General features: G+C 71.0%; 49 protein-coding genes and 1 pseudogene. 35 read left to right on the forward strand and 15 right to left on the reverse strand.

Features of this window, described 5'->3' with window-relative positions; genetic code table 11:
- Positions 1-883 (forward strand): RICIN domain-containing protein (locus HLK59_RS03090; RefSeq protein WP_171139617.1); only part of this gene is annotated, 883 nt, incomplete at its 5' end.
- A 23-nt stretch (positions 884-906) separates the two neighbouring features.
- Here HLK59_RS03090 and HLK59_RS03095 read toward each other — a convergent pair.
- The 4 genes from HLK59_RS03095 to pdxA all read right to left on the reverse strand — a co-directional run bounded on the left by HLK59_RS03095 (position 907) and on the right by pdxA (position 8,341).
- The gene (locus HLK59_RS03095; protein ID WP_171139618.1) at positions 907-4,413 is read right to left on the reverse strand and encodes a BTAD domain-containing putative transcriptional regulator; all 3,507 of its coding nucleotides are present in this window, start codon (positions 4,411-4,413) and stop codon (positions 907-909) included.
- Positions 4,414-4,506: 93 nt separating this feature from the next.
- A complete protein-coding gene (locus HLK59_RS03100; RefSeq protein WP_171139619.1) occupies positions 4,507-5,187 on the reverse strand; it encodes an SDR family oxidoreductase in 681 nt (226 codons plus the stop codon).
- Positions 5,188-5,232: 45 nt separating this feature from the next.
- On the reverse strand, positions 5,233-6,045 hold the full coding sequence (locus tag HLK59_RS03105; RefSeq protein WP_171139620.1) for a DeoR/GlpR family DNA-binding transcription regulator: 813 nt from the start codon (positions 6,043-6,045) through the stop codon (positions 5,233-5,235).
- Positions 6,046-6,112: 67 nt separating this feature from the next.
- Positions 6,113-8,341 (reverse strand): 4-hydroxythreonine-4-phosphate dehydrogenase PdxA, encoded by a 2,229-nt coding sequence (gene pdxA, locus HLK59_RS50760; RefSeq protein WP_171139621.1) that lies wholly within the window; start codon positions 8,339-8,341, stop codon positions 6,113-6,115.
- Positions 8,342-8,551: 210 nt separating this feature from the next.
- Here pdxA and HLK59_RS03115 point away from each other — a divergent pair, with 210 nt between their 5' ends.
- From HLK59_RS03115 to HLK59_RS03190, 16 genes are all read left to right on the forward strand, one after another.
- Positions 8,552-10,126 (forward strand): ABC transporter substrate-binding protein, encoded by a 1,575-nt coding sequence (locus HLK59_RS03115; protein WP_171139622.1) that lies wholly within the window; start codon positions 8,552-8,554, stop codon positions 10,124-10,126.
- 3 nt (positions 10,127-10,129) lie between these two features.
- A complete protein-coding gene (locus tag HLK59_RS03120) occupies positions 10,130-11,059 on the forward strand; it encodes an ABC transporter permease (protein ID WP_171139623.1) in 930 nt (309 codons plus the stop codon).
- Positions 11,060-11,062: 3 nt separating this feature from the next.
- Entirely contained in the window at positions 11,063-11,983 is a 921-nt protein-coding gene (locus HLK59_RS03125; RefSeq protein ID WP_171139624.1) for an ABC transporter permease, read from the forward strand.
- Positions 11,984-11,986: 3 nt separating this feature from the next.
- A complete protein-coding gene (locus tag HLK59_RS03130; protein WP_171139625.1) occupies positions 11,987-12,838 on the forward strand; it encodes an ABC transporter ATP-binding protein in 852 nt (283 codons plus the stop codon).
- Positions 12,835-13,809, forward strand: a complete 975-nt coding sequence (locus tag HLK59_RS03135) for a dipeptide/oligopeptide/nickel ABC transporter ATP-binding protein (RefSeq protein ID WP_171139626.1) — start codon at positions 12,835-12,837, stop codon at positions 13,807-13,809. The genes HLK59_RS03130 and HLK59_RS03135 overlap by 4 nt, the downstream gene beginning before the upstream one ends.
- Positions 13,806-14,786, forward strand: a complete 981-nt coding sequence (locus tag HLK59_RS03140) for an aldo/keto reductase (protein ID WP_346779633.1) — start codon at positions 13,806-13,808, stop codon at positions 14,784-14,786. The genes HLK59_RS03135 and HLK59_RS03140 overlap by 4 nt, the downstream gene beginning before the upstream one ends.
- A 23-nt stretch (positions 14,787-14,809) precedes the next feature.
- Complete coding sequence (locus HLK59_RS03145) at positions 14,810-15,589, forward strand: aldolase/citrate lyase family protein (protein WP_171139627.1); 780 nt, start codon at positions 14,810-14,812, stop codon at positions 15,587-15,589.
- Complete coding sequence (locus HLK59_RS03150; RefSeq protein ID WP_171139628.1) at positions 15,586-16,755, forward strand: exo-alpha-sialidase; 1,170 nt, start codon at positions 15,586-15,588, stop codon at positions 16,753-16,755. The genes HLK59_RS03145 and HLK59_RS03150 overlap by 4 nt, the downstream gene beginning before the upstream one ends.
- Before the next feature lie 244 nt (positions 16,756-16,999).
- Positions 17,000-17,149: a hypothetical protein gene (locus HLK59_RS03155; protein ID WP_171139629.1), complete on the forward strand. Its 150-nt coding sequence runs from the start codon at positions 17,000-17,002 to the stop codon at positions 17,147-17,149.
- A 213-nt stretch (positions 17,150-17,362) separates the two neighbouring features.
- Positions 17,363-17,938 carry a carboxymuconolactone decarboxylase family protein gene (locus HLK59_RS03160; protein WP_171139705.1) on the forward strand — a complete coding sequence of 192 codons (576 nt, stop codon included), beginning with the start codon at positions 17,363-17,365 and terminating at the stop codon, positions 17,936-17,938.
- Positions 17,935-18,807 carry an RNA polymerase sigma-70 factor gene (locus tag HLK59_RS03165; RefSeq protein WP_171139630.1) on the forward strand — a complete coding sequence of 291 codons (873 nt, stop codon included), beginning with the start codon at positions 17,935-17,937 and terminating at the stop codon, positions 18,805-18,807. Before HLK59_RS03160 ends, HLK59_RS03165 begins: the two co-directional genes overlap by 4 nt.
- A 265-nt stretch (positions 18,808-19,072) precedes the next feature.
- Positions 19,073-19,654 carry a TetR/AcrR family transcriptional regulator gene (locus HLK59_RS03170; protein ID WP_171139631.1) on the forward strand — a complete coding sequence of 194 codons (582 nt, stop codon included), beginning with the start codon at positions 19,073-19,075 and terminating at the stop codon, positions 19,652-19,654.
- A 128-nt stretch (positions 19,655-19,782) separates the two neighbouring features.
- Positions 19,783-20,943: a ring-hydroxylating oxygenase subunit alpha gene (locus HLK59_RS03175; protein ID WP_240982172.1), complete on the forward strand. Its 1,161-nt coding sequence runs from the start codon at positions 19,783-19,785 to the stop codon at positions 20,941-20,943.
- Complete coding sequence (locus HLK59_RS03180) at positions 20,922-21,851, forward strand: 3-keto-5-aminohexanoate cleavage protein (protein WP_171139632.1); 930 nt, start codon at positions 20,922-20,924, stop codon at positions 21,849-21,851. Before HLK59_RS03175 ends, HLK59_RS03180 begins: the two co-directional genes overlap by 22 nt.
- Entirely contained in the window at positions 21,838-22,857 is a 1,020-nt protein-coding gene (locus tag HLK59_RS03185) for a 3-hydroxyacyl-CoA dehydrogenase NAD-binding domain-containing protein (RefSeq protein ID WP_171139633.1), read from the forward strand. Before HLK59_RS03180 ends, HLK59_RS03185 begins: the two co-directional genes overlap by 14 nt.
- Positions 22,854-23,612 (forward strand): VOC family protein, encoded by a 759-nt coding sequence (locus HLK59_RS03190; protein WP_171139634.1) that lies wholly within the window; start codon positions 22,854-22,856, stop codon positions 23,610-23,612. The genes HLK59_RS03185 and HLK59_RS03190 overlap by 4 nt, the downstream gene beginning before the upstream one ends.
- Before the next feature lie 67 nt (positions 23,613-23,679).
- Here HLK59_RS03190 and HLK59_RS03195 read toward each other — a convergent pair whose 3' ends face one another.
- Both HLK59_RS03195 and HLK59_RS03200 read right to left on the reverse strand, forming a co-directional pair.
- The gene (locus tag HLK59_RS03195) at positions 23,680-23,970 is read right to left on the reverse strand and encodes a hypothetical protein (protein ID WP_171139635.1); all 291 of its coding nucleotides are present in this window, start codon (positions 23,968-23,970) and stop codon (positions 23,680-23,682) included.
- A 194-nt stretch (positions 23,971-24,164) separates the two neighbouring features.
- The gene (locus HLK59_RS03200; RefSeq protein ID WP_171139636.1) at positions 24,165-26,507 is read right to left on the reverse strand and encodes a hypothetical protein; all 2,343 of its coding nucleotides are present in this window, start codon (positions 26,505-26,507) and stop codon (positions 24,165-24,167) included.
- A 176-nt stretch (positions 26,508-26,683) separates the two neighbouring features.
- On the opposite strand from HLK59_RS03200, the gene HLK59_RS03205 reads away from it, so the two are divergent.
- The 8 genes from HLK59_RS03205 (at position 26,684) to HLK59_RS03240 (ending at position 34,910) form a co-directional block, all read left to right on the forward strand.
- The gene (locus HLK59_RS03205) at positions 26,684-27,733 is read left to right on the forward strand and encodes a LacI family DNA-binding transcriptional regulator (protein ID WP_171139637.1); all 1,050 of its coding nucleotides are present in this window, start codon (positions 26,684-26,686) and stop codon (positions 27,731-27,733) included.
- Between the two features lie 8 nt (positions 27,734-27,741).
- Entirely contained in the window at positions 27,742-29,340 is a 1,599-nt protein-coding gene (locus HLK59_RS03210; RefSeq protein WP_171139707.1) for an FAD-dependent oxidoreductase, read from the forward strand.
- A gap of 50 nt (positions 29,341-29,390) precedes the next feature.
- Positions 29,391-30,662, forward strand: a complete 1,272-nt coding sequence (locus HLK59_RS03215) for a sugar ABC transporter substrate-binding protein (protein WP_171139638.1) — start codon at positions 29,391-29,393, stop codon at positions 30,660-30,662.
- The gene (locus HLK59_RS03220; RefSeq protein WP_346779634.1) at positions 30,659-31,630 is read left to right on the forward strand and encodes a sugar ABC transporter permease; all 972 of its coding nucleotides are present in this window, start codon (positions 30,659-30,661) and stop codon (positions 31,628-31,630) included. The genes HLK59_RS03215 and HLK59_RS03220 overlap by 4 nt, the downstream gene beginning before the upstream one ends.
- Entirely contained in the window at positions 31,620-32,462 is an 843-nt protein-coding gene (locus tag HLK59_RS03225) for a carbohydrate ABC transporter permease (RefSeq protein WP_171139639.1), read from the forward strand. Before HLK59_RS03220 ends, HLK59_RS03225 begins: the two co-directional genes overlap by 11 nt.
- Before the next feature lie 61 nt (positions 32,463-32,523).
- On the forward strand, positions 32,524-33,636 hold the full coding sequence (locus HLK59_RS03230) for a hypothetical protein (protein WP_171139640.1): 1,113 nt from the start codon (positions 32,524-32,526) through the stop codon (positions 33,634-33,636).
- Positions 33,637-33,651: 15 nt separating this feature from the next.
- Entirely contained in the window at positions 33,652-34,512 is an 861-nt protein-coding gene (locus HLK59_RS03235) for a DUF3592 domain-containing protein (protein ID WP_171139641.1), read from the forward strand.
- A 77-nt stretch (positions 34,513-34,589) separates the two neighbouring features.
- The gene (locus HLK59_RS03240; protein ID WP_171139642.1) at positions 34,590-34,910 is read left to right on the forward strand and encodes a hypothetical protein; all 321 of its coding nucleotides are present in this window, start codon (positions 34,590-34,592) and stop codon (positions 34,908-34,910) included.
- A gap of 33 nt (positions 34,911-34,943) precedes the next feature.
- Here the strand turns inward: HLK59_RS03240 and HLK59_RS03245 are convergent, their stop codons facing one another.
- Complete coding sequence (locus HLK59_RS03245) at positions 34,944-35,174, reverse strand: helix-turn-helix domain-containing protein (RefSeq protein ID WP_171139643.1); 231 nt, start codon at positions 35,172-35,174, stop codon at positions 34,944-34,946.
- Positions 35,175-35,451: 277 nt separating this feature from the next.
- Between HLK59_RS03245 and HLK59_RS03250 the strand changes: the two are divergent.
- Together HLK59_RS03250 and HLK59_RS50410 are read left to right on the forward strand one after the other, a co-directional pair.
- Positions 35,452-36,221: pseudogene (locus HLK59_RS03250) on the forward strand (Glu/Leu/Phe/Val dehydrogenase dimerization domain-containing protein); the annotation flags it as partial.
- Between the two features lie 208 nt (positions 36,222-36,429).
- Entirely contained in the window at positions 36,430-36,798 is a 369-nt protein-coding gene (locus HLK59_RS50410; protein ID WP_206326737.1) for a hypothetical protein, read from the forward strand.
- Positions 36,799-36,971: 173 nt separating this feature from the next.
- On the opposite strand, the gene HLK59_RS03260 is transcribed toward HLK59_RS50410, so the two are convergent.
- Positions 36,972-37,772 carry an EamA family transporter gene (locus HLK59_RS03260; RefSeq protein ID WP_240982177.1) on the reverse strand — a complete coding sequence of 267 codons (801 nt, stop codon included), beginning with the start codon at positions 37,770-37,772 and terminating at the stop codon, positions 36,972-36,974.
- A gap of 176 nt (positions 37,773-37,948) precedes the next feature.
- Between HLK59_RS03260 and HLK59_RS03265 the strand changes: the two genes are divergently transcribed.
- On the forward strand, positions 37,949-38,806 hold the full coding sequence (locus tag HLK59_RS03265; protein WP_171139645.1) for a LysR family transcriptional regulator: 858 nt from the start codon (positions 37,949-37,951) through the stop codon (positions 38,804-38,806).
- A gap of 9 nt (positions 38,807-38,815) precedes the next feature.
- On the opposite strand, the gene HLK59_RS03270 is transcribed toward HLK59_RS03265, so the two are convergent.
- Positions 38,816-40,540, reverse strand: coding sequence for an aminotransferase class I/II-fold pyridoxal phosphate-dependent enzyme (locus HLK59_RS03270; RefSeq protein WP_171139646.1), 1,725 nt, complete (start codon positions 40,538-40,540; stop codon positions 38,816-38,818).
- 271 nt (positions 40,541-40,811) lie between these two features.
- On the opposite strand from HLK59_RS03270, the gene HLK59_RS03275 reads away from it, so the two are divergent.
- From HLK59_RS03275 to HLK59_RS03285, 3 genes are all read left to right on the forward strand, one after another.
- Complete coding sequence (locus HLK59_RS03275) at positions 40,812-41,270, forward strand: SRPBCC family protein (RefSeq protein ID WP_171139647.1); 459 nt, start codon at positions 40,812-40,814, stop codon at positions 41,268-41,270.
- A 228-nt stretch (positions 41,271-41,498) separates the two neighbouring features.
- Positions 41,499-43,397: a DUF4157 domain-containing protein gene (locus tag HLK59_RS03280; protein ID WP_171139648.1), complete on the forward strand. Its 1,899-nt coding sequence runs from the start codon at positions 41,499-41,501 to the stop codon at positions 43,395-43,397.
- An 86-nt stretch (positions 43,398-43,483) separates the two neighbouring features.
- A complete protein-coding gene (locus tag HLK59_RS03285; RefSeq protein WP_171139649.1) occupies positions 43,484-44,317 on the forward strand; it encodes an NAD(P)H-binding protein in 834 nt (277 codons plus the stop codon).
- 149 nt (positions 44,318-44,466) lie between these two features.
- Here HLK59_RS03285 and gdhA read toward each other — a convergent pair whose 3' ends face one another.
- From gdhA to HLK59_RS03300, 3 genes are all read right to left on the reverse strand, one after another.
- Positions 44,467-45,831 carry an NADP-specific glutamate dehydrogenase gene (gene gdhA, locus HLK59_RS03290; protein ID WP_171139650.1) on the reverse strand — a complete coding sequence of 455 codons (1,365 nt, stop codon included), beginning with the start codon at positions 45,829-45,831 and terminating at the stop codon, positions 44,467-44,469.
- Between the two features lie 152 nt (positions 45,832-45,983).
- A complete protein-coding gene (locus HLK59_RS03295) occupies positions 45,984-47,102 on the reverse strand; it encodes an acyl-CoA desaturase (protein WP_171139651.1) in 1,119 nt (372 codons plus the stop codon).
- A gap of 7 nt (positions 47,103-47,109) precedes the next feature.
- Positions 47,110-48,165: a ferredoxin reductase gene (locus tag HLK59_RS03300; protein ID WP_171139652.1), complete on the reverse strand. Its 1,056-nt coding sequence runs from the start codon at positions 48,163-48,165 to the stop codon at positions 47,110-47,112.
- Between the two features lie 87 nt (positions 48,166-48,252).
- Between HLK59_RS03300 and HLK59_RS03305 the strand changes: the two genes are divergently transcribed.
- A complete protein-coding gene (locus tag HLK59_RS03305; RefSeq protein ID WP_171139653.1) occupies positions 48,253-49,392 on the forward strand; it encodes a PucR family transcriptional regulator in 1,140 nt (379 codons plus the stop codon).
- Positions 49,393-49,454: 62 nt separating this feature from the next.
- Here HLK59_RS03305 and HLK59_RS03310 read toward each other — a convergent pair whose 3' ends face one another.
- The 3 genes from HLK59_RS03310 to HLK59_RS03320 all read right to left on the reverse strand — a co-directional run bounded on the left by HLK59_RS03310 (position 49,455) and on the right by HLK59_RS03320 (position 53,948).
- Positions 49,455-51,533, reverse strand: coding sequence for a hypothetical protein (locus tag HLK59_RS03310; protein WP_171139654.1), 2,079 nt, complete (start codon positions 51,531-51,533; stop codon positions 49,455-49,457).
- Between the two features lie 278 nt (positions 51,534-51,811).
- On the reverse strand, positions 51,812-53,281 hold the full coding sequence (locus HLK59_RS03315) for a HAMP domain-containing sensor histidine kinase (RefSeq protein WP_171139655.1): 1,470 nt from the start codon (positions 53,279-53,281) through the stop codon (positions 51,812-51,814).
- A complete protein-coding gene (locus HLK59_RS03320) occupies positions 53,268-53,948 on the reverse strand; it encodes a response regulator transcription factor (RefSeq protein WP_171139656.1) in 681 nt (226 codons plus the stop codon). The genes HLK59_RS03315 and HLK59_RS03320 overlap by 14 nt, the downstream gene beginning before the upstream one ends.
- A gap of 128 nt (positions 53,949-54,076) precedes the next feature.
- On the opposite strand from HLK59_RS03320, the gene HLK59_RS03325 reads away from it, so the two are divergent.
- The 3 genes from HLK59_RS03325 to HLK59_RS03335 all read left to right on the forward strand — a co-directional run bounded on the left by HLK59_RS03325 (position 54,077) and on the right by HLK59_RS03335 (position 57,615).
- Positions 54,077-55,561, forward strand: coding sequence for a glycosyltransferase family 39 protein (locus tag HLK59_RS03325; RefSeq protein ID WP_171139657.1), 1,485 nt, complete (start codon positions 54,077-54,079; stop codon positions 55,559-55,561).
- Positions 55,562-55,717: 156 nt separating this feature from the next.
- Positions 55,718-56,548, forward strand: coding sequence for a PP2C family protein-serine/threonine phosphatase (locus HLK59_RS03330; RefSeq protein ID WP_171139658.1), 831 nt, complete (start codon positions 55,718-55,720; stop codon positions 56,546-56,548).
- 59 nt (positions 56,549-56,607) lie between these two features.
- Complete coding sequence (locus tag HLK59_RS03335; protein WP_346779635.1) at positions 56,608-57,615, forward strand: MASE1 domain-containing protein; 1,008 nt, start codon at positions 56,608-56,610, stop codon at positions 57,613-57,615.
- Positions 57,616-57,671: the final 56 nt, after the last annotated feature.

Raw genomic sequence — 57,671 nt, forward strand, 5'->3', positions numbered from 1 at the left:
ACCCCACGCCGAGCCCCGCACAGAGCCCGCCACCGACCCCGCCCGCCCCCGCAAGAGCCTCCTGGCCGGCGCCGCCATCGCCGGAACCCTGCTGGCGGCCGTCCCGTTCCTCATCACCACGCCCCACGGCGACGACGAGCACGGCAGCCGCTCCACGGACGCCCTCACGGGCACTGTCCTCGGCGGCGCGGCCGACCAGGAGATCCCCGGGGTCTTCGGCACCGCCGCCCCCTCCCCCGGCGGCACCGCGTCCACCCGTGCCAAGGACGGCAGCGGGCACGGCAAGGACGGTTCAGGTTCAGGCACCGGCTCAGGCTCGGGCACCTCCGGGGGCGGTTCGGGCCACTCCGGATCGAGCTCGGGCGGCAAGAAGACCCCGGATGCGAAGACGCAGAAGTCCGCCCAGACCCCCTCCACTTCGAGTACCAAGTCGAACAGCGGCAAGACCACGGGGACGAACACGGGCGGCACCAGCAGTTCGGGCAGCACGGTCACCGCCGTGGGGATCCGTGGCTACGCCTCCAACCGCTGCCTGGACGTCACCGACGGCTCCAGCGCTGACGGCACCCCCCTGCAGATCTGGGACTGCACGGGAGCGTCCTGGCAGAAGTGGAAGTTCATGGCGGACGGCACGGTCCGCTCGATGGGCAAGTGCATGGACGTGGCCTGGGGTTCGACGGCCAACGGCGCTTCGATCCAGCTGGCGGACTGCAGTGGCAACCAGGCCCAGCAGTTCCGGCTGAACTCCTCGCACGACCTGGTCAGCGTCAAGGCCGACAAGTGCGTGGACGTCAAGGACCAGCTGACGGCCAACGGCAGCGCGCTCCAGCTGTGGACGTGCGGCGGCACCGACAACCAGAAGTGGGGCAAGGTCCAGCTCTGACAGAGGTCCGGCGCCTGCCGCGGTCAGTCCTGTGCGCGCCGCGCGGTGCCCGTCCAGTGCATCGCGCCCCACCGTCGCGCGACCCCGTCCGCCCGTGCGAAGTACCGGTGGGCCGTCTCCTCCTCACCGAGCAGCCGGTGCAGCAGGCCCAGATAGTGGGCCACCGGTCGCATGGCGAACACGGTGTACGCGCCCCCCGACAACTGATCGCGCACGGGCAGCAGTTGCCGTATCAGCTCGGGTGCCTCGGCATGCCGCCCCAGCAGTGCGGCCAGTTCGGCGCGTATGCAGGTGTTCCGCGTGTGATGGTGATCGTGCCGCAGCGCGATGCGCCCGACCGTCCGGGCCTCGTCGAGCCGCCCCAGGCGGGCGAGGACCAGCGCGTACGTGTCCCCGTCGATCGGACCGTTGCGCTCGTACCGGTCCCGGGCCAGTGCCACCAGTTCCGCCACCTGCCCCCGCGCGAGCCCCACGGTGATCAGGGCCAGCTCGTGGAAGTCCCGGGCGTGCATCATGCCGTGCCGGCGCATCAGTGCGCCGACCTCGTCGTATCCCCGCAACGCCCCGTCGAAGTCCCCCTGCACCTGCGCCAGCATGGCGAGGCTCGCCCGGTGTACGGCCTCCGACTCGACCAACCGGTAGCGGCGGGCGAGTTCCAGGCCCGCCTCGGCGTGCCGTCGCAGCGCCTTCGGGTCGTTGCGTGCCCCGGCGACACTGGCGTCGATGAACTGGCACACCCACCGGTAGACCGGCAGGTCGAGCCGTTCGGCCAGCACGCGCAGCTCGACGGCGATCCGGGAGCGGAACCCGATGGCCCGCTCATAGGAACGGCACTTGGCAGCGGAGGCCAACGCCTGGGCGAGCAGGGCGGGTTCACCGCTGCGACGGGCCACGACGACCAGTTCCCGCGCGGCCAGCACGACCCGCTGGGGGTCGTCCTCACCGGACAGTTCGGCGACGAGCGTGTCCAGCAACAGGCAGCGGACCGCCGCGCCGGGCTCCTTCTCCGCGATACCGAACTGGTCCGCATCCTGGCCCGCGTCCTGACTCGCATCCTGGCCCGCGTCCTGACTCGCCTCGGCGAGAAGCCGTTCCAGAGCGGCCACGACAGGCCGGTCCACCGCGCCGTAGGGGCGCGTCTGCCAGGGAGTGGGCACCTGCCACCCGGTCAGCGCGGCGGCGAGCAGGTCGTCGCGCCCGGCCGCCTCCGCGATCTCGATGGCCCGGCTCCGGGTGACCCGGGCCGCAGGTGCCGTTCCTGCCCTGACCTGGGCCCGCAGCAGCTTCCCGAGCAGCTCGACCCGGCGCGCGTCCCGGTCCCCACCGGGCTCCGGTATCCGCTCGTACGACTCGACGACCCGTTCCAGCATCCCCACGGCGGCGTCGTAGGCGTATCTGCGCTCGGCCAACTCAGCGGCCCGCAGACCGTGTTCGACGGCAAGCGGGGCCAGGGCCGCGGTACCGGACCGGGAGCAGTGGTGGGCGAGGGCGGTGGAGTCGTCGGGCCGCAGATCGCGCAGCGCCTCGGCGACGCGGGCGTGCGCACGGCCGCGGCGCAGCCACGTCAGGTCGGTGTAGAGGGTGTCGCGTACCAGGGCGTGGGCGAACCGGATCCGCCCCGGCCCGGGTTCGACGAGCAGGCCGGCCACGACGCCCGCCTCCAGCCCGTCCAGGACGTCCGCCTCGCCCGACTCGGCGGCCCGCATGAGCACTTCGACATGGGCCTCTCGCCCCACCACGGCGGCCAGCCGCAGCACCTCGAAGGCCTGCCGGGGCAATCGGGCGAGCCTGCGCCGCAGCACGTCCCGCACTCCTTGCGGCACATCGGACAGCGCCACCAGCGACCCCTCGCTGGCCAACAGCCGTGCGCTTTCCCGCACATAGAAGGGGTTCCCGCCGGTGCGCTCGGCCAGGGCGGTCACGGTGTGCGGGTCGACGTCGGCCCCGCACACCGCGGTCACCAGGGTGCGTACGTCCCGCGTCTCCAGTCCGCCGAGGGCGATCCGGTACGGCGACGACCTGGCCGCGAGCTGTCCGAGTGTTCCCGCCAGCCGTCCCGCCTCTCCGGGCCGATGGGCGGTGAGCACCAGTACGGGCGGCCCGTCGACGCCCGTGATGTACTCCAGCAGGGCGAGCGTCTCGGTGTCGCCGCGATGCAGATCGTCGATCACCACGGCGAGCGGACCACAGGCGGCGACCTGTCCCATCCAGGTGGCCACGGCCCGATGCAGCAGAAACCGCCCGGCCACGGCGTCCGTCGGCGCCTCCTCGGCCGCGCGCTCCCCCAACAGGGCGGCCACTGCCGCCGGTTCGGCGGGCGGCGCCTTCTGAGCCAGCGCCCCCAACGCCTCGACCCAGGCCCAGGCGGGCGGGGCGCCGTCGAACTCCGGGCACCGCCCCACGACCACGGTCCACCCCTCCCGGGCCAGCCGCTGGAAGGCCCGCCCCAGCAACCGGGTCTTCCCGACCCCGGCTTCCCCGGTGACCTGAACGACCCCGCCCGAGTACCGGCTCGCATCCGCGGCCTGTGCGAGCGCCGTCAGTTCGGTGTCCCGGCCGACGAAGAGGTCGTCGCCCACGGAATCCGCGAGGGGGGCTTCGAGAGGGCTCAAGGTGCCACACTCCGCCTCCGGGGTTGCGGCCGGGGTCGGGGATGCACCACCGCCGTCTGACACTCGGTCGTCGAACGCGTTGCTTGTCCGGCCCCGTCTCCCCGCGCCCAACGCCTCGTCTGCCGCGCCCTCCCCGACTGCGCTTCCTCCCAGCGCGGTTGCCTCACTCTGATGGCATTGTCCCCGGAGCAGTTCCTGCTCAAGTGCGACCAGTTCGGGTCCCGGCTCCAGCCCGAGCTCGTGGCGCAGAATCTGTCGGCTGCGGCGCAGCGCGCCCATCGCGTCCGCCCGCCGCCCGGCCCCCGACAGAGCGGTGGCCAGCAGTCGCCACCCCTCCTCACGCAGGGGCTGCTCCCGGGTGAACACCTCGGCCAGGGGCACGGCCTCGTCCCCCCGCCCGCCACGGATCACGGCGTCGATGAGCATCTCGCGTGCGGTGAAGTGGAGTTCGGTCATCCGGGCCACCTCGGTGAGGGCCCATTCGGCATCGGCCACCTCCACGAAGGCGGGTCCCCGCCACCACCCCAGTGCCTCCTGCAACAGGCGTCGGGCCTCGTCGGCGGACACCCCCCGGGCCCGCCGCAGTGCTTCCTCGAACCGCCAGGCGTCGACCGCCTCGTCCGGCAGCCGCAGCGCGTAGCCGGGGGCACTGCTGACCAGCACCTCGCAGGGCGCTCGCCGTGGTCGCCGCGGCTCAAGAACCCTGCGCAGATTCGAGACGTACGACTGGAGCGAGGCCAGAGCCCGGCGCGGTGGACTCCCCTCCCACAACTGGTCGACCATCCGGTCGACGGACACCACACCGCCACGGGCGCAGAGCAGCATCGCGAGAACGGCCCGCTGCCGAGGCCCGCCGAGCCCGACCCGCACGCCGTCCACGTCGGCCTCTATGGACCCGAGCACTCGCAACCGCACCATGATGGAGGCATCGTAGGCGCTGTTCCCGTGCCTCCCTGATTCGAAAGGCGTAGAGGGCGATGGCACTCTCGGCGCCCCGACCCCTCGGCGATGTCAGAGCGAGGCCCCCGCGCACTGGACGAGTTGCTGACCGGTGATCGCGCCGCCCTCCGGTCCGAGGAGGAAGGCCGTCAGGCCCGCGACCTCCTCGGGGGAGACGAGCCGTCCCAGCGGCGGGAGCGCCGGAGGCGTGCGGGCTCGGCCGGGGTCGGACAGCATCGGGGTGTCGGTCGGGCCGGGGGCGAGCACGTTGACGGTGATGCCGCGGCCGGCCAGTTCGGCGGCCCAGGAGCGCGCGAGCGCGGGCAGTGCGGCTTTGGTCGCGGCGTACTGGCTCTTGCCGGGGACGCCGGTCGCCGTGCGGCTGCCGACGAGCACCACGCGGGCGCCGTCGGGCAGCCGGTCGGCGAGTGTGTCGACGAGGATCGTGGCGGCCTGGACGTGGACCCGCCACATCAGCTCGCCGTCGGCAGCGGACAACTCGCCCAGCGGGGCGGAGCGTTGGAGCCCGGCGGCGTGCACGACCGCGTCGGGGGCGGTCAGGTCGGCGAGTGCCTCGGGCAGTGTGGCGGGCTCGGCCAAGTCCGCCTGGAGCCAGGTCAGTCCGGGCGCGGGTGCCGGTGGGCGGCGGCTGATTCCGGTGACCTGCCAGCCGTCGCGCAGGAGGCGACGGGAGATCGCCGCTCCGATTCCCGAACTGACGCCGGTGACCAGGGCGTGGCGCGTGTCAGGCATGGCGTGTTCCTCCGACGGGCGTCCGTGTCCCGGCCCGTGCGACCGTCATGCCGGCACCGTCCCCGGCTCCGGCTCGGTGGGCGGCGGCATCTCGGCCAGGATCACCTCGACGCCGTGCCCGCGCAGTTCGGCGACGATCGCCGGGTCGGCCGCCGGGTCCGTGATCAGGGTCCAGCCGGCGGGCAGCGTCGCCCAGGCGTGGAAGGGGCGGCGGCCGAGCTTGGCCGCGTGGGCGAGGACGTACACCTGGTCGGCCCGGTCGGCCATCAGTTCCTTCAGCCGGGTCTGGCGCAGGTCGGCCTCGCAGATGCCGTGCTTGGGCGAGATGCCGTCGGTGCCGAGGAAGACGCGGTCGAAGGTCATGCGGTCCAGCGCGGCCTCGGTCAGCGGGCCGACGAAGCCCTGGCTGAGGGGGCGTAGCGTGCCACCGAGGCATTCGACGTGGACCGTCTCGACGTCGGAGAGTTCCTGAAGTGCCGTCAATCCCGTGGTGGCGACGGTGAGTTCTTTGGCCGAGCGCAGTTCGTGGGCGAGGGCGCCCACCGTGGATCCGGCGTCCAGGAGGACGGTCTCGCCCGCGCGCACCTCGGCGGCGGCCCGGCGGGCGATGGCCCGCTTCGCCTCGAACGCCTCGCCCGTACGCTGCCGGAGCGATGCCTCGGGGTGGGCTGTGAGCGCCATGGCACCGCCGTAGGTGCGGGCGAGCCGGCCGTCGGCGGTCAGCTTGGCGAGGTCGCGGCGGATGGTGGAGGCGGTGACGCCGAAGCGCTGGGACAGTTCCTCGACGCTGGTGAGGCCGGTCGTGGTGGCCAGGTGCAGGATCCGGTCGCGCCGGGCCTGGGAGCCGTTGGGAGACATCTGTCGTGGAGTCCTTCGCTGCGTGGACCGCTGGGCGGCGGTCTCAGAGGGCCGGTCAGCGGACCGGTCAGGGGGCCGGAACGGACGACATCTCGGCTGCCTGGCGCAGGGCCTCGACCATGCTACCGGCCTCGGCGATGCCCTTCCCCGCGATGTCGAAGGCCGTTCCGTGGTCGACGGAGGTGCGGATGACGGGCAGTCCCACGGTCATGTTGACGCCCGCCTCGATGCCCAGCACCTTCACCGGGCCGTGTCCCTGGTCGTGGTACATGGCGACGATCAGGTCGTAGTCGCCGCGTCCGGCGAGGAAGAAGGCCGTGTCGGCGGGGAGCGGGCCGCGGGCGTCGATGCCGTCCGCGCGCAGTACTTCGAGGGCGGGGACGATCTTCTCCTCCTCCTCGCCGTAGCCGAACAGTCCGTTCTCGCCGGCGTGCGGGTTGATGCCGCAGACCCCGATCACCGGGTTCGGGACGCCCGCCCGCACCATCGCCTCGTGGCCCCGGCGCACCGTGCGTTCGACCAGCCCCGGCTCGATGCGGTTGACGGCGTCGATGAGGCCGATGTGGGTGGTGACGTGGATGACCTTCACCTTGGGCGTCGACAGCATCATCGACACCTCGTCCACTCCGGTCAGATGGGCCAGCAGTTCGGTGTGGCCCGGGAAGACGTGCCCGGCGGCGTGCAGGGCCTCCTTGTTGAGCGGGGCGGTGCAGATGCCCTGCACGTCCCCCTTCATCGCGAGGTCGGCGGCCACCCGGATGTACTGGTAGGCGCCCTCCCCCGCCACCGGGGACAGTTCGCCCCAGGGCAGGTCGGCGGGGAGCAGGCCGAGGTCGATGACGTTGATGCGGCCCGTCGTGAACTCGGCCTCGTCCGGGGTGGTCACGGTCGCGATGGCGCAGTCGACGCCCAGGATCGCCGCGGCCTGGCGCAGCCGTTCGGCGTCGCCGATGACGACGGGACGGCAGCGTCCGAGGGTGTCCGGGTGCAGCAGCGCCGGGACGATCACCTCGGGGCCGATGCCCGCGCCGTCCCCCATGGTCACCGCGATGAGCGGGAGCGGGCTGCGGTTACCGGCGGTCGGGGTGGCGTTCACCAGGGGGTCTCCTTGCAGTGAATGGGGGTGGAGGGCCGCGGCGATCCGCAGCAGCGAGTCGGTGTCGCCGAAGCTGCCGGGCCGGGTGACGACATGGCGGCCGTCGGGTGTGACGGCGTGGACGGCGCCGTGGTGGATCTGTCCGAGGGGGGTCAGGTGCGGTACGCCGAGGGCGTCGAGCACGCGGCGGGCTGTCTCCCCGCCGGTCAGGACGAGGTCGGCGTCGCCCGCGATGTCGGCGACGAGACGGGCGAGTCCGCGCACCGCGTGGTGTGCGGAGCCCGGCCGGACGCCCTGGGTGCTGTCGATGCTGAGGACGGTCACGTCCGAGGTGCCGTCAGGGGCCGGTCGTGCGCCCGGGGCTGACAACTCGTCGAGCGGTACGGCGATGTGGTGCGCGCCGCGCTCCACAAGTTGCGCGATCTGCGCAGCCGCGGTGGGTTCGGCGGTGCCGACGACGACGAGGAGGGGCCGCCGCCGACGCCGTACAGGAGGCGCCGCCGCCCGCGGTGTCAGCAGGCGGCCGACCGCGGCGGCGAGCCCGCCCGTGCCGGTCAGGCGGACGCCCGGTCCGCAGGCGAGGGCGGCTTCGGCGATCAGGTCCAGGTCGGTGTCCGTCTCCGCGTCACAGAGCGGGATGCGGCCGGCGTCGAGCGTCCGCCGCAGCACGGACGGCAGCCGACCGCCCCGTACGGCTTCCAGCGGCACGACCGCCGTACGGCAGTCCGCGAGCGCCTCGGCCACCGAGGACGGGGGCGCGGTGCCCTCCGCCCGCCAGGTGCCGGTGGCGTGCAGGGGGACCCCGCCAAGGTGGACCACACCCTCGCGCACCGTGCGGTCCAGGGCCGGCAGGGCGGTGGCGACGACGACACCCTCGGCTTCTTCCGCGAGGGCGGCCGTCTCGGCGGCGAGGTTGCCCCGCAGCAGGGAGTCGGCCTTCTTCAGCACCAGGGTGCCCGTGGGTACGCCGTGCAGGGCCTCGCGGACGCGTCGGGCGGCGTCGCTCGCGGTCAGGCTCCGGGTGTCGAGGTCCACGACCACGGGCGCGCCGTCCGGCGGCGGAGTCCACGGCGCGGGGCCGAGCACGATCCGGCCGCCCGCGACACCGAGCGCCACGGCGGTCTCCGCCGCCCCGGACAGGTCGTCGGCGAGGGCGAGGAGGTGGCGCGGTGCCCCTGTGTCGCGCAGCGGGAAGGGCATGTCCGCCTCCTTGGGCCTCGGTCGAAGGGGAGGCACGCGGGGCGCCTCGGCGGCTCGATGATGACACACCTTGCGCGATCTGCGCGAGACCCCTTGCGTGATTCGCGCAACCGTGGAACGGTTTGCGCCGCGACAGAAACCGGTGGCGTCCCGCAGGACCGGCCGCCACCCCGAGCCGGTCGCCGCACCAGAACCCCCGAGAGGTCGACGATGACCCGAACTCCCCCGAGTGAGACGCTGAGCCGTCGCACCCTGCTGCGCATCGGCGCCGCGGGCGGCGCAGGACTCGCGTTCGCTCCGCTGACCGCCTGCGCAGGGCCCACCGGCGCCCCCGGCCCCGGCACCCTGACGCTCGGGCTGAACCGGTCCCTGGTCAGCCTGGACAACAAGCTCAACCAGTTCGACGCCGCGGTGACCGTACAGCGGGCCGTGCGTCAGGGACTCACCGCCATCGGGCCCGGCTTGCAGCCCAGGCTGGTGCTCGCCGACCGCTTCGAGATGACCGCGCCGACCACCTGGAGCGTCCGGCTGCGCGAGGGCGTCCGCTACTCCGACGGCCGCGAGGTCACCGTCCAGGACGTGGCCACCGCCGTACGCATGTACGGCGAGGTCGCCGGCTCGTTCATCCTCGGCCTGTTCCCCGAGCTGCCGCGCGTCGAGGCGACCGGCGGGCGCACCTTCCTGCTCCACACCAAGGAGCCGGTGCCCGTCCTGGACCGGCTGATGGCCAACATCCTCATCACCCCGGCGAAGGACAACCGGCCCGAGGAACTCCTCTCCGGCGTCGGCACCGGCCCCTACCGGGTCCTCACGGCCAACAGCGGCGCGGGCGAGTACACCCTGGCGCGCGTCCCCGACTACTGGGGAAGACGGCCCCCGGTCGAGAGCGTCCGCGTGCGCTTCGTCCCCGAGGAGTCGAGCCGGGTCGTCGCGCTGCGCAGCGGCGAACTCGACGTCATCGACACCATCACCCCCGACTCGGCCGAGCAGCTCACCGGGCTGCCCGGCGTGCACCTGGAGAAGACGTCGGGGGTACGGATCTGCCAGCTCTTCTACAACTTCCGCAAGCCGAGGAGCCATCCGCTGTCGGACCCCCGGGTGCGCCAGGCACTGACGTACGCCATCGACGGCGAGTCTCTCGTACGGGACGTGCTGACCGACTCCGCCGAGCAGGCCGAGGGCGTCATCCCGCTCTCCCTCCAGGGCGCCGAACGCACCGGCCGCTACGTCCACGATCCCGCCCGCGCCCGGCAGTTGCTGAAGTCGCTCGGTGCCGAGGGGCTGAAGGTCAGGATCATGTGGGAGTCCGGGGAGTTCGCGGCGGACACCTCCGTCATGGAGGCGGTCGCCGAGATGCTCAAGGACGTGGGCGTGCGCACCTCCCTGCTCCAGTTCGAGCCCGGCGGCGACATCCTCAAGTGGCGCCAGGGCAAGGGCGGCGACTGGGACGTCATCGGCAACGGCTTCCCCGGGCCCACCGGCCAGGCCGTCACCATGCTCCAGGCGATGTACGCGGGCACCGCCGAGGACGAGCGCACCGGCGACGCCTTCATGGGCTACGTCAATCCGGGGATCGCCCGCCAGATCTCCGCCGCCGCCACCGAGGCCGACACCGCCACCCGGGACCGTAGGCTCGCCGCCGCCCAGCACGCCGTATGGGAGACCTGGCCGAGCCTGTGGGCGTTCGTGCCGAAGACCCTGCTCGCCCGCCGCACCCGCGTCGAGGGCATCGGCCTGCTGCCGGTCAACTCCTACGACCTGACCGCCGTACGGCTGGAGGGCTGAGCCTTGACGACCTACCTCGCCCGCCGCGTGGGCCAGAGTCTGCTCACCGTCTTCCTGACCGTCTCCACCGTCTTCATACTGGTCCGGCTGGCACCCGGCGACCCCGCCTCCGCCTATGCCGGGCCGACCGCCACCAGCGCCGATCTGGCCCGCATCCGCGAGCAGTTCGGCCTGGACAAGCCCCTGATCACCCAGTACGGCATCTTCCTGCGCGACCTGCTGACCGGCGATCTCGGCACCAGCTACTCCTTCCACTCCTCGGCCCTCGACGTCGTCCTGGACCGGATGCCGTACACGATCACCCTCTCCGTCGCGGCCATCGCCGTCACGGTGGCCGTCGCCGTCCCGCTGGGGGTGTGGATGGCCCGCCGCGCGGACACCAAGCGCGAACTCGGCGCCAACGTCCTCACCATCGCCGGACAGTCCATGCCGGACTTCTGGACCGGTGTGATGCTGCTGACCGTCTTCGCGGTGCTGCTGCCGGTGCTGCCCGCCTCCGGTTTCACGTCCTGGAGCGGCCTGATTCTGCCGACGGTGACCATCGCGGTCCTCCAACTCGCCCTGATCTCCCGGCTGGTGCGGCGCGAGATGACCACTGCGCTCGCCTCGCCGTACATCACCGTGGCGCGTTCGCGCGGTGTCTCCGAACGGGCCCTCACCTGGCGCTACGCCCTCGCCAACTCGGCGGTGCCGCTGGTCACCGCAGTCGGCACCCGGTTCGCCGCGCTGCTCAACGGTGTCGTCGTGGTCGAGGTCGTCTTCGGCTGGCCCGGCGTCGGCTCCCTCGTCGTGCGCGCCCTGGAGACCCGCGACTACCCACTCATCCAGGCGACCGTCCTGGTCACCGCGACCCTCGCCATCCTCGTCCAACTCCTCGTCGACCTCGCCTACCCGCTCCTCGACCCGCGGGTACGTCTCGGAAAGGCGGCCTGATCCATGACCACCACCGTGGCCGGTCCGGCCCGTCCCGAACGGCCCAGCGCCGTCACCGACCGGCAGCTCCACCGCTCCGCCGCCGCCCGGCAGCGCCGCAGCGCCCGCATCAAGCTGTGGGCCGGCGCCGTCTGCACCACGCTCGTCGCCCTGCCTGTGGCGCTGGCCAACCTGCTGCCGCTGCCGGACCCGAACGCGCAGGATCTCGCCGGGCGCAGGCTCGCCCCCTTCACCGACGGGCACCTGTTCGGCACCGACCAGCTCGGCCGCGATCTCCTGTCCCGGCTGCTGCACGGCGGCCAGGTGTCGCTGACGGTGGGCATCCTCGCGGTCCTCGTCTCCGGCCTCATCGGGATCGCGGCGGGCTCGGCGGCCGGCTACTTCGGGGGCTGGATCGACGCGGTCGTCAGCCGCTTCCTCGAAGCCCAGCTGGCGCTGCCCCTGCTGATGATGCTGCTGCTGGTCGTCGCCCTGTTCGGCCCCTCGGTCACCGTCATCACCTGTGTCATCGCCATCGCCCAGTGGCCCGAGGTCGCCCGGCTGACCCGCTCGCTCGTCCTCGTCGAACGCGAGAAGCCGTACGTGGCGGCGGCCCGGCTGCTCGGCATGCGCGGCTGGTCCGTGCTGGCCCGGCACGTCGTCCCCAACATCGTGCGCCCCGCGAGCCTGGTGATCCTGCTGCTGCTCGCCCAGGCCGTGCTCCTGGAGAGCGCCCTGAGCTTCCTGGGCGCCGGACCGCAGCGGCCGTTCGCCACCTGGGGCCGCATCATCTCCGACGGCCAGGACTACATCACCACCTCCTGGTGGCTGGTCACCCTCCCCGGCCTGGTCATCGCCCTCCTCGTGGTCGGCGTCAACCTGCTCGGCGACGGACTGCGCGACCGCGTCCGCGTCCGCACCACCAAGACGGCGAAGGGAGCCTGAGCCATGACCGACGACACCTCCCCCCTGCTGGACGTCGAGGACCTCCAGATCGAACTGGTCACCCACCGCGGGGTCGTCCGCGCCGTCGACGGCGTGAGTTTCACCGTCGGACACGGCGAGACGGTCACCCTGATCGGCGAGTCCGGCTCCGGCAAGTCCACCACCGCGATGGGCGTGCTGCGGCTGCTCCCCGAGGGTCTCGCCGTGCTGTCCGGCACCGCCCGCATCGGCGGCGAGGACATCGTCGCCGACCCCGGGGCGGCCCGGCGGGCGCGCGGCCGTACCGTGTCCCTCATCCCCCAGGACCCGATGACCGCGCTCAGCCCCGTCCACACCGTCGGACGGCAGCTCGGCGACGCGCTGCGGCTGCGCCACCCGGGACTGTCCCGCGCCGAGGCCCGCGAGCGCGGCACCCAGCTCCTGGAGCAGGTACGGATCAGCAAGCCCGAGACCCGCTGGAAGGCGTACCCGCACCAGTTCTCCGGCGGCATGCTCCAGCGCATCCTCATCGCCATCGCGCTGGCCGCCGAACCCCGGCTCCTGGTCGCCGACGAACCGACCTCCGCCCTGGACGCCACCGTCCAGGCCGGCGTCCTCGACCTGCTGATGGACCTCCAGGACCGGACCGGCGTCGGCATGCTGATGATCACCCACGACCTCGGTGTCGCCCGCCTGGTGTCCGACCGTATCCATGTCATGAAGGAGGGCCGGTTCGTCGAATCGGGACCGGCCGAGCGGATCGTCGAACAGCCCGAGCACGCCTACACGCAAAAGCTGCTCGCGGCCGTCCCGAGCCTCGGGCCCTGGGACGAGGACGGACTCGCCGACCACACCCCGCTGGGAGCCGCACGATGAGCCCGACAGCAACAGAGACGACGGCGGCGGAGACGTCCCCGGGCCCGTTCCTCACGGTCGAGGATCTCGTCGTCGACTATCCGACCCCGGCGGGGCCCGTACGCGCCGTCGACCATGTCGGCTTCAGCGTGCCCCGGGGTGGCGCACTGGCCGTCGTCGGCGAGTCGGGCTGCGGCAAGTCCACCCTGGCCCGCGCGATCGTACGGCTGCTCAAGCCCGCCTCCGGGCGGATCGTGCTGGACGGCACCGACCTCGCGGCCCTGTCCGAGCGGCGGCTGCGCCCGCTGCGGCGCCGGGTCCAGATGATCTTCCAGGACCCCTACGGCTCCCTCGACCCCCATCTGACCGCCGAGGAGATCGTGGCCGAACCCCTGCGCCTCGCGGGCGTGAAGGACCGGGCCGAACGGCACCGCCGGGCCGCCGAACTGCTCGACCGCGTGGGCCTGCCGACCACCGCGCTGCAACGCCGGCCCGCCGAGTTCTCCGGCGGGCAGCGGCAGCGCATCGGGATCGCCCGCGCCCTGGCCTCGGGCCCCGACCTGCTGGTGTGCGACGAGGCGACCTCCGCGCTCGACGTGTCCGTACAGGCTCAAGTCCTGGATCTGCTCAGGGAGTTGCAGGCTGAGACCGGCATCACGTACATCGTCATCGCCCACCACCTCGGTGTGGTGCGCGAGATCAGTACCGATGTCGTCGTGCTGAAGGCGGGCCGGATCGTCGAGAGCGGCCCCACCGCCGCCGTGCTCGCCTCCCCCACCGACCCCTACACCCGGGCCCTGCGCCGCGCCGCCCTGGACCCCACGACGATCCGGGGCCGCGGATCCCGCGCCCGTGCGTCGGCCCCCTCGGCGACGGTCGTGTCCGAACCGGTCGTGGCCGAGACCCTGGTGGCCGAGACCGTCGTACCCGAGACGACCGCCTCCGGGCCGCAGACCCCGCTCACCGCCTCACCGGAAGGAACCGGCAAGTGATCACCGGCATCGAACTGCCGAACGTACCCGTGCCCCTGTCCCGTCTCGTGCTCGGCACCATGACGTTCGGCGACACCGTCGACCCCAAGGGTGCCGCGGACATGCTCGCGGCGGCGCTCGACGCCGGTGTCACCGGTGTGGACACCGCCAACGGCTACGCGGGCGGGGAGAGCGAGCGCATCCTCGCCGAGCTGCTGCCCGCGCACCGCGACCGGATCGTGCTCGCCACCAAGGCCGGCATGCCGCACCCCGACCACGGGGACCACGCCCCGCTGTCCGCCGCGGGGATGCGGGCCTCGCTGGAGGGCAGCCTCAAGCGCCTCGGCACGGACCACGTCGACCTGTTCTATCTGCACCAGCCCGACTGGGCCACCCCCATCGCCGAAACCCTCGCCACCGTCGCGGAGTTCGTGGCCGAGGGCAAGGTCCGCGCCCTCGGTGTCTCCAACTTCGCCGCCTGGCAGATCGCCGAACTGGTGCGTGTCGCGGATGAGTTGAGTGCCCCGCGGCCGGTCGTCGCCCAGCAGCTGCACAATCTGCTCGCGCGCCGGATCGAGGAGGAGTACGTCGAGTACGCCGCCGTCACCGGTCTGCGCACCATGGCCTACAACCCGCTCGGCGGCGGCCTCCTCACCGGGCGCCACCACTTCGAACAGGCCCCGGACTCCGGCCGGTTCGGCGATTCCCGGCTCGCGCAGATGTACCGGGAGCGCTACTGGGACCAGCGCCTCTTCGACGCCGTCGCCGAACTGGCCCGTATCGCCGCGGAGTCCGGTCTCCCGCTCACCGAACTGGCCCTGCGCTGGCTGCTCGACCGGGACTCGACGGACGCCCTGCTGCTCGGCGGTTCACGGACCGAGCACCTGCGCGCCAACATCGTCGCGGCACAGGCGGGTCCGCTGCCCGCCGACGTGACCGCCGCCTGCGACGCGGTCGGCGCCGCACTGCGCGGTCCGATGCCCGCCTACAACCGCTGAGCCACCCCCACGAGAAGGAACCCATGACCCCGGCAGAGTTCACCGCCACCCTCCGCGCCCGCGAGCAACTCCTCGGCTACTGGTGCCTGTTGGACGCACCCGTGGCCACCGAACGCATCGCCAGGCTCGGCTACGACTACGTCGCCCTCGACGCCCAGCACGGCCTCTTCGGCTACTCCGGCATGCTCAACAACCTCCTCGCGATCGACTGCAAGGGCTCCACCGCCGTGGGCCTGGTACGCGTGGAGGCCAACGACCCCGCGCCGATCGGCCGGGCCCTGGACGCCGGGGCGACCGGCGTGATCGTCCCGCTGGTCGACACGGCCGCACAGGCCGCCGAGGCCGTCGCCGCCGTCCACTACCCGCCCCTCGGACGCCGCTCCTACGGTCCGATGCGTTCGGCGTTGCGCATCGGCCCCGACCCCGCCGACGCGCACGACGCCACGGTCGTCCTCGCCATGATCGAGACCGCGGAGGGCCTGGCGAACGTCGCGGAGATCTGCGCGACCCCCGGCCTGGACGGCGTCTACGTCGGCCCCTCCGACCTGCGTCTCGCCCTCGGCGGCGCCTCCTCCACGGACCCCGCCCTGGCAGACGCCTTCGAGGCCGCCCTCGTCACCGTCCGCGAGGCCGCCGCCGACGCGGGCATCGCGGCCGGCATCCACAACCCGGACGGGCCGAGCGCCGCCAAGCGCCTGGCCGAGGGCTTCACCTTCGCGACCGTCGCCTGCGACCTGGTCCACCTGGAGCAGTCCGCCCGCCACCACCTGAGCTCGGCCCGGCCCTCTGGAGCAGCCCTGTGACCACCGCACCCCTCGACGCCTGCGACCGCACCGACACCACCCTGCCCGCGCCGACCGTGCAGAGCCACGCGGCCAACCTCACCGTCCTGCCCGGCGGCGACCTCGGCTGCGTCTGGTTCGGCGGGACCCAGGAGGGCATGGCCGACATCTCCGTGTGGTTCGCACGGCTCGCGCCGGGTGCCACGACCTGGAGCGACCCGGTCCAGCTCTCGCAGGATCCCACCCGCTCCGAGCAGAACCCCCTCCTCTTCCCCGCACCCTCCGGCGCCCTGTGGCTGCTGCACACCGCCCAGCGGGGCGGCGACCAGGACACCGCGGAGGTGCGGTTGCGCGTCAGCCACGACAACGGCGTCACCTGGGACGCCACCCGCACCCTGTTCCCCGCCACGCCCGGCGGCAGCGGCGTCTTCGTCCGCCAGCCCCCGGTCGTCCTGCCAACCGGACGTCTACTGCTGCCGATCTTCCGCTGCGTGGTCACCCCCGGCGTGAAGTGGTCCGGCGACCACGACACCAGCGCCGTGCTGATCAGCGACGACCTGGGCGACACCTGGCGCGAGCAGCCCGTACCCGGCTCCACCGGCCTGGTCCACATGAACGTCCACCGACTGTCCGACGGCTCCCTGTGCGCCCTCTACCGCAGCCGCCGCGCCGACCACGTCCACCGCTCCGTCTCACCGGACGACGGCGACAGCTGGAGCGAACCCGAGCCGCTCGACCTGCCGAACAACAACTCCTCGATCCAGTACGTCCCGTTGGCCGACGGCCGCCTGGCCCTCGTCTACAACCACGCGAGCGCCGCCGACGCCACGGCCCGCCGGGTCTCCCTCTACGACGAGATCGACGACACCGGCGGCCTCGCCGACGGCAACACGACCGGCGGAACGGCCACCACCGTGCGCCAGGCCGCCCCCTCCACGGCGTTCTGGGGCGCCCCGCGCGCCCCGCTCAGCCTCGCCCTGTCCGCCGACGGCGGCCTCACCTGGCCCCTGCGCACCGACCTCGTGACCGGCGACGGCCACTGCCTCACCAACAACTCCCGCGACGGCCTCAACCGGGAGCTCTCCTACCCCTCAATCACCCAGACCCCCGACGGCGCCCTGCACATCGCCTACACCCACCACCGCAAGGTCATCCGCCACATCCGACTCACCCCTCCGGGGCACTGACCTGGCCGCACATCCCACCGGTCCGAGCCGGACCGCGCGGCCGGCGATCACTCGACCGGCGGTCAGGGGCTCGACACCGTCTCGAACTCCGCGTCGCTGACCGCCAGGTACGGCGAGGCGGGGCAAGGTCGCCGGAGTCCGGAGTACTGACGCCGACTGACGCCCCGGCGGCCTCCGAAGGCCTTCATGCCCCGCAACTGCGCACCCGGCTTCCGCCGCCGTCACCCTGGCCTCATCGATCCGGATGGTGTCGGCCACGGCGCTCATCCGTTCACGCGTCTCCAGGGCCGAGGCCGCGGCGCAGCAGCAGTTCGGCCACGCGGTGGCGGGCACCCCGTCACAGCAGGACGAGGGCATCGACGGACTCGTCCGGGCTGTGCGGGCGGCGTACTGATCCGGCCTTCGACTGTCCGTCCCCACGGTCCGCGGTGACCGTGTGTGGACGTCGGCCCAACGGGGCGGGCAGCCGCAGTGCCTGTTGGCAGATTGCTTCCGGGGGCGAGGCATCCGCTGTCCCAGAGACGCGCCCGGCGGCGAGGGCGGTTGTCACACGCGTGGGCCCGGCGGTGTCTTCATGCCCGACAAGCAAACATCCAAGGAGGACACCGTGGCACTGCGCATTCCGAAGGCGGAGCTCCCCACCGAGCTCAGCGACAACATGATCAAGCAGCTCGGTGCTGTGGCCGAGCCCGTCGAGGTGGTGTGGCACAGCCCCAAGGTCGCCACCTCCAACCTGGAGTTCTCCGCCAAGCTGGCGGAGTGGGACGCGGCCGACGCGGGCCTCAAGTCGTTCGCGCACATGGCGGTCGCGGCGCAGGTCGGCTGCGGTTGGTGCCTCGACGTCGGCTACTTCCAGGCGCAGAACCAGAACCTGGACCTGACCAAGGCGAGCCAGGTGCCGAGGTGGCGGGATTCGGAGGTGTTCACCCCGCTGGAGCGGGACGTCCTCGAGTACGCCGAGGCCATGACGAACACGCCGCCGACCGTCACCGACGAGCTGTACGCGAGCCTGCTCGACCGGCTCGGCCCGGCGGCGATGGTCGAGCTCACCGCCTACATCGCCTTCGTCAACATGGCGACCAGGAACAACAACGCGAACGGGATCAGCTCGCAGGGCTTCTCCGATGCGTGCGGGATTCCGCTGGCCACACGTCCTGAGACCTCCGTAGCGTCGCCGGCATGACCGAGACCCCCTTCGTCACCCATCGCAGCCTGCTGTTCACGGTCGCCTACGAGATACTCGGATCGGCGGCCGACGCGGAGGACGTGGTACAGGAGTCCTGGCTACGGTGGGCCGACGTCGACCCCTCACAGGTACGTGACCCGCGGGCATACCTTGTCCAGGTCGTCACACGGCAAGCGCTCAACCGCCTGCGTTCGTTGTCGCGCAGCCGCGAGGAATACGTTGGCGAGTGGCTGCCGGAGCCACTGCTGACCAGCCCTGATGTCGCCGAGGACGTCGAACTCGCGGAGAGCGTCTCGATCGCCATGCTCACCGTGCTGGAAACCCTCGGGCCGACGGAGCGAGCGGTGTTCGTGCTTCGCGAGGTCTTCGAGGTGCCGTACGGCGAGATCGCCGAGGCCGTCGGGAAGTCCGCGACCGCGGTCCGGCAGATCGCACGGCGGGCACGCCAGCATGTGGCGGCTCGGCAGCCGCGGGTGCGGGTGAGCCGCTCGGAGCAACAAGCCGTGGTGGAGCGGTTCTTGGCCGCCTTGCGGACCGGGCGGTTGCAGGAGCTGGTGGAGGTCATGGCGCCGGACGTAGTACTGATCGCCGATGGTGGCGGGCTTGCGGCCGCCGCACTGGCTCCGGTTCACGGGAGCGAGCTGGTGGCGAAGGTGCTCGCGCGCGCCAACCGGGTGGATGTGGCCGCGCTCGAGGCGACGGCCGTGTGGCTCAACGGCGCGCCTGCGGGACGGATCGAGATCGACGGCGAGTTGGCCACGGCGATGAGCCTCGTGGTGGAGAACGGACACGTCACCCGGGTCTACCTGGTGAGAAACCCGCACAAGCTCACGCGGCTGGATGAATCGATCGCACTCACCAGGTAAGCCGACTGCTGTGCCACGGCATCGTGGGTGTTCCAGGCGGCGAGAACCGCCTGGAACACTCGCGCGATGGTTCCGCAGTGGCCAGCCATACGGGCCGGATCCTGACGTCCGCCTCGCAGCGAACCGATCCTCGGGCGTCGGCGGCATCGCGCGCCTCCGCTGAATTCCAGCCAGGCCGTTCGCCGAAGGGCGGCCCGGGTCCGGTACTTGGCCTCCCGCGGGCCGGGCGATCCGGGGACTCCCTTGATCCGACTATGCTGGCCCGATGGTCGGTCTCCCTGTCGATGCTCCTGAAAAAGACCGGCAGGAGCGCATTCTCGACGCAGTGCTCAGTCTGCTCTCCCAGCACGGTATCTCCGGTGTGAGCATGCGCGCCGTCGCGCGTGAGGCCGGTGTCGCCCTGGGGCTGGTCAGCTACTACTTCGAGGACAAGACCAGCCTCATCCGCGCGGCCCTGCGGCGCATCGAGGAGCAGGATGTCGCCCTGGTCCAGATCACCCCTGGCTCCTCCCCCGAACGGCAGTTGCGTGCGGCGTTGCGGCGAGTGGCGGCGCCGGAGTTCCTGACGACGGAGTATCTGTCGCTGCGGCTCCAGCTGTGGTCGCTCGCCCAGGCGCACGAGGACTTCGCTCAGATCAACACCGCGGCGCAGAAGCGCTACCGGGCGGGTCTCGCCGCTCTGATCCATGCCGCTCGACCGCATCTCGGCCGCGGCGAGTGCAACAGGCGCGCGGCCGACGTCGACGTCGTGCAGAACGGCATGTGGCTGACCGCCCTTCTCGGCCTGGACCGTGCTTCGCTGCGCCGCGCCGTGGCTCGGTGCGAGGAGATCGCGCTCGCGCCGTGACCTCCGGCGCGGCCCCTGGTTCCCGTACGGCGAGTGTCTCGCCCCGCCCTTCAGGCACGCACCGCCACGGTTGAACGAACGTCCAATGTGGTATTGAACGATCGTCCAGTCGGGCGTAGCGTGCCCCCATGACCCCCGTCACGATGGATGACGTACGCAGCATCTCCGCGGGTTTCCATACCGATCCCGCGCTCTCCATGTCGCTTCGCTCGGAGGCGTACGTGGACCCCAAGTGGCTCGACGCCGAACGCCGGGCCGTCTTCGCGAGCACGTGGCAATGGATCTGCCATGTCGAGAAACTCAGGTCCCCGGGCAGTTACACCGCCGCGACCGTCGCGGGCATGCCCATCGCGGTCGTCCGCGATCGCGCGGGCACCCTGCACGCCTTCTACAACGTCTGCAAGCACCGCGCGCACGAACTCCTCTCGGGATCCGGCACGACCCGGAACATCGTCTGCCCCTACCACGCCTGGACCTACGACCTCAGCGGGGATCTCAGGGCGGCCCGTCGCGCCGACGCGATGGAGACGTTCGACAAGTCGGAGATCTGCCTGGACCAGGTGCAGGTGGAAGAGTTCGGCGGGTTCGTCTACGTCAATCTGGACCCGGCCGCCGCGCCCCTCGCCGAGCAGGCCCCGGATCTGGCGGCCGAGATCGCCCACTGGGCACCGGACGTGGCCGAACTGACCCATGCCAAGCGGTTGACGTTCGAGTTGCGGAGCAACTGGAAGAACGTCGTCGACAACTTCCTGGAGTGCTATCACTGCCACATCGCGCACAAGGAGTTCGTCGACCTGGTCGACATGAGCACCTACGAGGTGAAGACGCACGGCATCTGGTCCAGCCACTTCGGGGCAGCGGGAAAACGTGCGAACTCCGTCTACGACGTGTCGGGCGCGACGGTCAACCAGCATGCGGTGTGGTGGCTCTGGCCCAACACCTGTCTCCTGCGCTACCCGGGGCGCGGGAACTTCATGGTGCTTCAGATCCTGCCCGCGGGGCCCGAACTGACCCGGGAGACCTGGGACTTCTACTTCGAGACGCCCGAACTCACCGACGCCGAGGTCCAGTCGGTGAAGTACATCGACGACGTGTTGCAGCAGCAGGACATCGCCCTCGTCGAGAGCGTCCAACGCGGCATGCGCACGCCGGCCTTCGACCAGGGCCGCATCGTGTACGACCCTTCCGGATCGGGCCTGTCCGAGCACGGGGTGCATCACTTCCACGGCCTGCTCATCGACGCCTACAGGAAACTGGTGGGCACGTCATGCCCAAGCCTGTCATCGTGACCTGCGCCCCCACGGGCGGCATCCACACCCCGACCATGTCACCGCACCTTCCGGTGACACCCGACGAGATCGCGACGGCCGCCATAGAGGCAGCCGAGGCCGGTGCCGCGATCATCCATCTGCACGCCCGCGATCCCGAGACCGGCAAGCCGGATCCGAGGCCGGAGCTGTTCCGGGAGTTCATGCCGAAGATCGCCGGGGCATGCGACGCGGTCCTCAATGTCTCCACGGGCGGCGGCCTCGGTATGACACGCGAGGAACGCCTTCGCGCGGCCCTGGCGACCTCCCCCGAAATGGCCTCGCTCAACGTGGGATCACTTAACTTCGGCATCTTCCCCATGCTGGAGAAGCACTCGCGGTGGCAGTACGCGTGGGAACCGGAGTTCCTGGATTCGACACGCGACTTCGTCTTCAAGAACACCTTCGCCGATCTCGAGTACATCGTGAAGGAGTTGGGGCAGGGGCACGGGACGAGGTTCGAGTTCGAGTGCTACGACCTCGGGCACCTCTACAACCTGGCGTGGCTGATCGACCAGGGGTGGATCGAGCCGCCGTTCTTCGTGCAGATGGTGTTCGGCGTGCTGGGCGGCGTCGGCGCCGATCTCGACAACCTCCTCCACCTGCACACGATCGCCGGGAAGCTCTTCGGCGACGACTACGAATGGTCGGTGCTGGCCGCCGGCCGCCACCAGATGCCGTTCGCGACGCAGGCGGCCATGCTCGGCGGCAACCTTCGCGTGGGACTGGAGGACAGCCTCTTCCTGGGGCGCGGCGAACTCGCCACGTCCAACGCCGCCCAGGTCCGCAAGATCCGGGGCATCGTCGAGTCCCTGGGACATGAACTGGCCACACCGGCACAGGCCCGGGCACGCCTCGGGTTGAAGGGAGCCGACCATGTCACCCTCTGATCCGCGCGACGACACGGACGCGACGTCCGCCGGACGCGTGGCGGTCCTGGGCTGCGGGCTGATCGGCCGCAGCTGGGCAGCCCTCTTCCTGGCGGCCGGCAAGTCCGTCGCCGTCCACGACCCGGACCCCTCGACCGAAGTCCGGGTGCGGCGGACCCTCGAAGAGGCCTGGCCCGTGCTCACCGCGCTGGGACTGGCGAAGACCGACGCCCCCGAGGCCGAGCTGATCGTCTGCGACGACCCGCGCGACGCCGTGGCGGGGGCGGAGTTCGTCCAGGAAAGCGTTCCCGAGCGGATCGGGCTCAAGCATGAGCTGTACGGCGCGATCGAACCGGTCCTCGGAGCGGACACGGTGGTCGCCTCGTCCGCCTCCGGCCTGACCCTCGGCGAACTTCAAGACGGCTGGCGCCAGCCGACACACCTCGTACTCGGTCACCCTTTCAACCCTCCCCACCTGATCCCGCTCGTCGAGGTGATGGGCAACGAACGCACCGGCCCGGGTGTCGTGGCACGAGCACGCCGGTTCTACGAGTCCGTCGGCAAGGTGACGATCGAGGTACGGCGCGAGGTGCCGGGCCATGTCGCCAACCGTCTCCAGGCCGCTCTCTGGCGTGAGGCCATCCACCTGGTGAACGAGGGTGTCGCGACGGTGCGCGACATCGACACGGCCGTCTCGTCCGGCCCCGGACTGCGGTGGGCTGTCATGGGACCCACGGAGCTGTTTCACCTGGGAGGCGACGACGGCGGCCTCGCCGCGTTCTGCGCACGCTACGGCGACAGCTTCAACCGCTGGTGGGACGACCTCGGCCGCCCCCACCTGGACGAGGCCACCGCCGCACGACTGGTCAACGGCCTCTCGGCGGCGGCGGATCCGGACCGCATCAGCGGTCTTGCCGCCAAGCGCGACGCACTGCTGACAGCGGTCGTCGCCGCCACGCACGGACACCTTGCCGCCCCCGCCACCGCTGCCGCCTCGTCGCCGACCGGGGCCGAGGCCGACGCGTGAACTCCCCGTTCGACATCGATCACACGTCCTTCGCGGTTCATGACGCTCTGACCTGCGCGGCACGGTTGCGTCGCGAACTCGGGGCGGTGCCCGTGTCCGGCGAAGTCCTCCCGGAGTTCCGCTACCTGCTGCTGTACGTAGGCACCGTCGACGGCGGCGGCCGTCTGGAACTCCTGGAGCCCGTCCGCCCCGGGTTCCTCACCCGCTTCCTCTCGGCTCACGGCGAGGGCCCGCATCACCTCACCTTCACCGTCCCCGACTTGGAGGCGACCGTGAGGCGTGTCCGTTCCCTCGGGATGACCGTGGTGGGTGAGAGCTACGGCCATCCCGCCTGGCGCGAGGCTTTCGTCATGCCTGATTCCGTCCACGGCACGGTCATCCAGTTCGCGCAGTCCGACAGGTCCTACCCACCCCCACACGAACTCCTCAACACTCCCGACCGGGATCCCTCGACCCTGCCGAGCGTCGAAGGAGCGACGGACCCTCTGTGGTGGACCTCGCTCTGGAACACTCCCCCGGGAAACCCCGTGCAACTGGGGCCCACGCATATCAGGTCCACGCACCCGGCTCTCTCGCGGCAACTGTTCGAGGACGTCCTCGGCGCTCAAGGGAGCGAGCAGGACGGCTCCTTGGAGTTCCTCTGGGCCAGCGGGTCGATCCGCGTACACCCCGCGGACGCTCCGGGAATCACTGGCGTCGGCCTCGACGGCGGACCGGCTCAGCGCCTGGGCATAGGAACCACCCGACCAGACTGATACATCGTCAAGTAACACCCGACAGGCTCTCATCGAGCCCCGCTGGGCTCACGGGCCTGCGGGAGACCTACCGAGAAGGTCCGCCCGTGGGTGGATCGGTGGCCACCAGGCGGAAGAGGTCGCGGGTCGGGTGCACGTCGATCGGGATGCCCGTACCGGCTTCGATGATCTCCTCCCCGGCGACGAGGTGGCTCGTGGTGAACGGCGGCCGGTTCGGGACCGTGACCAGCATCCGGACCCTGGTGCAGCGGTCGTCCTCACCGCACCACACACGCTGGGCCCGCACAGTACCGACGATGGCCAGGAGCCCTAGCGCGGTCCACATCGGCTGCTCGAAGAAACCTGTCGGACGGTTCACCGGACCTTCGGCGTCAGGCGCTGCTCCACCGCTCGTCACGACGTGACCTGCCCACAGCTGGTGCTGGTCACCTACGTCACCCCCTCGTCTGTCCCACAGTTGATGAAAGCCAGGGCCTGTCCGGTCAGCGGGGAATGGGACCGGACAGGCCCTGGGGCTCGGGGTGCGGTTTGTCCCGGTCCTGTCGGCGGGGCTCAGCCGGGCGTCGGCAGGCTGTGCCGGCCTTCGTCGTCGGTGTCCGGGACGAGGCCGTAGTAGATCCGTGGCGCGCCGTCGAGCGTGAGCGTCGCGCTGCCGTTGCCGACCGGGATCTGGGTGACCTGCCCGATCGCGTCGACCTGCCGTACCGCGGTGGTGGCGGCGACCGTGAGCGGGGTCTTGGTCGGCCAGGGGTCGATCCACACCTCGGGGGCGGGGAAGTGCCAGTCGGTGCGCTGGCCGGTGGTGTTGAGGAGGTAGCCGTCGGCGCGGTTCCACAGCACGACCGCGGGGCCGTCGGGGGTGTCGAACCACAGGCCTGATGTCTGCGGGTCGGTGAAGGTCAGCCGGCCCTGGAAGGTGGCCTGGTCGAGGGTGCGGGCGGCGGTCGCGTAGGCAAGGAGTGAGGGCTTCGGGCTGAGGTCGCGGTTCATCAGGCCGTAGTGGTACTCGACGTTGTCCGGGTCGGCGACCTGCGGCATGCCGAGCACGCTGTCGTGGGACTGGTACCAGCACACGCACCGGACGCCTTCGGCCTTGGCCAGCGCGAGCGTGAGGAGGACGTTCTCCGCGGCGTGCCGGTAGGTGTCGTGCCACCAGCTGTTGGGCTTGGTCGGTGCGTACGCCTCGGTCAGCCAGATCTCCTTCTCGCCGTGCTCGGCCATCAGTGCCTTGAGGCGGCGCAGGCCGCCGTAGAAGTTCCAGTAGGTGCCGTCGCCGCCGGTGGTCCAGACGTCGCCCGGCGGTATGTAGTCGGCGGTGAAGTTGCCGCGCCCCGGGTGGTAGGCGAAGGCGTCGATCAGGTCCCAGCCGCCGGCCGCGATGAAGTTCTCCACCCACGGCTTGTCCATGCCTGCCAGCCCGTTGTTCATGAGCTTGACGGTGTCGCCGGTGACGGCCCGGCGGTCGAAGACCGGACGCAGCGCCTTGTTCAGGTACGCCTGCGCGGCGTCGCCGGTATTGAACGGTCTGTTCAGCTCGTTGCCGACCTCGAAGTAGCCGGCGCCCGCGCCGACCGCCACCGCCAGATTGTCCGCGGCCCAGGTGGCCGCCACGTCGTCGGCGGCGGTCAGCGACGGCTGGAGCTCGATGTTGTGCCGCATCCCGCGGGCGTCGAAGGCGGAGGGCGGCAGCCCGGGACCGCCGTCGTAGGCGATCCGGACGAGGCTGATGCCCGCCTTCTGCCACAGGTCCAGCAGGGCGTCGGCGCTCGGGCGTTGCAGCCAGGGGTAGTTGGCGATGCCGAACATGCTGTCCGTGCCGGCCTGGTAGTCGAACGGCGGCAGCACCGCGAGGTTGGTCCGGGCGAACGCCTCGTCGTCGCCCGAGCTGACGGCGACCTCGGCGAGCGCGATGCCGCCGGCGGGCGCGGGCAGGGTGAAGGTGTGCTGCCAGGTGCCGGCCGCGGCCACGCTGCCGGTCACGGTCGTGGCGGCGAGCTGGGCGCCGTCGAAGGCGCGCACCCACAGTTCCAGGTCGACCGACTTGGCCGCCGTGCCGCCGTTGGCGACCAGGGCGGTGAGTTCCATCTGGTCGCCGGCCGACTCGTAGAGGTTGAAGTCGCGGTTCGTGGTGAGTTCGAGGCCGAGTTCGCGGCCCCGGCCGATGGTGACGGTGGCGGACGGGCGGGTCTCGGAGAAGAAGAAGTCGGCCCGGCTCCTCCAGCCTCCGTCCGGGTCGGCCACTCCCGGCGCGTGGATCCAGGTCGTGTTCGTCCAGGCCTGGCGGGAGCGGTCCAGGAGGAACAGGCCGTGCAGCGTGGTTGTCCAGGTGGAGGTGTGGGCGACGCCGAGGGTGTCCTCGTAGGGGATGCCGCCGCCGGTGTCGCGGACCCATTCGGTGATCGGGACGTAGTCGTCGGGCGCGGTCGGCGCCTGGATCGCCCGGCTGAACAGGAAACCCTCCGGGACCAGCGTGTCCGCGCCGGTGACGTGCCACTCCAGTGCGGCGTGGGAGGTGGTGACACCGAACCAGCCGGTGACGGCCGTCGGCCCCGCGGCCGTGTCGAAGGTGTAGTCCATCCGGATCGCCGGCGTGCCGTCCGGGAGCGCGCTCAGTGTCGGGGTGCCGCCGGTGGACACGTGGATGCCGGTGACACTGTCCTTGACCTGGAACTTCGACCCGGCGGACCGCGTGACGCCCGCACCGTCGCGGATGGCGAGCCTGCCGCCCACGCCGGCCAGCAGGCTGATGCCACCCGCGGTCAGGGTGACGTCACCGGCGGCGGCGTACGCGGTGGTCGGGGTCGACTCGGCGACCAGAACGACCCCGGCGGCGAGGGCCGCGCCCAGGAAGCTCCGGCGGTCCAGGGTGGGTCGTGAGAAGGCCTCGGAGGTCATGTTCCGCTCCCGTCCGGCGCTCGGCGGCGCACGCTGATAATGCGTATCATCAACTTCGTGAACGACACGTTTCCAGCCTGCTACTCCGATGTCAACGGGTGCTTGCCTAGTACACCTCTCGTGCATTACGGTCATCGCCAGTTGATGAAGATAGGCATTATCACGATGGAGGAGCGATGTCGCCGAGACCTCGCCGTGTCACCCAACGCGAGATCGCGGAGCTGGCGGGTGTCAGCCAGACCACGGTGTCGGTGGTGCTGAACGACCGCGACGGCTCGAACGTCCGGGTCCCCGAGGCGACCCGGGCGCGCGTCAAGCAGGCCATGGAACAACTCGCGTACGTCGCCGACCCCGCGGCCCGCAGACTCGCCGGTCTGGACAACCAGATCATCGGTGTCTTCACCTATGAGGCCGCACTGTCCCCCGAGAGCATGGACTTCTACGGTCCGCTGCTCAACGGGATCGAGAGGGCCGCCGAGCAGATCGGCTGTGACCTGCTCTTCTTCACGTCCTCACCGGTAGAGAACGGCACGCGCAGCCTCTTCCACCGCAAGACCCGGCTGCGGCTGACCGACGGCTGTGTCCTGCTCGGTCAGCAGATGGTCGCGTCCGAGCTGGAACGGCTGGTCGCCGAGCAGTTCCCGTTCGTCGCCATCGGCCGCCGGGACGAGACCGCGGCCGCGGTGCCGTACGTGGCCATCGACTACACCACCCCGACCACCGCGCTGATCGACCAGGCAGCGGCGGGCGGGCACCAGCAGGCGCTGTACGTCCATCGGGGCCGGGACACACCGACCGCGCGGGACCGGCGTGACGCCGTCGAGGCCGCTTCGGCGGCGGGCAGGCTGGCGTTCCTGCTGGTCGGTGAGGAGCGGATCGCCGACCTTCCCCGACTGGCACGGGCGACCGACGCCACGCTGATCGTCGCGGAGGACGCGTTCCTCGCCGAGGACGTCGCGCACGCGCTGTCCGGCGCCGAGGTCGCCGTACCGGAGGAGATCTCGCTCGCCGCCCTCGGCGAGGTGCGCGGTCATCGCGTGGAGGGCCGGACCCTGGCCGGCTTCCACGTACCCAGACAGCAACTGGCGGCCGAGGCGCTCGATCTCCTCCAGCTCCTGATCACCACCGACCCGCAGGAGTGGGCGGCTCTGGACCGGGAGCGGCTGCTGGTCGCCGCGGTCGAGCCGGGAGAGACCATCGTCGCGCGGACGGACACCCCTTCATGACCGACTTCATGACCGGCCGGATCACGACCGAGGTGGCGATAGTCGGCGGTGGACTCGGCTCCGTCGCCGCGGCGCTGGCACTGCTGGAGCGGGGCCGCCGCGTGGTGATGACCGAGGAGTACGCCTGGCTCGGCGGACAGCTCACCTCGCAGGCCGTGCCGCCCGACGAGCACATCTGGGTGGAGCAGTTCGGCGTCACCGCGCGCTACCGCGCCCTGCGGGAGGACATCCGCCGCTACTACCGCGAGCACTACCCCCTGACGGCCGCCGCCCGCGCCGACCGCGAACTCAACCCGGGCCGCGGCCGGGTGAGCAGACTGTGCCACGAACCGCGCGTGGCCCACGCGGTGATCACCGCCCAGCTCGCGCCGTACCGGTCGACGGGACGCCTCACCGTCCTGCAACCCGCCGTGCCCGTCGCCGCCGAGGTGCGCGACGGAGTGGTGCGTGCCGTCACCGTCGCCGATCCGCGGACCGGCGCCGAGACCGTGATCAGCGCCGAGTACGTCCTGGACGGCACCGAGACCGGTGACCTGCTGCCGCTGACCGGGACGGAGTATGTGGTCGGCGCCGAGGGGCGGTCGGACACCGGCGAGCCGAGCGCTCCCGAGGCAGCCGATCCGGGCAACGTGCAGTCGATCGCGTGGTGCTTCGTCTTCGACCACGTCACCGGCGACCACACCCTCGCCCGACCGGACGACTACGACTACTGGCGCTCCTTCGAACTGCCCTTCTGGGGTGCGCCGATGCTGTCGTTCACCGCGCCGAACCCCCGCACCCTGGTGCCGGAGGAGCGGACCATGCACGTCAACCCCTCGGGCGACGTCACCGGAGACCCCCGCTTCGACGCCGGCGACCAGGACCTGTGGCAGTTCCGGCGCATCGCCGCCCGGCAGAACTTCGCCGACGGCTTCTACGACAGCGACATCGTGCTGGCCAACTGGCCTCAACTCGACTACGTCAACGGTTCGATCATCGACACCGACGACCGGCGGCTCCATCTGGACGCCGCGAAGGCACAGTCCCGCGCCTACGTGTACTGGCTCCAGACCGAGGCGCCCCGCCCGGACGGCGGCCGCGGCTGGCCCGGCCTTCGGCTGCGCGGCGACCTGGTCGGCACCGCCGACGGGTTCGCCCAGGCGCCGTACATCCGCGAGTCCCGCCGGATCAGGGCGCTCACCACCGTGCGTGAGCAGGACATCTCCGTGAAGGCCCGCGGGGACGCCGCACCGGCCCGCTTCGAGGGCTCCGTCGGGGTCGGGATGTACCGCATCGACCTGCACCCCTCCACCGGCGGCGACAACTACATCGACGTCGAGTGCGCGCCGTTCGAGATACCGCTCGGCGCACTCGTCCCGGTGGCCACCCAGAACCTGGTACCGGCCGCCAAGAACATCGGCACCACCCACATCACCAACGGCGCCTACCGGCTGCACCCGGTCGAGTGGAACGTCGGTGAGTCGGCCGGGGAGCTCGTGGCGTACTGCCTCGATCTCGGTCTGAGCCCACGGCAGGTCGCCACCGACGACCACCTCGTCGAACGCCTCCAGGACAGGTTGACCACGGCCGGGATCGAACTCCACTGGCCGCGAATCGCCGGCTACTAGCCCCAACTCCCGAGGCGCCGCACGCGCCGAGAACAGAGAAGACCCACACCATGAACAGAGCAAGAAGGCTGGTCGGCGCCCTCGCACTGACCACAGCGCTGACCTTCACCGCCGCCTGCGGAGCGTCCACCGACGACTCCGGGTCGGCGGACGCCACGAACGTCAAGCTGCGGATGACCGTCTGGACCTCGAACGAGGACCAGCTCAAGCTGTTCGACTCGATCGCCGACGCCTACCGTGCCAAGCACCCCGAGGTCTCCTCGATCACCTTCGAGAGCCTGCCCTTCGAGGACTACAACACCACCCTCACCACCCAGATCGCCGGCGGCAACGCCCCCGACCTGGCCTGGATGGGAGACCTGTCGAAGGACCTGATCGCCTCCGACGCACTGGTCGGCCTGACCGACCGGCTCAAGGCGACCGACGGGTGGCAGTACGACGACCTGGAGGCCAGCGCGACCAAGGAGTTCAGCCAGGACGGCACGCTGTACGCCTACCCCTTCTCGACCTCCCCCTTCGCGCTGTACGTCAACACCGACCTGCTGGCGAAGGCCGGGCAGAAGATCGACCCGAAGACCCTGACCTGGGACCAGGTCGCCGCCGCCGGGGCGGCCGTCCACTCGGCCACCAAGAAGGCCGGGTTCGTCGTCCGGGACTTCGACTACAAGTCGTGGAACATGCTGGCCACCGTATGGACCGGCTTCGGTGCCTCCGCGTGGAGCCAGGACGGCAAGACCTGCACCTTCACCAGCCCCGAGATGCGGCAGGCGTTCACCTTCCTGCACGACGCCGCGTTCAAGACCGAGGCCATGCCCGGCCCCGGTACGACGGCCGACTTCTTCGCCGGTGACGCCGCCTTCACCGTGGCCCAGGTGTCCCGCTCCTCGCTGCTCACCGACAAGTTCAAGTACGCCCTGTACCCGCTGCCCGCGGGACCGGCCGGCAAGTACTCCGTCATCGGCCAGGCCGGCGTGGGCGTCCTGGCGGCCGGCAAGCACAAGACCCAGGCCACCGACTTCCTCGCCTACCTCACGAACCCCGCGAACTCGGCCAAGCTCGCGCAGTTCTTCCCGCCGCCGCGCAAGTCCCTGCTCACCGGCGAGAAGCTCGCCGCCGACAACAAGGTGCTGACCGCGGCGCAGCTTCAGGAAGCCGTGGTCGACCAGCTCCCGAACGCCGTCACCCTGCCCAACCACACCAACCCGGCCGAGATCGCCCAGAAGGGCAAGACCGCGCTGGACGCGATGTGGAAGGCCGACGCCGACATCCCCGCCGTGCTGAAGTCGGTCTGCACCGCGATCGATCCGATCCTGGCCAAGTGACCATGTCCGGCCTCACGAAGACCCACACGAGGACACCGGGCGCCTCCCCTACGGCGACCAGGCCCCGGGACACCTCCGGACCACCGTTCTGGACGACCCGGCGCCGGGACGTCCTCGCCGGCTACCTGTTCATCGCCCCGCAACTCGCCGGGGTCGTGCTGTTCGTGCTCGTCCCGGTCGGACTGGCGATCTGGTACAGCCTCAACGACTGGAACGTCTTCTCCGGCGGCCAGACCTTCGTCGGAGTCGACAACTACACGGCCCTGGCCGACGATCCCCAACTGCCCTCCGTACTGGGGGCGACCGCCGTCTTCTCCGGCGGGGTCGTGATCCTGAACATCAGCCTGGGCCTGCTGCTCGCCGTCCTCCTCAACCGGCGCTTTCGCGGATCGACGTTCTTCCGCACCCTGTTCTTCTCCCCGGTCGTCGTCTCCGTGGTGGCGTGGACCCTGGTGTGGGGCTTCCTGCTCCAGGACAACGGCGGCATCAACGCCCTGCTCGACACGGTCGGCATCGACGGGCCGAACTGGCTCCAGCGCGGCGACACCGCGATGCTGTCGGTGATCGTCACTCAGGTGATCCGCAGCGTCGGCGTCAACATGGTGCTCTTCCTGGCCGCCTTGCAGGGCGTCCCGGCGCAGTTGTACGAGGCCGCGCGCCTCGACGGCGCGGGGAGCAGGGTGGTCTTCACCCGGATCACGCTGCCGCTGATCTCCCCCACGGTGCTGCTGACCGCGATCATCACCGTCGTCGGCGCACTCCAGTCGTTCGCACAGATCGCCGTACTGACCAGCGGCGGCCCGGAGTTGAGCACCACCGTGCTCGTCTACTACGTCTTCCAGCAGGCCTTCGAGTTCAACCACATCGGCTACGGCTCGACGCTGGCCCTGATGCTGCTGTCCTTCGTCATGCTGCTGACCCTCGTGCAGTGGCAGCTGCGCCGGAAGTGGGTGTTCCATGAGCAGTAGGTCGAGTTCCCTCCTCCGGCGGGCGTTCCTGCTGACCTCGCTCGGTGTCCTGGCGATCCCGTTCGTCGTGCCGACGGTCTGGATGGTGGCGGCCTCGCTGAAGCCGCTGCCCGAGATCTTCAAGGCCCCGCCGTCCCTGTGGACTTCGGACCCCACGTTCTCCGCGTACAGCGAGGCGTTCAGCTTCCAGCCGTTCGCCCGGCAGTACGCGAACAGCGTGTACATCGCCGTCCTGGTCACCCTGATCACCCTGCTGGTCTCCAGCCTCGCCGGATACGCCTTCGCCCGGATCCGCTTCCCCGGCGCGAACGCCCTCTTCCTGGTGGTGCTGGTCGGCCTGCTGGTGCCCAGCGAGGTGACGATCGTGCCGTTGTTCCAGATGTTCAAACAGGCCGGGATGATCAACACGCACTGGCCGCTGATCCTGGTCACCTCGCTGGCCGGACCGTGCGTCCTGGCGACCTTCGTCATGCGGCAGTTCTTCATCGCCCTGCCGGCCGAACTGGAGGAGGCGGGCCGCCTCGACGGCCTCGGCCGGCCCGCGCTCTGGTGGCGGATCTTCCTGCCGCTGGCCAGGCCGGCACTGTCCGCGGTCGCGATCCTCACGTTCCTCACCTCGTGGAACCTCTACCTGGAACCCACCGTCTACCTCACCTCGCCGGAACTGTTCACGCTGCCCCAGGCGCTCACCCGCTTCACCGACGCCTACGGGGGCGAGATGTGGAACACCCAACTGGCCGCCGCCACCATGACCGTCCTGCCGGTCCTGATCGTCTTCGTCGTCGCCCAGCGGCAGTTCGTCGAGGGCCTGGCCCACTCGGGCCTCAAATGAGCCCCGAGACGGACGCCCGGAGATCAACCGGACGTCACCCGAGCCGGACATCATCACCCCCATGACGATCACCACGGGCACCGTGTCCCCGCCCGCGCGCAGCACCCCCGTCGCCCTCGCCCGGGGAATCCTGACCGGAGCGGTCATCGGGGCGTCGTCGGCCGCCGTCGTCGTCGGTGCCCTCATCGAGAGCGTGCCGCTGTTCGCGGGGGGCCTGGTCCTGCCCGTCGCCTACGTCCTGCTCGTCCTCCTGGCCGACGTGCCGAGACTGGCCAGGGAGGCGGCGATCACCCCGCACACGGCGCTCGCGATGGTCGAGAGCCTGGAGGCCGTCGGGGGCGAGGCGACGAGCGACGTGGCGGTGCGGTTCGATCTCACCGTCGCGCCGGAGGACGTACCGGCCTACCGTGTCGCGTTCAAGCAGGACATCAATCTCGTGGACCTGGCCGACTACCGGCCGGGCGTCGTCGTGGTGGTCCAGTATCCGCCGGACCGGCCGTGGCGGGTGAGGATCGTGAGGCGGCCGACGCCTCAGTGGGAGGAACGGGCGGCCGGCGCGCGCCTCGACTCGGCGCCCGGTCCGGCCATGGTGAGCGAGACTCCCCGGAGCTGTGCCGTCGGCCTCGTCATGCTGCTCGCCCTGCTGCTCGCCGCGGGCGGTGTGGTCCTGGGGTTCCGCGCCGACCTGTTCGGCGAGGGCGCCGCCGCACGGTCCGGCTCCTCCGACAGGCCAGCCGTCTCCTCCTCTTCCTCTTCCTCTTCGTCCACCACCGTGGTGTCGTCGGCTTCCGCCACGGTCGCCCTCGGCCCGGGTCAGTCGTTCCTCGACAAGGGCGAGTTGCGCAAGGCCGTCGGCTCGCTCACCAAGGGCACCGACGGACGGGCGGCGCTCACCGTCGTCGTACAGGATCGGCTGCTGTCGGTCGTGTACGCGCCGACGGGCTCACAAGCCCCGACGTTCGACCTGGATTCGCCGCCGTACGACCGTGTTCCCGACCTGGTCGAGGAGGCGAGGACCGGGCTGGGGGTCGGTTCTCCGCAGACCTGGCAGGTCACCGTGGAACGTCTGACGGGCTCCCTCACCGTCAGGGTCGGCGTGACGGGCCCCGGGGGAACGGCCTCGCTGGAGGCGGACGGCGACGGCACGGTGGTGCGGCGCACCGCGGCCCGCTGAGGAGAAGGAAGGCACATGGACCTGCGCGCGTATCTGGTGCTGTGGTGCGCGGTGTTCGGCGCCGTCGCGGTGGTCGGGTACGCCCGGTCACTGGCCGGGACGACGAAAGCGCAGCGGGCGGTGCGGGTCATGGGGCGGATCGAGCAGGTCCGCGAGCCCCGGCACGGAAGCTCCGCGAGGGACGGGATACCCGTGGTCGTCTCCTTCCGGGATCCGTCCACCGGGCAGGAGTCCACCGTGACGAACGACCGTGACCACGGTGAGCGGATCACGGCGGCCTGGACGGGCCGGGAGATCGGCGTCCGCTACCCGCGCGCGAGACCGCACGCCTACCGGTTCGTCGGCGACCTGACGGCGGGCCGGCGCGGGCTCGGGTGGCCGAACTTCGCGCTCTTCCTGGTCTACGTCGGACTGGTGACGTTCGCCGCGATCGACCGGGGCTGGCCGTGGGCCCTGATCGGCTTCGGCGGACCCTGGACCCTCAGCGGCTTGTGGTACCTGCCCCAGAGCGCACGCGCGGTGAGCCGTCGTATCGACAGACTGAACTCCCGACCCCCTGTTCAGGGCCGTGTCATCGCCGTGCTCACGGACACCAGCACCGACAGCGAGGGCTCCACCTCGACCAGCCACACGCCGGTCGTCTCCTTCACCACCCACGAAGGCACGACCGTCACCGCCTACTGCACCGACGACCTGCCCGACCCGGTGAACTCCTACGGCCGCGACGTCACCATCCACTACGCCCCCGACGACCCCGCCGTCTTCACCCCCGACCTCGCGGCCGAAAACCGTTCCCGCACACTCGAAATGACCTGCGGCACCGTGATGCTGCTCCTCGGTGGGGCGTCGGTCGTCGCCGGTGCGGTGCTGCTGTGACGCGCGACGAGCGGCGTACGCCGGGACCGAACGCACCCGTGCTGTCGCCGCACACACTCAACGAAGGGTTGTCCGACATGGAGCCAGTGGTCTTCGAACACGGCATCGTCCATCTGCGGGTCGACCGCGGAGTCTTCGAGCTGTTCCGGCGCGGCAACACCATCGGGCCGTACCGGGCCCCGCTGGACTGGGTGAAAGTGCGCACCGAGGCCCGAAGACGCGATGTCACCCGGCTGTACTTCGGCTACGTCGACCAGGCGGACGAGCCGATCTACGCGAGCTCGACGCCGTCCGGTCCCGTGTTCGCCACCGTCGACATCCCGACCGCGGACGAGCCCCTCTACCGTGCCCACTTCACCAGGCTCGCCCGACTGTCCGACCGCTTGGTCTCGAAGTAGTCCCGTGCCAGGTCGACCTGGACCGTCGCGGACTCAGGCGATGGTCGCCTTAGCCGCCCTCTCGGCCTTGTCTGCTTTACGGAACGCTGCGAGGCGCAGGGCGAGGTCGAGGTCGTGGCGCTCGGGGTCGGTGCGCAGGTCGACGCCGGTCAGCGCCTTGATCCGGTCCAGACGGTAGTAGAGCGTGGTGCGGTGCAGATGGAGAGCGTCCGCCGCGGCTGGGACGTCTCCGCCGAGGTCCAGGAAGGTATGGGTGGTGATCATCAGGTCGGGGTCTTCTGCTGACGGAGTGCCTCCACTCCGGGGTGGATCTCCGCCGGAGCCAGCGCGGCGGGGGCCTCCACGACCATCCGCCAAGCGCGCAGACAGTCCCAGCTCGGCCGGGCGAGGAGCGCGCCCGCTCAGCGCCTGGAGTGTGAGGCCGGCCCGTCTGACCCCCTCGTACAGTTCCACGAGGGGCAGGGGCGGTCCGCTGGTGGCGCCCGGAACTCCGACCCGACGGGGTGGGCGGTGAGTCCGCAGGACAGGGACCAGCCACCGCCGACGCGGCCCGGGGGAGGCGGAGTTCCACCAGGCTGCGGCCGAGGTGCTGAACTCACTGCGGCCGGTGGTCGAACGCCACCCGGAGTACGCCCGTTCCGGCATCCTGGAACGGCTCGTCGACCCGGAGCGGCAGCTGATGTTCCCGGTGCCGTGGGTCGACGACTCAGGCCGGACCCGCGTCAACCGAGGCTTTCGGGTGGAGTTCAACAGCGCGCTGGGCCCCTTCAAGGGCGGTCTGCGCTTCCACCCGTCCGTGAACCTGGGCATCGTGAAGTTCCTCGGCTTCGAGCAGATCTTCAAGAACGCGTTGACCGGCCTGCCCATCGGCGGCGGAAAGGGCGGGGCCGACTTCGACCCCAAGGGCCGTTCGGACGGCGAGATCATGCGGTTCTGCCAGTCGTTCATGACCGAGCTGTACCGCCACCTCGGCGAGCACACCGACGTGCCCGCCGGTGACATCGGCGTCGGAGGCCGCGAGATCGGCTACCTCTTCGGCCAGTACAAGCGCATCACCAACCGCCACGAATCAGGCGTCCTCACCGGCAAGCCGGTCGGCTGGGGCGGCTCCCACGTCCGTACGGAGGCGACCGGCTACGGCACGGTGTACTTCGCTCAGGAAATGCTCGCCGGCCGGCGCTGGGCGGCACCGTCGTGGCCCGCTCCGACTCCTCCGGCTACCTCGTCGACGAGAACGGCATCGACCTGACGCTCCTCAAGGAGGTCAAGGAGATCCGCCGGGAGCGGATCTCGGCCTACGCCGACGCTCAGCTCGAACATCGCGGGCTTCCTGCGGGCGGCGGGGGCCATGACGGCCCAGGGCGTCATCTGACAGAGCCGCCCGCCCTCGATCCCGGCCCCGGTCCGTCGGCGTGGCCGAGGCTCTCCGGCGGGTGGACTGCGGGGAGGCGACGGCGGACCCGGCCGCCGGGCGCAGTACTCCGCCGACGCCTCCGACCATCGGCGCATCCCACTGGCGGTGGTCCTCCCGCGCGAACGGCGGCACATCCTCGACGCGATCCCCGTCTGCCGCCACCTGGGCGCGCCGGTGACCGTGCGCGGAGAGGGCACCACTACCTCGGGGCAGGGCGTCGGCTCCGGGGTCGCCCCGGCACCCTCCCGGTCCTCGACGACCTCCAGACGGCCACCGCTGCGCCCGGCTTTGTCCACGCACAGCCGCCGCATCTCCCTCGCCGCGGGCGAACAGGTCCTGCTGCCCGTCGTACGCGACGCCTCCCCGGGCACCCGGGTCCTCGCGCACGGCTTCAGCCACCGTGTCCAGATCGGCGACCACACCGACCGCGAGGGCGCCCACCTGGCCCGGCTCATCGCCTCGGCGCCGGGGTGAGGCCTCCTGGCGCGGCACAGAGGCGGGGCCCGGCGAACCATGCCGAACGCGCCGCCGCTCCCCGCGGTCAGGTGACGTATTCGTCGCCGAAGGCGATTGCCGCGACCGTGACCTGACCGTGCACGGCACGGCGAGGCCGCCCGCGCCCAGGACGGAGGACTCCCGGGCCCGGTTCAGCGGCGGGTCAGCATGCTGACCCCGTTGGCCGCGACGACCGCCCCGATCGCCGCCCACTCCAGGCCGCCCAGCCCCTCTCCGAGGCCGATCCAGCCGACGAGCGCGGCGAGCAGCGGGTTGACGCTCATGAAGAGACCGAAGGCCTGGGCGGGCACACGGCGCAGGGTGAACAGGTCCGCGAGGTAGGGGACGGCCGAGGAGAGCACACCGGCCGCCACCGCGCAGCCGACGGCGGCGAGGGTCGGCGGGTGGTGGAGGACCACGACGGCCCCGACGGGTAGGAACATCACGGCGGAGACGAGGGAGGCCGCCGCCGAGCCCTGCGCGCCGGGGACCCGCTGGCCCACGGTCCGGTTGAGCAGGATGTACGAGGCCCAGCAGCACGCGGCGAGCAGACCGAGCCCGAGCCCCACGTAGTCGGTGGACGGCTGCGGCCGCATCAGCGTGACCGCGCCCGCGGCGGCGGCCACGGCGCACACCGCGTCGATCCGGCGGCGCGCCCCGGACAGGGCGATGGCAAGCGGGCCGAGGAACTCCAGGGTCACCGCGAGGCCGAGTCCGACACGGTCGATGGCGGTGTACAGGGAGAGGTTCATGGTGCCGAACACCAGGGCCAGCGCCAGCACCGGACGCCACTGCCACCAGGTGAGGCTGCGCAGCCTCGGCCGTCCGACGACCATCAGGACGGCCGCGGCGACGTACTGGCGGACCGCGACGACCCCGACCGGCCCGAGCACCGGGAAGGCCAGCGAGCCGATCGCGGCGCCGGTCTGGTTGGACAGCCCGCTGCCGATCATCGTGGCCACGCCGGCCAGCCGCCCTCGGGGCTGCTCGGGGGACAGGGGGACGGTTGAACGCCGTACGACGGAAGCGGAATCGGAGGCAGGAAGGGTAGCGGCTCGCATGTCCCGATCGTGCGGCACCCAGACCGCTGCGCAAAATGCATCCACTACTCGATCTATACACTTGACGCATGGATCTGGAGCTACGACACCTCCGCTGCCTGGTGGCCATCGTCGACGAGGGCACCTTCACCGACGCGGCCATCGCCCTCGGTGTCTCCCAGGCGGCCGTCTCCCGCACTCTGGCCTCGCTCGAACGCGCCCTGGGTGTACGGCTGTTGCGCCGCACCTCGCGCGAGGTGACGCCGACGGCCACCGGGCTGCGGGTGGTCGCGCACGCCAGAAGGGTGCTCGCCGAGACGGAGGACCTGGTCCGGGAGGCCACCTCCGGACATTCCAGCCTGCGCATCGGCTACGCATGGTCGGCGCTCGGCCGCCACACATCCACCTTCCAGCGCCGCTGGACGAAGGCGCACCCGGCCACCGACCTGCACCTGGTCCGCCTCAACTCCGCCACCGCCGGCCTCGCGGAGGGCGCCTGCGACCTCGCGGTGGTGCGCCGGGACCTGGACGACCGCCGGTTCGACTCGGCCATCGTCGGCCTGGAACGGCGGATGGCGGCCGTCTCCACGGACGACGTACTCGCCACCGGCGGAAGCCCCGTCCGGCTCGCCGACCTGGCCGAACGCACCCTGCTGGTCGACCGGCGGACCGGGACGACCACCCCGGAGCTGTGGCCGCCCGACTCCCGTCCGGCAACCGAGGACACCCACGACGTCGACGACTGGCTCACCGTGATCTCCAGCGGCCGGTGCATCGGCATGACGGCGGAGTCCACCGCCCACCAGTACCCGCGGCCCGGTGTCGTCTACCTCCCGGTGCTCGACGCGGAACCGATCGCCGTACGGCTCGCCTGGTGGCGGGACGACCCGCATCCCGCCACCCAGTCCGCGGTGGAACTCCTCACCGAGCTGTACCGCACCGGCTGACCCGTCACGTCAGCGCGGCCGGCCCCGCCCGAGCCGCCGGACACCCTCGACGATGTCCCGCGGCGTACGACAGCCGCAGATGCCCCTCCCCCGCCGCGCCCCGTACGCCTGGCGCATCCGGCGGATGTCGGCGTCGGCGGTGCTCAGCGCGGTCAACGCGGCACGCTGTACAGCCGAGTTGACGGAACCGTTGACTGTGGCGTGCACGCGGGCGGCGGCCGATACGACGTCCCGGGGGCCCGTGAGGTAGCCGAGCCGCCAGCCGGTCATGGCGTAGCTCTTGGAGAAGGTCTGGCAGTACAGGGTGCGTCCGGCGAGGCCGGGCACGTGGAGCGCGGAGACGAACGGCTCGGCCGTGTGAACGAGTTCGCTGTACGCCTCGTCGGCCAGGACCAAGGTCGCGCCGGTCGGGTTGGAGGGGTTGCAGAAGACGAACAGGTCGGCCCGGAGCGGGACGAACACGCACTCCCCGCCCGCCAGTTGGACCAGGTCGGAGTAGAGCGAGTAGGTCGGGTCGGGCAGCACCACGCGGTCGCCGGGGTTGACGATCGCCAGGATCGCGGCGGCGAGGGCCGCGCGGAGTTCGGGGTCGCCCTGCGGGTTGGTGTAGTGGGTGTGGCCGTCCGCCGGCGCCTGGGCTGCGGCGGCCCGGACGTGGGGCGGGGTCGCGAAGTCGGGTTCTCCTATGGCGAGGGAGATCAGTCCGGCGCGGGAGGCGGGCTGGGCGGTGCGCAGGGAGGTGCGCTCGATGCGCCGGACCGCCTCGGAGGGCTGGAAGGTCGCGGTGGTGACCGTCATTCCAGGCCTCCGAGCACTCGCTTGTTGAACTGGTCCATGTCGGACACCTCGGTGGCGTCGGCCGGCGCGAGGTCGTAGGTGGGCGAGCCCTCGGTGACGGCGGTCTCCAGAGCCGCGCGCACCTTGCGGGCCAGGCCCAGGGGCTGGAGATCCGGGCACCAGTCGAGCAGGTCGGTCAGGGCCAGCCAGGCGCCGGTGGGGTTGGAACGGCGGCTGCCGGTGCGGGGCGGTGCCGTCGGCGGGCTCGAACAGGGCGGTGATGCCCTCGGTGACGATCAGGCCCGGCAGTTCGGGGTACTTGACCAGTTCGTAGGCGGCCCGGTCGACGTCGGCGCGGGCGGTGCCGCTCTCGTGGGCGGTACGGCGCCACAGCCGGGAGGTGGCGAAGACGCTCGCCTTGTCGACGCTGATCGCGCGCCGGTCGGGGCGCCGGGCGGCGTACTCGGCGGCGATGGCGAACACCTCGCGCACCCGGTCCGGTTCGAGGACGACCCGGTCCTCGGCGGGCCGGACACCGTCCGGCTCCTGGCGGCGGTCGGGGCTCGCGTAGGCACCGCCGGTGATGTTGCGGACGATCACCACGTCCTCGCCGCCATCGCCGTCGCCGGGCACCCACACCGTGCGGATGCTGATCCGCAGGTCGAAGAGGTGCCGCAGTTCGATGAGCGCGGCCTCGGGGTTGGGGCATTCGGCGGCGGTGACACCGGGGTACGTGCCGACCGCGCCGGAGAGGACGACGTCGGCCTCGCGGCAGCCGGCGACGGTCTCCGGAGGCAGGATCGAGCCGGTGGTCCGCCAGCCGGTGGTGCCATAGGGGAAGGGACCGCTCAGGGTGATGGGGGCACCGTCGGCCTGGAGGCGGCGCAGACAGGTGAGGGGGCCGTCGAGGATCTCCGAGCCGATTCCGTCACCGGGGAGGAGGGCGATGGTGGTCATGGCAGCAGCAGACTCCGCGTGGTGGCGGACATGATGGCGGCGGCGGCCCGGGGGCCGACGTGGTGTTCGAGGTCGCCGCCGAAGGCCAGCAAGGATGCGGGGTAGTTCGCGGTGAGCGTCAGGCTGGAGTGCTCGTCAGTGCCAAGCGCCCCAATACCCGTCGCCGACGCCGTTCGCCTCGCACGAAGCCCGAGGGTCCCATAGGGTCGCGGTGCCTCCTTCGAAACGAAGGCAGCGCGGTCCTCACGGCTCGACCGGTCAGGAGTGCCCCATGTCAGGACAGTTCGAAGCGGTGGTCGAGGTCGACCGGCCCGTGGAGGAGGTGTTCGCCTACCTCGCCGACGGGCGCAACGATCCCCAGTTCAGCCCCCGGGTGCTCAAGATCGAACGGATTCCCGACACGCCCACCGCCGTGGGAACGGTCTTCGAGAGCACGGTCAAGGACGCCGGAATGAAGACCGCCAGGCAGTTCCGCATCACCGAACTCGAAGCCCCGGTGCGGATCCGCTGGGCCGAGGTGTCGAAGAACAGTGTGGCGGTCCTCGAAGGCGGCTACGACCTGGAGGGGTTGCCCGAAGGCAGGACCCGGGTGCGCATCTTCAACGTCCTGGAGGGCCACGGGATCGGCAAACTCCTCGTCGGTCTGGCCCTCGCCGCCGCCAGGAAGGATGCGGACGCGTTCGGTACCCGGATCAAGACGGCGGCCGAGGCAGCCATCGCGCCACGCTGACACCGGCCTCCGACGAAGCCCCACCACCACGGCCCGCGCGGTCGCTCCGCTCCATGCCTTCTCCCGCCTTCGCACCTGTAGGCACCGTCCGCACCGCGAAACCATGCCCGCAACCGTTTCGGGGCCCGTTGACGACGGAGCCGGTCATACCGCGCCGGGCGACTTTAGGCTGGCCGCCCATCAGCGGGCGCCCCACGGTGGAGCGTCGCTGCGGGCCAAGGGGGAACGATGACGGCATTCGCTTTACCCGCCGACTTACGAGCAGAACTGGAAGCCTCTTTCGGGACCGGGCTGGCGCACGTGCGGGTACATCTGCACGCGGCGGTTCCCCAGGGCGGGCCGCTGGCTTGGGCGTTGGGGGACGACATTCACCTGACGCCCGGTGCCTGGGAGCCCGGCCGCTCCTGGAGCCGACAGGTGCTGGGGCACGAGGTCGCGCACGTGGTGCAGCAACGAGCGGGCCGGGTGGGGCCCGGAAGCGACCGCGCGGCGCTGGAGGCGGAGGCGCACACCGCCGGCCGGCGCTACGCCCGCGGGCTCCCGGTACGGCTGCCCGAAGGTCCCGACGGTCCCGGTCCCGGCTGCACGCGGGCCGTGGCGACGCCCGCGTTCCAGGGGTGGAACCAGGTGACGCCGGGCCAACGGGCGGGCGCGGGTGTGGTCGTGGGCGCTTCCGTCTGGTCGTCCCCGACCGCCTCGCAGGACGCCTTCATCGGCCAGAACAACATCAATTACGCCGCGGCCCCCGCCGCCACCGATCCGCCGGTGTCGTTCCTCAACCCCACCGGGCAGCTCCGCCTCGTCTCGGCCGACCCGGCGGGCGTCACCCTGCGCGTGTCGGCGAACGGCCGGCTGGCGATCGAGGACTGTCAGCTCACGGCCCGCCAACCGAAGGTCTTCTACGCCACCCAGGCACTCATCGACGAGAGCAACGCCTGGCGGCGCGCGCTGGGCGAGGCCGTCGAGCTGGTGCCCGACTCCCCGCTCGAGAACCAGACCGTCACCGTGAACGGGCAGGTCCTGCGCAGGGTGACCGCCCGCCTCGCCGCCTGGGGCGGGCGCGGAATCGCCGCGGTGGGACAGCAGAACTGCAACGACATCGTCAGCGGTGCCCTGGGCGCCGGCGAGCTGGAGGTCGCCGCGCCGGACGGCATCGGCGCGCTGCCCGTGCTGCTGCCTGAATTCGAGATCGCCCGCTTCCTCGTCAACCCGGCTCCACCAGCGGTCACCGGTGCCCCGCACAGCATCCAACAGGCCGACTCCGCCCGGGTCATCGCCACGGCGTACGGCACGGCACTGCGCACCGACACCTGGCGGATGGTCGCGGGCACACCGGCGAACCGCCACTTCGGGGTGAACCAGTACGTGCGGCCCGACGTCGGCGAGACGTTCATGACCATCTCTCTGCAAGCCATCCCGGCCGGAGGCACACTGGCACACCCCGAACTCAGCACCGACCACAGCCGGGCCGGAGCCCCCGTCCTGGACCTGACCTCCTTCTGGAGCGCCCACTACGCCGGCGTGGTGATACGGGACGGCGACGACGTGATCACGCTGGAGAACTACGCCCGCAACAAGGAGGACGCGCCCAGCGACGACGCCCGCGCCCGCGTCGGCCACTACTTCCAGATGTACGACACCAGCCCCGGTGCCCCGCTCGCCCACACCTTCCACGGCTCCTGGACCTCGGCCGCGGTCCGCCCCGTCAACGCCGCTCTCCCGGGCGACGCGGCGAAGCCCGCCGGCACCACGCACCGGCCGGTGCCCAACGGCGTGAAGTCCTTCACCAACCCGCTGACCGTCCGGACGAACCTGACCGGCTTGGGCTACGACGTGCAACTGCCGGGCCTCCTCGCGAATCAGACCGACGATCAGCTGCGCACCGCGTACACCGCGGCGGCGGGCGGCGCGGCGGTCAGCCCGCTCATCCAGCTCAGGACCGTGGGCAAGGGACGGCTCTACGCCCACCGACTGGAAGCACTGAACAAGCGGGTGCCGGTAGGTGACGTCGACCCCTGGATGAAGCTGCTGAGCATGATGAGCGACCCGGCCTTCGGCACGGACCGCCGGCTGCGCGGTTTCGTCACCCACACCCTGGCGGCGTTCACCGCGCTGCCTACCAAGTAGCCCCGTCGGGAGCCTGTTTGACCTGAAGTGCGATCGAGGTTCTAGCGTGTCCTCAAGTCGATCACGGACGCCAGGAGGGGGCACGCATGATCCTCGTGACCGGAGCCACCGGCAACATAGGCAGCGCCTTGCTCAAGGAGTTGCACGCCTGCGGGACAGGGCCGCTGAGAGGGCTCACCCGTGACAGCTCACGGGCCGCCTTCCCCGAGGACGTCGACGTCGTCGAGGGCGACCTCGCGGAGCCGGAATCACTGAAGCCCGCTCTGGACGGGGTGCGTTCGCTGTTCCTCGTCTCGCGTCTGGGGCCGGATGCCGACATCCTCGAAGCCGCCCGGCTCGCGGGTGTGGAGCACGTGGTGCTGGTGTCGTCCATCACCGTCCAGACCCACCCGCACCTGGGCCCCGCGGGCGAGAACCTGGCGGTCGAGCGGCTGCTCAAGGAGAGCGGCATGGCCTGGACGATCCTGCGTCCGACGCAGTTCGCCTCGAACACGGTGATGTGGGCGGCGTCGATCCGCGCCCGTGAGACGGTCCGCGCGCCGTACGCGGACACCGCCCTGCCCACCGTCCACCCCTCCGACATCGCCTCCGTGGCGCGGGTGGCGCTGACCGAGTCCGGTCACCGGGGACGGACGTACGCCCTGACCGGTCCGGAGCTCGTGAGCCCCCGGCAGCAGGTCCAGGCTCTCGCGGCCGCACTCGGGCGGGACATACCCTTCACCGAGATCAGCCGGCGGCAGGCTCACGCTCAGTTGGCGGCGGTCTTCGGGGACGAGGGGGCGGCCGCGGTGCTCGACATCACGGGCGCGGACGTCAACGACGAGCTGCTGGCCGTACGTGACACGGTCTCACGCGTCACCGGTTCTCCGGCCAGAACGTTCGGACAGTGGGCCGCGGAGAATGTCGGCACCTTCCGCTGACGCGCCTCGTGCTGCTCGGCGCACTCCCGCCGACCGCCCCCGAGGCAGCCGCCGCGGATCCACGGCGGACTGTGCGCTGCGGACTCCGGGCGGCCGGCCTCGTGACATCGGGCGGTGGTAGGGCGTGACTCGGGTCGACCGGTGGCGCCTCAGACCACGCCTAGGTCGAGCATGGTGTCGGCGACCTTGACGAAGCCCGCGATGTTCGCGCCGGCGACGTAGTTGCCGGGCGCCCCGTACTCCTCGGCGGTGGCCAGGCAGGTGGTGTGGACGCCGGTCATGATGGCCGCGAGACGCCGGTCGGTGTCCTCGAACGTCCACGCGTCGCGGGTGGCGTTCTGCCGCATCTCCAGTGCCGAGGTGGCCACTCCGCCCGCGTTGGCCGCCTTGCCCGGGCCGAACGCGACGCCTGCCTCCTGCAACAGCCGTACGGCCTGCGGGGTGGTCGGCATGTTGGCGCCCTCGGCGACCGCCACGACGCCCCCGGCCAGCAGGGTGCGTGCCGCGTTCTCGTCGAGTTCGTTCTGGGTGGCGCAGGGCAGCGCGACCGTGCACGGCACGTCCCAGACGGAGCCGCCCTCGACGTACCGGGCCCGGGACTGGATGTGCGCGTACTCCTTGATCCGGCCGCGGCGGACTTCCTTGATGCCCTTGACGAGTTCCACGTCGATGCCCGCCTCGTCGACCACGTATCCGCCGGAGTCCGACATCGCGACGACCTTCGCACCGAGTTGGTGCGCCTTCTGGGCGGCGTAGAGGGCGACGTTGCCGGAGCCGGAGATGACGATCCGCCGGCCGTCGAGGTCCTGGCCGCGTGCGGCGAGCATCTCCGCGACGAAGTACACGGCGCCGTAGCCCGTGGCCTCGGTCCTCACATGGGAGCCGCCCCAGTTCAGGCCCTTGCCCGTGAGGACGCCTGATTCGTAGCGGTTGGTGATCCGCTTGTACTGGCCGAAGAGGTAGCCGATCTCGCGGCCTCCGACGCCGATGTCGCCGGCGGGCACGTCGGTGTGCTCGCCGAGGTGGCGGTACAGCTCGGTCATGAACGACTGGCAGAACCGCATGATCTCGCCGTCCGAACGGCCCTTGGGGTCGAAGTCGGCCCCGCCCTTTCCGCCGCCGATGGGCAGGCCGGTCAACGCGTTCTTGAAGATCTGCTCGAAGCCGAGGAACTTCACGATGCCCAGGTTCACGGACGGGTGGAAGCGCAGACCGCCCTTGAAGGGGCCCAGCGCGGAGTTGAACTCCACCCGGAAGCCCCGGTTGACCCGCACCTGCCCGGCGTCGTCCACCCACGGCACCCGGAAGACCAGCTGCCGCTCCGGCTCGCACAGACGCTCCAGAACCCGGTGGCGGATGTACTCCGGATGCCGGGCGAGCACCGGCTCCAGGGACTCCAGCACCTCACTCGCCGCCTGATGGAACTCGAACTGCGCGGGGTCCCGGGCCAGGATCCCCGAGAAGACATCGGCGGTCAGACTCAGGCCCGTGGACGGCGTGCACTGGACGGTCATGGACGTACCTCCTTGTACGGCGTTGCAACCGGAAGTACGGAAGATCGACGGGCGAACACTCAGCGGACCGCCACACCGCCGGCAGACGCCTCACGGAGCACGGCGCCACCACGAGCGCCATGCTCCGCAACGGATCTCACCGGTACCGGGTATCAGGCCGCGACGAGCTCCTTCTCGCGGTCCGGCGTCTTGATCTTGGGCTTCTTGTTCGGCAGCGAGAGCCGGACGACCTTGTGCCAAGCCGAGAACACCTGCTTGGGCAGCGGCCCTGTGACGTACTCCAGCTCGTACTTCTCGAACAGCGCGCGCACCTTCACCGAGACCTCGGCGTACCGGTTGCTGGGCAGGTCCGGGAAGAGGTGGTGCTCGATCTGGTGCGAGAGGTTGCCGGACATGAAGTGCATGGCCTTGCTGCCGCTGATGTTCGCCGAACCCATCATCTGGCGCAGGTACCACTGGCCGCGCGTCTCACCCTTGATCGACCGGCGCTCGAAGACCTGCACGCCCTCGGGGAAGTGCCCGCACATGATCACCGAGTGGGTCCAGAGGTTGCGGACCAGGTTCGCGGTGAACGTGGCGGCGAGCGTGGTGAGGAACGACGGGCCCGACAGCAGCGGGTGGATCACGTAGTCCTTGAGCACCTGCTTGCGGATCTTGCGGCCCACGGCCCTGGCCCGCGCCCGGAACTCCGGGTTGTTGCGGCGGCGCTTGTGCAGGTTCTTGCCGAGCTCCAGGTCGTAGGCCGCGATGCCGTACTCGAAGAAGCAGGCGTTGATGAAGTTCCACAGCGGCTGGCCGAGGTGGAAGGGGTGCCACCTCTGGTCCTCGTCGACGCGCATGATGCCGTAGCCGAGGTCGTTGTCCTTGCCGATCACGTTGGTGTACGTGTGGTGCAGCTCGTTGTGCGAGTGCTTCCACTGGTCGGCCGGCGAGACGTGGTCCCACTCCCAGGTCGTGGAGTGGATCTTCGGGTCCCGCATCCAGTCCCACTGGCCGTGCAGGATGTTGTGACCGATCTCCATGTTGTCCATGATCTTCGCCACGGACAGACCGGCGGTGCCGATGATCCACGCGGGCGGGAAGAACGAGAACAGCAGCACGCCCCGGCTGACCAGCTCCAGCTTGCGCTGCGCCGAGATCACCTTGCGGATGTAGGCGGCGTCCTTCTCACCCCGGTCGGCGATCACCGCGTCACGGATCGCGTCCAGCTCGCGGCCGAGCTCCTCGATCTGCTCCGCGGTCAGGTGGGCGGTGGGGTCGATGGCGGTCAAGGTGCTCCTACCGTTCGATGTCGCAGGGGCCCGCCGCGGCGGACACACAGGTCTGGATGAGGACGCCCGGCTCGGCCTCGGTGATCTCGCCGGTGCGCAGGTCGCGGACGGCGCCCGCCTTGAGCGGTGTGACGCAGCCGAAGCAGATGCCCATGCGGCACCCGGACGGCATGAGCACCCCGGCCTCCTCGCCGACGTCCAGCAGCGGCGTGGCGCCGTCCGCGTCGACGCTCTTGCCGGTGGTGCTGAACGTGACCTCGCCACCGTCGCCGGTCGCGACGACGCTGGGGCGGAAGCGTTCGGTGTGCAGGCGCTCCGGGACGCCGTGCTCGCTCCAGTGCTTCTCGGCGGCGTCGAGCATGCCCGCGGGCCCGCAGGCCCAGGTCTCGCGCTCGGCCCAGTCGGGCACGAGTTCGTCGAGGCGGGTGATGTCGAGCATGCCGTCGGTGTCGGTGTGCAGCTCGGTCAGACGCAGCTTCTTGTCGGCGACCAGCCCGTGCAGATCGTCGCGGAAGATCACGTCGTGCGGCTGCGGCGCGGAGTGGACCATGACGGCGTCGTCGAACTCGGTGTCGCGCAGCATGCCCATCACGGGCGTGATGCCGCTGCCGGCCGTCAGGTAGAGCACCTTGGCGGGCTTGGCCTTCGGCAGCACGAAGTCACCGGTCGCCTGGTCGAGCTGGATCAGCGTGCCCGGTTTCGTCCTGCGGACCAGGTGGTTGCTGACCTTGCCGTCCGGGATCGCCTTCACGGTGATCGTGACGCGGCCGTCCGAGCGGTCGGTCGGCGAGGTGAGGGAGTAGGCACGCCACAGGCGCACCCCGTCGACGTCGACCCCGACGCGCACGTACTGACCGGCCGTGTGGCCGCGCCAGCCCCGTCCCGGTCTGATCACGATGGTCGCGGCGTCACCCGTCTCGGGGTGCACGGCCTCGATGCGCCCTCGCAGGTCGGCGCCCGCACGCAGCGGGCTGACCAGGTCGAGGTAGTCCGACGGCAGCAGCGGCGTCGTGACCATCTCCAGCAGTTTCCACGCCCTTGTGCGGAGGGCTGTACTCGTCATGGCCCTAGCTTGCTGCGCCTCAGGGCGTAAAGTCCTGACCGCAGGATGTGAATCTGGTCGGCAGAATTGTTCGCAGGGAACAAAAACATGAGCCAAGCAATCCGGAGGGCCACCGAACTGGCCCTGGATGAGACGACGGTCACCGCGCTGCGGGCCACGTTGAAGAACACCGCCGACGAAGTCGTCCGGGCGATCATCGACGAGGTCCCTCCCTACGCCAACGCCCTTTCGGGCCATATGGGCGCCACCATCCGCCGAGCCGTCCGCACCGCCCTGGGTCACTACCTGGACCTCGCGAGCGGGAGCGCCACGGGCGGTGACGCCGGTGACGCGGCCTACGAGCTGGGCCGCGGCGAGGTGCGCGACGGCCGTTCGATGGACGCCCTGCTCAGCGCCTACCGGGTCGGTGCCCGTGTGGCCTGGCGGTGCCTGGCCGCGGGTGCCGTACCCGCGGGTCTGCCCGCCGCCGAGGTCGCCAAGTTCGCCGAGCTGACCTTCGCCTACATCGACGAGCTGTCCGCCGCGAGCGCCGCGGGCCACGCCGACGAACTGGCCGCCCGGGGCCGGGCTCATGAGCGCCACCTGGAGGAACTGGTCCGCGACCTCCTCGCCGGCGCGAGCCCTGACGTGCTGCTGGCCTCCGCTCAACGGGCCGGGTGGCAGCCTCCGGTCTCGCTGACCGCGGTCCTGCTGCCCGCGGCCCAGGCCCGGCCCGCCTACCGCACGCTCGACCCGAGCACCCTCGTCCTCGACGATCTGCCGGACGCCTTCGGTGTGCTGCTCGTCCCCGATGCCGACCGATCACATCTCCTGCGGCAGCTCACCGACCGCACCGCCGTGGTCGGCCCGGCCCGGCCATGGGTCCGTGCGTCCGCCTCGTACGAACGAGCCGCACGCGCGCGCTCCCTCTCCCCCGATATCCGCGACACCGAGGACCACCTGCCCGAGCTGGTGCTGAGCGCCGACGCGGACGCGTTCGCGGACCTGCGTGCCCGGGCCCTCGCACCGTTGCGGGCCTTGCCCGAGGCGACCGCGCGGCGGCTGGAGGAGACGTTGCGGGCGTGGCTGCTGCACCAGGGCAGGCGGGACGAGGCGGCGGCGGCGTTGTTCGTCCATCCCCAGACCGTCCGCTACCGGATGTCGCAGCTGCGCGAGCTGTTTCCGGATCTCGCATCGCCGCAGCGCGTCCTCGAACTGACGATGGCGGTCGGTCTTCGGGCCGACTGACGCGCGGTCCGCCGTCCTCGCGGGCCATGCGGTGCGACCCCGCATGGTTCCGGACGCCGACATCACCGTGCGGTCGCGGTCTCCTCGTCGCTGAACCGGTGCTCCAGACAGGCACGCACCAGCCGGTGGAGCGGCTGTGCCCGGTGGTGCCCCGTGGCCAGCCGGTCCGCCCAGGTGACGGTGCGCAGGTCGTCAGGCTGCCACGCGGCCTGCGGGCGGTCCGCCAGCATCCCCAAGGCCTGGTACTCCCCCACGACGATGTCCGCGTACCCGTCCCCGCCGATCGCGTGACAGGTCGCGCCCGCCGAGCCGAACAGCACGCTCGCCTCCTTGCCGGTCAGCTCGCCGTCGGTGTTCACCGGCGTGAGTCGCTCGCCCTTCACGTAGTGGATGTTCGCGCTTCCCACGGCGCACGACCGGTAGCAGATCTCGTCCCGCGCCCTGATCCATGTCACCTCCGATGCCCCATGGCGTATCCGCCGGGTGACATCGGCCCCCCGCTCCCAGTAGGACCGCTCGAAGATGTCGGGCCGTTCCCACAGCTCGAGCTCCGAGCTGTCGGCCACGACGAGGTCGTCCCCGCCGCGCAGGCACACCCCGCGCCAGCTCAGCGGTCGCGTCAGTTTGCCGACGACCGGGATGGTGTACTCAGTACGTTCCCCCTCGTCCAGCAGGACACCGTAGTGAGCGCGCATCACGGCGATCCGCCCGCTCTCCTGATCGACGGTGATCGAGGCGGCCGTGGACGAGTAGCCGGGCGGGTAGTCGCTCCATTGGCCGGTCCATCGTTCGCCGTAGCGCAGGGTCGAGACTTCCCGGCCGGTGGTGTCGTGGAACCCGATCACATTGCCGAGGCGAGCGGTGACGAGGCCGTCCCGGAACGCGGCCATCGCGATGGCACCGTGCTCGGCGCTGTGCTCGTCGTGGTGGGTGAGTTCCATGGGCCGCCCGTCCTGCGGGCAATGGTGGAGCCAGGCTTCCTGAGCGGTCCTTGAGTGCCGGACGGTGAACGCGGCGAGCGTGTCGCCGCAGTAGGCGAGACTGGCGTCGTCCCAGATGGTGGCGGCGTGTCGTGCCATGAGCGCCCCGTCGGGCAGGGAATGGACGCTGATCGTGCCCGGGCCCGGCGCTTCCGTCCATACGGCGTTGCCGGTGGGGCGGCTGTCGTGTGTCCACAGCGCCACGCGCCGTCCGTCGTCGCTCAGTGCGCCGGCCCGTACTTTGCCCGGTACCACCAAGTGGATCACCTGGCTCCGGTACATCGCCTTGCGCGCCCGCCGGATGTCCGCACGGCTGCTCTCGGCGAGGAGGCCGAACAACTCGCGGTCGCGCCGGGCCTCCGGATGCCACTGCGGGTCCACGTGCCGCACCGCCCGCACCGCGTCGGCCACCGGCAGTTCCAGCGCCAGCCGCCACAGTGCGGCCCAGTCCCGGCGCTCGCGCAGCAGACCCACGAGGTACTTGCGCTCCGCCGCCGTGATCTCCGCGATGCGCTGCCCGCCGTCGGCCACCACGCGGACCGCGTCGACATCGGCGTCGCTTTCCATGGCCTTGCGTAACGCCGCCCGCCCGTCCGGGCTCGCCCCTTGATAGGCGGCGGCGAGCAGCGCCCCGTCCGGGTCCACCGCCAGCCGCCGTTCCGCCTGCCCGGACAGGGCGAAGAAGCACGCCTGGTCCTGCGCGCCTTCGGGTGTCAGGTCGTGCCGGGACAGGAACTCGATCTCGTCCGCGGCCATTTCCGCGATCCAGCGTCCGGACACGAGCACCGTCCGCATCACGTCCGGACCGACGCCGAGCTCCTCCAGTGCCTCGCGGAGCGCGGTCCGCTGGGCAGGGCACGTGCCGAGCTCCCGGTCGGCCTCGGCGAGCAGTGAGCCGTCCGGATCGTGGGCCTTCCACCGCTCGCCCTGCCCGGTCAGGACGCAGAAGAGCGCCCAGTCGGTACCGCGCGAGGGAGCGATCTCGTTCCGGACGCAGAACGCCGCGAGGGCGGCGCGGTGGTCGGCGCCGGGCGTCATCGCCATTTCCGTGACGTTCTCCGCGAACTGGCCTCGGCCGTCCGCCCATGCGGCGAGCACGCCGGGGCGCGCGTCGTCGGGGGCTCCGGCAGCCACCCAGTCGGCCAGCACCTCGCGGTACACCCGTCGGCGCTCCGCGGGGGCCAGAGCGTGGCCCTCTGCCGTGATCCTCTTCCACGAGCGACGCGCCAGCGCCCCCTTGATCCCTCCCGCCGACGGCACTTCTGCCTGCCGACGGACCCGTCCGACCAACCTCACAACCGCTTGGCCGTCCCCCTCGTCTGCCACGGCCCCAGTATCGGTCGCCCCCGGCCCGACGGACATACGGATGCCGGAACGTGATGCCGCACGGGCGGGCCGTCGCGCGTACGAGGAGGTCGGTGCGGCCGCGGTGGAGCGTGCTACTTGTCGGCGGGGGTGGGAACTTGGGGAAGGCGGAGCTCGAAGCATGCTCCCAGGGTCCGGGGGTTGAGGGTGAGGGTGCCTCGGTGGCGGTGGGCCAGGTCGCGGGCGATGGCGAGGCCCAGGCCGGTGCCGCCGTGGTCGCGGGAGCGGGCGTCGTCGAGCCGGACGAAGCGTTCGAAGACGCGCTCGGCGTCCTCGGTGGGCACGCCGGGTCCGTCGTCGTGCACCGTGAGGACGACCCAGGTGTCCTGGTTCCGGACGGTGATCTGGATGCGGTGTGCGGCGTGGCGGGCGGCGTTGTCGATGAGGTTGCGCAGTAGCCGTTCGTATTCGCCGGGGTTTCCGTGGACGGGTGCGGGGCCGGTGCTGTCGCAGGTGAGGGTCAACGACTGTTCGGCGAGGGGGTGTTGCTCGGTCAGCCCGGAGGCGAGGGCTGCCAGGTCGACGGTTTCGGGGCCGGCTTCGGGGGTGCGGGTGTCGAGGCGGGCGAGGAGCAGCAGGTCCTCGGTGAGGGACTGGAGTCGGCGGGTCTGTCGTGCGGCGGTGGTGGCCGCTGCGGGCCAGTCGGTGCGTTCCGGGTAGGCGAGGGCGACTTCCAGGCTGGCCAGCAGGGTGGTGAGCGGGCTGCGCAGTTCGTGCGCGGCGTCCGCGACGAAGCGGCGTTGCCGGGCGGCGGCGTTGTCGAGGCGCTGGAGGGTGGTGTTGATGGTGGTGGCCAGGGCGGTGATCTCGTGTCCGGTGGCGGGGACGGTGACGCGTTCGCGGGGGTTGTTCGCGGTGACCGAGGCGGTGAGGACGCGGATGGCCTCGACCGGCCGCAGCGCGACCCGTACGGCGAAGTAGGTGACGGCGGCGATGAGTACGAGACTGACGAGCCCGGCCCACAGCATCAGGCGGTCGATGGTCTTGGTGATGGCCTCGGCGGTGTGCGGGAGCACCACCACGTAGACCCGCAGGCGGGCGTCGGCGGCGACACCGAGAGCGGCGGCTTTGTCCTTGCCCAGCCGATCGGCCTCGATGTCGGATGTGATGACCTGGTTGATGCCGCCGGCCACAGAGAACTTGTCGCTGGGGTCGTAGTCGGGGTTCGCGGGCAGACGGACGGTGGTGGTGAGTTCGGCCGTCAGGGCTTTCGGCGGGGCGGGCATCACGTGACGAGTGCCGGGAGCGAAGTCGTCCATGCCTCCGCCGTAGGCGACAGCGGGGCGTCGGCCGGTCGCGACGACCTCGTACGGCACGGTGCTCACGGAGTCGGGAAGGACACCCTGCTCCAACTTCGCGCAGAGAGACCAGAGTTGTTCCTTGGCCTGGTCTTCGGCGATCTGCGTGCTCTGGCGGTGGACGTCGTGGTGCACCCACCAGCCGATGCCGACCAGGATGACGGCGGCGGCCGAGGCGGCGGCCAGCGCCGCGACGGCTCGTACCGAACGCGGCCACCAACGGCGTCGCGGCTCAGTCGCGTTCACGGTCGTCCACCAGCCGGTAGCCGGTCCCCCGTACGGTCTGCAGGGACTGCCGGCCGAACGCGGCGTCCACCTTCTTGCGCAGAGCGCTGACCCTCGCCTCCACCAGGTTGGGATCCAGGGCTTCGTCGGGCCACGCGTGATAGAGGAGATCCGCTTTGGAGACCGCCTGGCCCGCCCGGCGGGCCAGCAGTTCCAGCACGGCGAACTCCCTGGGCGTGAGTTCCACCCGGGCCCCGGCCCGGCGGCAGACCCGGCCGGCGACATCCAGCGAGAGGTCGCCCACGGCGAGGACGGGCGGGGCGACCGCGGCGGCTCGTCTGACCAGGGCCCGCAGCCGTGCGACGAGCACCATGTAGGAGAACGGCTTGGCCAGGTAGTCGTCGGCCCCCGTGTCCAGGGCCTCCGCCTGGTCCCAGTCGCCGTCCTTGGCGGTGAGGACCAGGATGGGGGTCGCGTTGCCCTCCCGGCGCAACTGGGCGCAGATCTTGTAGCCGTTGAGTCCGGGCAGCATCAAGTCCAGTACGACGAGGGCGTATTCGCCGGTCCGGGCCATCCACAGTCCCTGCCGGCCGTCATGGGCGAGGTCGACGCTGTAGCCCTCGGCGGTCAGACCGGTGTGCAGGGTGTGGGCGAGGTCCACCTCGTCTTCGACCACCAGGATGCGCATGGGGTGCAGCCTCGCACAGCGCCGGACCGCCTTCCTGATCGGCCGGTCAGGTTGGATCAGCAACCGGTCAACGACGTTTGGGCACGCTGGCGGATCATCTTCGCCACTGCTGAAAGGCCCTGCCGCCGATGTCCGTTGTCGAACGTGGCCCCGCCGTCGCCAGTTCGGTTTCCCCTCCCGTACCCGTCCGTCGCCGATCACCGAGCCCGGCCACGGCAGTTGTCGTCCTCGCGCCCTTGGCGCTGACCGTCGTTCTGGGACTCTGGGGTATCCGCAGGGAGAACACCCTGTGGGGGGACGAGTCCGTCACCTATCAGCTCGCGCAGCGCGATCTCTCGCAGATATGGCTCACCGCTCAGCACATCGACGTGGTCCATGCCCTCTACTACGCCGTGATGCATGAGATCTTCGGTCTCTTCGGCGCGGGGCTGCTGACGTTGCGGCTGCCGTCCGTGCTGGCGATGTCCGTGGCGGCGAGCGGAGTCGGGCTTCTGGGACTGCGCCTGGCGGGACCCCGGGCCGGGCTGCTGGCCGGGCTCGTGTTCGCGATCCTTCCCCAGGTCCAGAAGTACGCGCAGGAAGGCCGCTCGTACGCCCTGGTCTGTGCCCTGGTCACCTGGGCCACCTATGCGCTCGTGGTCAGCGTCCCGCGGCGCGCCCGGTGGCGGTGGGCGGTCTACGGCTCCACCATGCTGCTGGCCTGTCTGCTCCATGAGTTCGCGGCCCTCGCCCTGGTCGCACACGGCGTCACCCTGCTCGTCTCCCGTGTTCCACGACCGGTGTTGAAAGCGTGGAGTGTGACGGCCGCGGGTGTTGTGGCCGGGCTGCTGCCGCTGGCGGTCCACAGCGCGGGGCAGTCCGGGCAGGTGTCCTGGATCGACGGACCGGTGCGGCTCGATGATTTCCTGGCCGTGGCGGTGGTGGGCGTGGTGTGTGCCCTCGCGCCCCTGGGGGTCAGGGGGCCCGTGCGGCTTTCCGTGCTGGCTGTGCCGCTGGTCGTGCTTCCGGGGCTTCTGCTGCTGATCGCCTCACTGGTCAAGTCCCTTTTCGTCGACCGGTATGTGCTCTACAGCCATATCGGCATCGCCTTGCTGCTGGGCGCGTGGATGGACTGTGTCCACCGGCGGCTGCGGTTTTCCCGCCACGCGTGGATCGCGGTGGTCGCCGCGGTCGCCGTACTGGCCGCGCTCGTCCCGCCGAGTCTCTGGCTGAGGACGCCCCAGAGCCGGAGCAATGACGCCACCGCCATCGGTGCCGCCGTACGCGAGGAAGGCCGCCCCGGTGACGGGCTGCTCTATCTCTCCGGCCAGCGCCGGATCCTGACCGCGCCCAACCCCGAGGACACCCGCTTTCTGACGGATCTCGCCCTGGCACAGGACCCCGTTTCGTCGAACACGCTTTCAGGTGTCGAGCTTCCCGCCCGGGATATCGCGGCACGCATGCTGGAATTCGACCGCATCGTCGCGGTCCGCCCGACGGGTGCGTACTCGCCGACCGATCCGAGGGAGAAGGCGAAGGCAAGCACCCTGCGGCGCTATTTCCGCGAATGCGGAACAACTCATGTCAACGGGGCGCGAGTCACCGTCTATGTCCGGGACAGGACCCGCAAGTGAAACCCCTCAAGGGGAATCGGACGGCGCCGAAACCGACCGGTTCGCCGCCTGTCGCACGGCCCAGGGTTCCTGCAGTGCCACTACACCATTATCATCCAATATGGATTGTTTGGGGCTGGTGCCCTGATTAGGGCAGGAAACCCTCCGGAGCGGCCCATGTCCCGCAAGCGCCCCACGCTCGACAGCGACGAGCTGCTGGCCCGGCTCGGCTCGCTGACCTCCCGGGCGCGCAAGCACGCGGAGCTACAGCGCTCCCAGGTAGAACTGGCCATCGCACTTCAGCGCGGCATGCTGCCCGCGCAGATGCCCACAGCACCCGGCTACCACGTGGCAGTGCGTTACGCACCGGCCTGCTACGGCCTCAACGTGGGCGGCGACTGGTACGACGCCTTCCATCTGCCCGACGGCCGGATCGGGCTGTCCATCGGGGATGTCCAGGGCCACAACATCGAGGCCGCCGCCTTCATGGGCCAGGTACGCGTCGGCCTGCGCGCCCTCGCCTCCGTGACGAGCGAGCCCGGCGAACTCCTCGCACGGACGAACGACCTCCTGCTGTCCCTGGGCACCGACCTCTTCGCCACCTGCACTTTCATGCGCCTGGACCCGGCCACCGGCGTGCTGGAGAGCGCCCGGGCCGGGCACATCCCCTGCGTGTGGGCGACGGCGGACGGAAAGTCCGGTGTCGCCGACGACGAGGGCGGCCCGCCGCTCGGCATCCAGGCCGGCACGGCCTACCCCGTGACCCGGTACCGGCTCACCACGGGCGGCGTGTTCGTCCTGCTCACGGACGGCGTGGTGGAGGGGCCGTCCATGGAGGTCGACCAGGGCCTCGACCAGGTCGTCCGGCTCGCGGGCATCGCCGCCGTGGCGGGCCTGGATGCCAGCTCGCTCGCCGCCGCCGTGATCAAGGGCGCGGAGCAGGTGGGTCACGAGGACGACGCCGCCGTGCTGGTCGTCGGCCACGAAGGGACCGAAGCTCAGCCGTAGAGCGGCATGCCACGGCTCCCGCCTCGCCGGAACGGCGCCGCCGGTGTCTGATGGCTTGTGTGGCGGGTACCGAGAATCTGCGCCGGACAGGCGTCTTCGCCCTCCAGACGCTGGCTGTCGCCGGCTGCTACTACGCCGCGGGGCGCCTCGGGCTCCTGCGGAACCTGGTCGTCGAGGGGGCGGTGTTCACCCCCATCTGGCCGCCGACCGGTGTCGCGGTGGCCGGTCTGCTGATCTTCGGCCTGCGGGTCTGGCCCGGCATCGCACTCGGCGCCCTGCTCGTGATCATGCACCTCACCTCGCTGAAGCCCGAGGTGCTCGGCAACCTGGCGGGCAACACGGCCGCGCCCGTCTGCGCGTACCTCATGCTGCGCGCGGTGGGCTTCCGTACCGATCTCAGCCGGTTGCGGGACGGCCTGGCCCTGGTGTTCCTCGGCGCCCTGACCGGCATGCTGATCAGCGCCACGGCGGGCGTCGGCATGCTCGTCATCACGGACCGGCTGCACGCCCACGGCTTCTGGGCGGTGTGGCTGGCATGGTGGGTGGGTGACGCGATGGGCGTCCTGATCGTCACCCCGCTCCTGCTGTTGCTGTACGCGGCACGCTGGCCCCCGCGCCTGTCCCGCTGGCCGGAGGCCACCGGACTCGCCCTCGTCAGCTGCACCGTCGTGCCCCTGGTCACGCACAGCAGCCTCAGTGCCCTGTTCCTCGTCTACCCGCTGCTGATCTGGGCGGCCCTGCGCTTCCAACTCGTCGGCAGCATGTTCTGTGCCCTCTTCACGTCCGTCATGGCCACCGTCGCCGCCACGGATCGGGCCGGCCCCTTCGCCGGGCTGACCCGCGTCGAGGTGATGATCAAGCTGCAGGCCTTCAACGGCACCATGGCTCTGACCGCCCTGCTCCTCTCCTCCGTGATCACCGAGCAGCTCAACACCCGGCGCTCGGTGGAACGGGCCTGCCAGGAGCTGGTCGAGGTCCTGGAACACCTCACCGCGGGAGAGACACCCCGAGGCCGGCCGACTCCGCCGACGGGGGAATCGGGGACGGCGGACGGGCCCCGGAAGTAGCGGACAGAGCAGTGCAGCAGTCCGCCTGGGCCCTTAACTACTCATATTTGTATGGG

The organism is Streptomyces sp. S3(2020) (assembly GCF_013044505.1).
In the GTDB taxonomy this organism is placed as follows: Bacteria; Actinomycetota; Actinomycetes; order Streptomycetales; family Streptomycetaceae; genus Streptomyces.

Coding starts and splice junctions, on each gene's coding strand:
- HLK59_RS03095 (WP_171139618.1), bottom strand. CDS start 4,413: ATGGTGCGGTTGCGAGTGCTCGGGTCCATAGAGGCCGACGTGGACGGC.
- HLK59_RS03100 (WP_171139619.1), bottom strand. CDS start 5,187: ATGCCTGACACGCGCCACGCCCTGGTCACCGGCGTCAGTTCGGGAATC.
- HLK59_RS03105 (WP_171139620.1), bottom strand. CDS start 6,045: ATGTCTCCCAACGGCTCCCAGGCCCGGCGCGACCGGATCCTGCACCTG.
- pdxA (WP_171139621.1), bottom strand. CDS start 8,341: ATGCCCTTCCCGCTGCGCGACACAGGGGCACCGCGCCACCTCCTCGCC.
- HLK59_RS03115 (WP_171139622.1), top strand. CDS start 8,552: ATGACCCGAACTCCCCCGAGTGAGACGCTGAGCCGTCGCACCCTGCTG.
- HLK59_RS03125 (WP_171139624.1), top strand. CDS start 11,063: ATGACCACCACCGTGGCCGGTCCGGCCCGTCCCGAACGGCCCAGCGCC.
- HLK59_RS03130 (WP_171139625.1), top strand. CDS start 11,987: ATGACCGACGACACCTCCCCCCTGCTGGACGTCGAGGACCTCCAGATC.
- HLK59_RS03135 (WP_171139626.1), top strand. CDS start 12,835: ATGAGCCCGACAGCAACAGAGACGACGGCGGCGGAGACGTCCCCGGGC.
- HLK59_RS03145 (WP_171139627.1), top strand. CDS start 14,810: ATGACCCCGGCAGAGTTCACCGCCACCCTCCGCGCCCGCGAGCAACTC.
- HLK59_RS03155 (WP_171139629.1), top strand. CDS start 17,000: ATGGTGTCGGCCACGGCGCTCATCCGTTCACGCGTCTCCAGGGCCGAG.
- HLK59_RS03165 (WP_171139630.1), top strand. CDS start 17,935: ATGACCGAGACCCCCTTCGTCACCCATCGCAGCCTGCTGTTCACGGTC.
- HLK59_RS03170 (WP_171139631.1), top strand. CDS start 19,073: ATGGTCGGTCTCCCTGTCGATGCTCCTGAAAAAGACCGGCAGGAGCGC.
- HLK59_RS03175 (WP_240982172.1), top strand. CDS start 19,783: ATGACCCCCGTCACGATGGATGACGTACGCAGCATCTCCGCGGGTTTC.
- HLK59_RS03180 (WP_171139632.1), top strand. CDS start 20,922: ATGCCCAAGCCTGTCATCGTGACCTGCGCCCCCACGGGCGGCATCCAC.
- HLK59_RS03185 (WP_171139633.1), top strand. CDS start 21,838: ATGTCACCCTCTGATCCGCGCGACGACACGGACGCGACGTCCGCCGGA.
- HLK59_RS03200 (WP_171139636.1), bottom strand. CDS start 26,507: ATGACCTCCGAGGCCTTCTCACGACCCACCCTGGACCGCCGGAGCTTC.
- HLK59_RS03205 (WP_171139637.1), top strand. CDS start 26,684: ATGTCGCCGAGACCTCGCCGTGTCACCCAACGCGAGATCGCGGAGCTG.
- HLK59_RS03210 (WP_171139707.1), top strand. CDS start 27,742: ATGACCGGCCGGATCACGACCGAGGTGGCGATAGTCGGCGGTGGACTC.
- HLK59_RS03215 (WP_171139638.1), top strand. CDS start 29,391: ATGAACAGAGCAAGAAGGCTGGTCGGCGCCCTCGCACTGACCACAGCG.
- HLK59_RS03225 (WP_171139639.1), top strand. CDS start 31,620: ATGAGCAGTAGGTCGAGTTCCCTCCTCCGGCGGGCGTTCCTGCTGACC.
- HLK59_RS03230 (WP_171139640.1), top strand. CDS start 32,524: ATGACGATCACCACGGGCACCGTGTCCCCGCCCGCGCGCAGCACCCCC.
- HLK59_RS03235 (WP_171139641.1), top strand. CDS start 33,652: ATGGACCTGCGCGCGTATCTGGTGCTGTGGTGCGCGGTGTTCGGCGCC.
- HLK59_RS03240 (WP_171139642.1), top strand. CDS start 34,590: ATGGAGCCAGTGGTCTTCGAACACGGCATCGTCCATCTGCGGGTCGAC.
- HLK59_RS03245 (WP_171139643.1), bottom strand. CDS start 35,174: ATGATCACCACCCATACCTTCCTGGACCTCGGCGGAGACGTCCCAGCC.
- HLK59_RS03260 (WP_240982177.1), bottom strand. CDS start 37,772: ATGATCGGCAGCGGGCTGTCCAACCAGACCGGCGCCGCGATCGGCTCG.
- HLK59_RS03265 (WP_171139645.1), top strand. CDS start 37,949: ATGGATCTGGAGCTACGACACCTCCGCTGCCTGGTGGCCATCGTCGAC.
- HLK59_RS03270 (WP_171139646.1), bottom strand. CDS start 40,540: ATGACCACCATCGCCCTCCTCCCCGGTGACGGAATCGGCTCGGAGATC.
- HLK59_RS03275 (WP_171139647.1), top strand. CDS start 40,812: ATGTCAGGACAGTTCGAAGCGGTGGTCGAGGTCGACCGGCCCGTGGAG.
- HLK59_RS03280 (WP_171139648.1), top strand. CDS start 41,499: ATGACGGCATTCGCTTTACCCGCCGACTTACGAGCAGAACTGGAAGCC.
- HLK59_RS03285 (WP_171139649.1), top strand. CDS start 43,484: ATGATCCTCGTGACCGGAGCCACCGGCAACATAGGCAGCGCCTTGCTC.
- gdhA (WP_171139650.1), bottom strand. CDS start 45,831: ATGACCGTCCAGTGCACGCCGTCCACGGGCCTGAGTCTGACCGCCGAT.
- HLK59_RS03300 (WP_171139652.1), bottom strand. CDS start 48,165: ATGACGAGTACAGCCCTCCGCACAAGGGCGTGGAAACTGCTGGAGATG.
- HLK59_RS03305 (WP_171139653.1), top strand. CDS start 48,253: ATGAGCCAAGCAATCCGGAGGGCCACCGAACTGGCCCTGGATGAGACG.
- HLK59_RS03320 (WP_171139656.1), bottom strand. CDS start 53,948: ATGCGCATCCTGGTGGTCGAAGACGAGGTGGACCTCGCCCACACCCTG.
- HLK59_RS03325 (WP_171139657.1), top strand. CDS start 54,077: ATGTCCGTTGTCGAACGTGGCCCCGCCGTCGCCAGTTCGGTTTCCCCT.
- HLK59_RS03330 (WP_171139658.1), top strand. CDS start 55,718: ATGTCCCGCAAGCGCCCCACGCTCGACAGCGACGAGCTGCTGGCCCGG.